At 73.0% G+C, this 43,650-nt stretch carries 41 protein-coding genes (1 of these 41 running past the window's edge); 25 read left to right on the top strand and 16 right to left on the bottom strand.

Going from position 1 to position 43,650, the window contains the following annotated elements; genetic code table 11:
• Positions 1-79: 79 nt before the first annotated feature.
• Positions 80-949, top strand: a complete 870-nt coding sequence (locus tag KBX37_RS05730; RefSeq protein WP_307848962.1) for a DUF559 domain-containing protein — start codon at positions 80-82, stop codon at positions 947-949.
• 92 nt (positions 950-1,041) lie between these two features.
• Here KBX37_RS05730 and KBX37_RS05725 read toward each other — a convergent pair whose 3' ends face one another.
• Genes KBX37_RS05725 through KBX37_RS05715 form a run of 3 tightly spaced genes read right to left on the bottom strand, consistent with a single transcriptional unit; the run spans position 1,042 to position 4,264 of the window.
• On the bottom strand, positions 1,042-1,410 hold the full coding sequence (locus KBX37_RS05725; protein WP_307848961.1) for a DUF779 domain-containing protein: 369 nt from the start codon (positions 1,408-1,410) through the stop codon (positions 1,042-1,044).
• Positions 1,411-1,433: 23 nt separating this feature from the next.
• Entirely contained in the window at positions 1,434-2,939 is a 1,506-nt protein-coding gene (gene adh, locus KBX37_RS05720; RefSeq protein ID WP_210774868.1) for an aldehyde dehydrogenase, read from the bottom strand.
• A gap of 38 nt (positions 2,940-2,977) precedes the next feature.
• Positions 2,978-4,264: a GAF domain-containing protein gene (locus KBX37_RS05715; protein WP_210774867.1), complete on the bottom strand. Its 1,287-nt coding sequence runs from the start codon at positions 4,262-4,264 to the stop codon at positions 2,978-2,980.
• Positions 4,265-4,427: 163 nt separating this feature from the next.
• On the opposite strand from KBX37_RS05715, the gene KBX37_RS05710 reads away from it, so the two are divergent.
• Positions 4,428-4,622 (top strand): hypothetical protein, encoded by a 195-nt coding sequence (locus tag KBX37_RS05710; protein ID WP_088963864.1) that lies wholly within the window; start codon positions 4,428-4,430, stop codon positions 4,620-4,622.
• A 156-nt stretch (positions 4,623-4,778) separates the two neighbouring features.
• Complete coding sequence (locus tag KBX37_RS05705; protein WP_307848960.1) at positions 4,779-5,459, top strand: hypothetical protein; 681 nt, start codon at positions 4,779-4,781, stop codon at positions 5,457-5,459.
• Positions 5,460-5,564: 105 nt separating this feature from the next.
• Here KBX37_RS05705 and KBX37_RS05700 read toward each other — a convergent pair whose 3' ends face one another.
• The 5 genes from KBX37_RS05700 to KBX37_RS05680 form a co-directional block, all read right to left on the bottom strand.
• Positions 5,565-6,554, bottom strand: a complete 990-nt coding sequence (locus KBX37_RS05700) for a transporter (RefSeq protein WP_210774866.1) — start codon at positions 6,552-6,554, stop codon at positions 5,565-5,567.
• Positions 6,551-7,441, bottom strand: coding sequence for an ABC transporter ATP-binding protein (locus KBX37_RS05695; protein ID WP_210774865.1), 891 nt, complete (start codon positions 7,439-7,441; stop codon positions 6,551-6,553). The genes KBX37_RS05700 and KBX37_RS05695 overlap by 4 nt, the downstream gene beginning before the upstream one ends.
• A gap of 11 nt (positions 7,442-7,452) precedes the next feature.
• On the bottom strand, positions 7,453-7,869 hold the full coding sequence (locus tag KBX37_RS05690; protein ID WP_210774864.1) for a GntR family transcriptional regulator: 417 nt from the start codon (positions 7,867-7,869) through the stop codon (positions 7,453-7,455).
• A gap of 128 nt (positions 7,870-7,997) precedes the next feature.
• Positions 7,998-9,269, bottom strand: a complete 1,272-nt coding sequence (gene gabT / locus KBX37_RS05685; RefSeq protein WP_210774863.1) for a 4-aminobutyrate--2-oxoglutarate transaminase — start codon at positions 9,267-9,269, stop codon at positions 7,998-8,000.
• Between the two features lie 3 nt (positions 9,270-9,272).
• Positions 9,273-10,709, bottom strand: a complete 1,437-nt coding sequence (locus tag KBX37_RS05680; RefSeq protein WP_210774862.1) for a gamma-aminobutyraldehyde dehydrogenase — start codon at positions 10,707-10,709, stop codon at positions 9,273-9,275.
• A 140-nt stretch (positions 10,710-10,849) separates the two neighbouring features.
• Between KBX37_RS05680 and KBX37_RS05675 the strand changes: the two genes are divergently transcribed.
• On the top strand, positions 10,850-12,289 hold the full coding sequence (locus tag KBX37_RS05675; protein ID WP_210774861.1) for an aldehyde dehydrogenase family protein: 1,440 nt from the start codon (positions 10,850-10,852) through the stop codon (positions 12,287-12,289).
• A 136-nt stretch (positions 12,290-12,425) separates the two neighbouring features.
• Here the strand turns inward: KBX37_RS05675 and KBX37_RS05670 are convergent, their stop codons facing one another.
• Entirely contained in the window at positions 12,426-13,649 is a 1,224-nt protein-coding gene (locus tag KBX37_RS05670; RefSeq protein ID WP_307848959.1) for an SUKH-3 domain-containing protein, read from the bottom strand.
• 82 nt (positions 13,650-13,731) lie between these two features.
• Between KBX37_RS05670 and KBX37_RS05665 the strand changes: the two genes are divergently transcribed.
• The 15 genes from KBX37_RS05665 to ahcY all read left to right on the top strand — a co-directional run bounded on the left by KBX37_RS05665 (position 13,732) and on the right by ahcY (position 29,929).
• Positions 13,732-14,157 carry a YbaB/EbfC family nucleoid-associated protein gene (locus KBX37_RS05665; RefSeq protein WP_210774859.1) on the top strand — a complete coding sequence of 142 codons (426 nt, stop codon included), beginning with the start codon at positions 13,732-13,734 and terminating at the stop codon, positions 14,155-14,157.
• The gene (locus KBX37_RS05660; protein WP_210774858.1) at positions 14,150-14,494 is read left to right on the top strand and encodes a hypothetical protein; all 345 of its coding nucleotides are present in this window, start codon (positions 14,150-14,152) and stop codon (positions 14,492-14,494) included. Before KBX37_RS05665 ends, KBX37_RS05660 begins: the two co-directional genes overlap by 8 nt.
• 18 nt (positions 14,495-14,512) lie before the next feature.
• Positions 14,513-18,949, top strand: coding sequence for a toxin glutamine deamidase domain-containing protein (locus KBX37_RS05655; protein ID WP_210774857.1), 4,437 nt, complete (start codon positions 14,513-14,515; stop codon positions 18,947-18,949).
• Positions 18,946-19,380 carry a hypothetical protein gene (locus KBX37_RS05650; RefSeq protein ID WP_210774856.1) on the top strand — a complete coding sequence of 145 codons (435 nt, stop codon included), beginning with the start codon at positions 18,946-18,948 and terminating at the stop codon, positions 19,378-19,380. Before KBX37_RS05655 ends, KBX37_RS05650 begins: the two co-directional genes overlap by 4 nt.
• A 5-nt stretch (positions 19,381-19,385) precedes the next feature.
• On the top strand, positions 19,386-19,712 hold the full coding sequence (locus tag KBX37_RS05645; RefSeq protein WP_210774855.1) for a hypothetical protein: 327 nt from the start codon (positions 19,386-19,388) through the stop codon (positions 19,710-19,712).
• A 61-nt stretch (positions 19,713-19,773) separates the two neighbouring features.
• A complete protein-coding gene (locus KBX37_RS05640) occupies positions 19,774-20,358 on the top strand; it encodes a DinB family protein (protein ID WP_210774854.1) in 585 nt (194 codons plus the stop codon).
• A 69-nt stretch (positions 20,359-20,427) separates the two neighbouring features.
• Positions 20,428-20,610 carry a hypothetical protein gene (locus KBX37_RS05635; RefSeq protein WP_210774853.1) on the top strand — a complete coding sequence of 61 codons (183 nt, stop codon included), beginning with the start codon at positions 20,428-20,430 and terminating at the stop codon, positions 20,608-20,610.
• A 299-nt stretch (positions 20,611-20,909) separates the two neighbouring features.
• The gene (gene nfi, locus KBX37_RS05630) at positions 20,910-21,581 is read left to right on the top strand and encodes a deoxyribonuclease V (RefSeq protein ID WP_374103666.1); all 672 of its coding nucleotides are present in this window, start codon (positions 20,910-20,912) and stop codon (positions 21,579-21,581) included.
• A 342-nt stretch (positions 21,582-21,923) separates the two neighbouring features.
• Entirely contained in the window at positions 21,924-23,003 is a 1,080-nt protein-coding gene (locus KBX37_RS05625; RefSeq protein ID WP_210774852.1) for a hypothetical protein, read from the top strand.
• A 69-nt stretch (positions 23,004-23,072) separates the two neighbouring features.
• A complete protein-coding gene (locus KBX37_RS05620) occupies positions 23,073-24,455 on the top strand; it encodes a phosphomannomutase/phosphoglucomutase (RefSeq protein ID WP_210774851.1) in 1,383 nt (460 codons plus the stop codon).
• A gap of 62 nt (positions 24,456-24,517) precedes the next feature.
• Positions 24,518-24,703, top strand: a complete 186-nt coding sequence (locus tag KBX37_RS05615; RefSeq protein WP_088963849.1) for a Trm112 family protein — start codon at positions 24,518-24,520, stop codon at positions 24,701-24,703.
• Entirely contained in the window at positions 24,700-25,896 is a 1,197-nt protein-coding gene (locus KBX37_RS05610) for an SIS domain-containing protein (protein ID WP_210774850.1), read from the top strand. The genes KBX37_RS05615 and KBX37_RS05610 overlap by 4 nt, the downstream gene beginning before the upstream one ends.
• Before the next feature lie 73 nt (positions 25,897-25,969).
• The gene (locus KBX37_RS05605; protein WP_210774849.1) at positions 25,970-26,977 is read left to right on the top strand and encodes a cation diffusion facilitator family transporter; all 1,008 of its coding nucleotides are present in this window, start codon (positions 25,970-25,972) and stop codon (positions 26,975-26,977) included.
• A gap of 2 nt (positions 26,978-26,979) precedes the next feature.
• Entirely contained in the window at positions 26,980-28,143 is a 1,164-nt protein-coding gene (gene manA, locus KBX37_RS05600) for a mannose-6-phosphate isomerase, class I (RefSeq protein ID WP_210774848.1), read from the top strand.
• A 298-nt stretch (positions 28,144-28,441) separates the two neighbouring features.
• Positions 28,442-29,929, top strand: a complete 1,488-nt coding sequence (gene ahcY / locus KBX37_RS05595; protein ID WP_210774847.1) for an adenosylhomocysteinase — start codon at positions 28,442-28,444, stop codon at positions 29,927-29,929.
• A 74-nt stretch (positions 29,930-30,003) separates the two neighbouring features.
• Here ahcY and KBX37_RS05590 read toward each other — a convergent pair whose 3' ends face one another.
• Positions 30,004-30,156 carry a hypothetical protein gene (locus tag KBX37_RS05590; protein WP_172894484.1) on the bottom strand — a complete coding sequence of 51 codons (153 nt, stop codon included), beginning with the start codon at positions 30,154-30,156 and terminating at the stop codon, positions 30,004-30,006.
• Between the two features lie 283 nt (positions 30,157-30,439).
• Between KBX37_RS05590 and efeU the strand changes: the two genes are divergently transcribed.
• The 3 genes from efeU to efeB are packed head-to-tail and all read left to right on the top strand — an operon-like array spanning position 30,440 to position 33,894.
• On the top strand, positions 30,440-31,393 hold the full coding sequence (efeU, locus tag KBX37_RS05585; RefSeq protein ID WP_210774846.1) for an iron uptake transporter permease EfeU: 954 nt from the start codon (positions 30,440-30,442) through the stop codon (positions 31,391-31,393).
• A 30-nt stretch (positions 31,394-31,423) separates the two neighbouring features.
• Positions 31,424-32,557, top strand: a complete 1,134-nt coding sequence (gene efeO, locus KBX37_RS05580) for an iron uptake system protein EfeO (protein WP_210774845.1) — start codon at positions 31,424-31,426, stop codon at positions 32,555-32,557.
• Positions 32,558-32,580: 23 nt separating this feature from the next.
• Positions 32,581-33,894, top strand: coding sequence for an iron uptake transporter deferrochelatase/peroxidase subunit (gene efeB / locus KBX37_RS05575; RefSeq protein WP_210774844.1), 1,314 nt, complete (start codon positions 32,581-32,583; stop codon positions 33,892-33,894).
• A gap of 66 nt (positions 33,895-33,960) precedes the next feature.
• Here the strand turns inward: efeB and KBX37_RS05570 are convergent, their stop codons facing one another.
• Positions 33,961-34,953, bottom strand: a complete 993-nt coding sequence (locus KBX37_RS05570; protein ID WP_307848957.1) for an RDD family protein — start codon at positions 34,951-34,953, stop codon at positions 33,961-33,963.
• Between the two features lie 41 nt (positions 34,954-34,994).
• Between KBX37_RS05570 and KBX37_RS05565 the strand changes: the two genes are divergently transcribed.
• Positions 34,995-36,032 (top strand): stage II sporulation protein M, encoded by a 1,038-nt coding sequence (locus KBX37_RS05565; protein WP_210774843.1) that lies wholly within the window; start codon positions 34,995-34,997, stop codon positions 36,030-36,032.
• A 43-nt stretch (positions 36,033-36,075) separates the two neighbouring features.
• Here KBX37_RS05565 and KBX37_RS05560 read toward each other — a convergent pair whose 3' ends face one another.
• From KBX37_RS05560 to KBX37_RS05540, 5 genes are read right to left on the bottom strand one after another with little or no spacing between them, the layout of a single operon-like run.
• Positions 36,076-37,386 carry a DUF58 domain-containing protein gene (locus tag KBX37_RS05560; RefSeq protein ID WP_210774842.1) on the bottom strand — a complete coding sequence of 437 codons (1,311 nt, stop codon included), beginning with the start codon at positions 37,384-37,386 and terminating at the stop codon, positions 36,076-36,078.
• The gene (locus KBX37_RS05555) at positions 37,383-38,375 is read right to left on the bottom strand and encodes a MoxR family ATPase (RefSeq protein WP_210774841.1); all 993 of its coding nucleotides are present in this window, start codon (positions 38,373-38,375) and stop codon (positions 37,383-37,385) included. The genes KBX37_RS05560 and KBX37_RS05555 overlap by 4 nt, the downstream gene beginning before the upstream one ends.
• Positions 38,372-39,790 carry a DUF4350 domain-containing protein gene (locus tag KBX37_RS05550; RefSeq protein WP_210774840.1) on the bottom strand — a complete coding sequence of 473 codons (1,419 nt, stop codon included), beginning with the start codon at positions 39,788-39,790 and terminating at the stop codon, positions 38,372-38,374. The genes KBX37_RS05555 and KBX37_RS05550 overlap by 4 nt, the downstream gene beginning before the upstream one ends.
• Positions 39,787-40,482 (bottom strand): DUF4129 domain-containing protein, encoded by a 696-nt coding sequence (locus tag KBX37_RS35420; RefSeq protein ID WP_210774839.1) that lies wholly within the window; start codon positions 40,480-40,482, stop codon positions 39,787-39,789. The genes KBX37_RS05550 and KBX37_RS35420 overlap by 4 nt, the downstream gene beginning before the upstream one ends.
• Positions 40,479-41,330 (bottom strand): hypothetical protein, encoded by an 852-nt coding sequence (locus tag KBX37_RS05540; RefSeq protein WP_210774838.1) that lies wholly within the window; start codon positions 41,328-41,330, stop codon positions 40,479-40,481. Before KBX37_RS05540 ends, KBX37_RS35420 begins: the two co-directional genes overlap by 4 nt.
• A 224-nt stretch (positions 41,331-41,554) precedes the next feature.
• On the opposite strand from KBX37_RS05540, the gene mtrA reads away from it, so the two are divergent.
• Complete coding sequence (gene mtrA / locus KBX37_RS05535) at positions 41,555-42,244, top strand: MtrAB system response regulator MtrA (RefSeq protein WP_154939275.1); 690 nt, start codon at positions 41,555-41,557, stop codon at positions 42,242-42,244.
• Between the two features lie 90 nt (positions 42,245-42,334).
• On the top strand, positions 42,335-43,650 hold the 5' portion of the coding sequence (gene mtrB, locus KBX37_RS05530) for an MtrAB system histidine kinase MtrB (protein ID WP_374103667.1). The gene runs 349 nt beyond the window's last position; only the first 1,316 of its 1,665 coding nucleotides appear in the window; it begins with the start codon at positions 42,335-42,337; its stop codon lies off the right edge, out of view.

Here is a 43,650-nt window from a genome sequence, read left to right as displayed (position 1 = left end):
GGGGCGGGGCGAGGGCGGGAGAGGAGGGGAGGGGTTTTCCACAGGGAGGTTGGTTGTCCACAGGGTGGGGCGGGGAGGGGTGGGGTTGGGGGATTCTGCCCGCATGGGGGTTCAACTGTGGCGCGTGGAGTCGTTGACTCGTCAGATCACCGTCAAGCGGCTTCGGACGCGGGTCGGCAGGGAGGAACTGCGCCGGGTGCGGCGAGGCGTCTACGCCGACCAGCCGTGCGATGACGAGGACGAGCTGCGGGCGCTCATGCTGTGCCTGCCCGAGGAGGCCATGCTCGCGCGGCAGACCGCGGCGCGGCGGCACGGGTTCGGAGTGCTGCGAGAAGATCAGGTTCACGTCCAGCTTCCCGCCGCGGTGCCCAAACCGCGACTCCCGGGGCTGGTCGTGCACCACTCGGTACTTCCGGTCGAGCCCGTTCTCGTCGGTGACCTGCCGTGCGTCCCGCCGGTCCGATGTGCCGTGGACCTCGCGCGCACCGTCCGCCGGATGGACGCCCTGCCGGTGCTAGACGCTGCCGTTCGCTCCGAAACGGTGACCCGGGACGAGCTGTTGGCCGAGGTTGCGGCTCATCGGGCCCTGCGCGGTGTCCGCCAGGCCCGGGAGTTGGTGCCGCTCGCCGACGGCCGGCCGGAGTGTCGCCAGGAGAGCCAACTACGATTGTTGCTGATCGACAGCCGGCTGCCGGCGCCCGAACCTCAGCTGTGGGTGTTGGACCGGGACGGCATCCCTCGGTACCGACTGGACCTGGGCTACCGCCAGCGCCGCGTGGGCATCGAATACGACGGACTATCCCACCTGGACCGCGACCGGATGCGGTACGACCGCGGCCGCCTCAATTGGCTCGACGCCAACGGCTGGCGCATGCGCTACTTCACCGACCGCGACCTCTACCGCCGCCCGGCCCACATAGTCGCCACCATCCGCGCCGCCCTCTCGTGATCCTCCTCTGCGCGATCTTGCACTTTGTGCCCACAGGCTGTCTTCTTTGTCCGGGATGCCGGGGCGCAAAGTGCAAGATCGCGGCTGCTGCGTCAGGCGGCGAGCCGGGAGCGGATGAGGAAGCGGACGCCGTCCGGCGCCTCCAGGGAGAACCCGCTGCCCCGGCCGGGCACCACGTCGACCGTCAACCGGGTGTGTTTCCACAGCTCCCACTGGGACGTCGACATCCAGAACTCGACCGGTTCGGGCACGCCGTCCACCTCGAGTGCCGCCAGCAGGACGTCCGAGCCGCCGGTGCGGAACTCGCCGGCCGGGTAGCACATCGGGGCGCTGCCGTCGCAGCAGCCGCCGGACTGGTGGAACATCAGGGGCCCGTGCCGCTCTCGCAGCGACCGGATCAGCTCGGCCGCCGCGGGAGTGACGGTAACGGGCGGCGCCGTGGCGCCCGGGGGACCGGGCACCACAGCGTCTCCACGGGCAGCCATCAGAAGAAGCCGAGCTTCTTGGTGGAGTAGCTGACCAGCAGGTTCTTGGTCTGCTGGTAGTGCTCCAGCATCATCTTGTGGTTCTCCCGCCCGATGCCGGACTGCTTGTACCCGCCGAACGCGGCGTGCGCCGGGTACGCGTGGTAGCAGTTCGTCCAGACCCGCCCGGCCTGGATCGACCGCCCGGCCCGGTACGCGGTGTTCATGTCCCGGGTCCAGACGCCCGCGCCCAGCCCGTACAGGGTGTCGTTGGCGATCTTCACGGCGTCGTCCAGGTCGGCGAAGGAGGTCACCGAGACCACCGGGCCGAAGATCTCCTCCTGGAAGATCCGCATCGAGTTGTGGCCCTCGAAGATCGTCGGCTGAACGTAGTAGCCGCCGGACAGCTCGCCGCCGAGGTCGGCGCGGGCGCCGCCGGTGAGCACCTTCGCCCCCTCCTGGCGACCGATGTCCAGGTAGGACAGGATCTTCTCCAGCTGGTCGTTGGACGCCTGCGCGCCGACCATCGTGTCGGTGTCCAGCGGGTGGCCCTGCACGATCCGACCGGTTCGCTCCACCGCCGCGGCGAGGAAGTCCGAGTAGTGGCCCTGCTGGATCAGCGCCCGGGACGGGCAGGTGCAGACCTCGCCCTGGTTGAGGGCGAACATGGTGAAGCCTTCGAGCGCCTTGTCGTGGAAGTCGTCGTGGGCGGCGCTCACGTCGTCGAAGAAGATGTTCGGGCTCTTGCCGCCCAGTTCCAGGGTGACGGGTTTGATGTTCTCGCTGGCGTACTGCATGATCAGCCGCCCGGTGGTGGTCTCGCCGGTGAACGCCACCTTCGCCACCCGGGGCGAGGACGCCAGCGGCTTGCCCGCCTCGACGCCGAAGCCGTTGACGACGTTGACCACGCCCGGCGGGAGCAGGTCGGCGACGAGCGACAGCAGGTGGTGGATCGACGCCGGGGTCTGCTCGGCGGGCTTGAGCACCACCGCGTTGCCGGCGGCCAGCGCCGGGGCGAGCTTCCAGACCGCCATCAGGATCGGGAAGTTCCACGGGATGATCTGCCCGACCACGCCGAGCGGCTCGTGGAAGTGGTACGCCACGGTGTCGTCGTCGATCTCGCCGAGGGTGCCCTCCTGGGCCCGGATCGCGCCGGCGAAGTACCGGAAGTGGTCGATCGCCAGCGGGATGTCGGCGGCCAGCGTCTCCCGTACCGGCTTGCCGTTCTCCCAGGTCTCGGCGATGGCGAGGGATTCCAGGTTCTCCTGCATCCGGTCGGCGATCCGGTTGAGGATCAGCGACCGTTCGGCGACCGAGGTGCGTCCCCAGGCGTCGGCGGCGCCGTGCGCGGCGTCGAGCGCCTTCTCGACGTCCTCGGCGGTGCCCCGGGCCACCTCGCAGAAGGTCTGACCGGTGACCGGGGTGGGGTTCTCGAAGTACTGCCCGCCGTGCGGCTTGACGTACTCGCCGCCGATGAAGTGGTCGTAGCGGGACTGCCAGTGGGTGGGGGCGTCGTAGCGCGTCATGGGTACCTCCGCCGTCCGTCAGGGGTGATGGCGGGACGCTAGTTTCCGCGACGTTGCAGCGACGTTGCGCGCTCCAGGTCGTACTCGGCGCAGAGTTGGCCGATGCGGGCCAGGGCGAGCGGCCGGCGCGGCGCGCCCGGCGGCAACGCCCGCGCCAGGGCCTGCCAGGCGGTGAGGTCGTCGGCGCCGGCCGGCGTCGCGGTCCAGGCCGCGAGCAGCGCCGGGTCGCCGGCGGCCAGCACGGCCGCGCGCAGCTGCCCGTCGACCAGCCGGCGCAGCCGGGCCACTCCCGGCGCGTCCGAGGCGGGCAGCAACGGCCCCGGGTACGCCCGGAGCGCGCCCGTCGCGTCGCCGCGTTCCAGCAGCTCGCCGACGGTACGGAAGTCGGCGCGCACGGTGCCGCGCAGCCGGTACGGGCGGGAGTCGAGCAGGTCGGGACCGAGCGCGCGGCGCAGCCGGGACAGCTCGGCGCGCAGGGTGACCGGGTGCAGCCGGTCGTCGCCGTAGAGGTCGAGGCCGAGCTGTTCGCCGGTGCGCCCCTCGGGGTGGTCGAGCAGCAGCACCAGCAGTTCGCTGTGCCGGCGGCCGAGCCGGACGCGCCGCCCGCCGACGCGCAGCTCGGCCTCGTCCCGGCCGAGGGCGGCCACCGAGATGACGTCGGGTTCGGCCGGCGCGGCGCTGGCCAGGAACGCCTCGGCGGCCCGCGCGGTGGCCCGGACCAGGGCGAGGCTCTGTGGGGTGGCGAGGTGGTCGCCACCGGTGATGTCGATGGCACCGAGCAGCCGGCCGGTGGGGTCGTGGATGGGTGCCGCGGCGCAGGTCCAGCGCTGCACCGGGCGGACGAAGTGCTCGGTGGCGAAGATCTGCACGCTGTGGTCGACGGCGAGGGCGGTGCCGGGGGCGTTGGTGCCGGCGTGTGCCTCGTCCCAGCGGGCGCCCGGGACGAAGTTCATCCGTTCGGCGTGCCGGAGCACCCCCGGATGCCCCTCCACCCAGAGCAGCCGCCCGCCCGCGTCGCAGACCGCCATCAGGTGGGCGCCGTCGTCGGCGATGCCGCCGAGCAGGTCGCGGAAGAGCGGCAGCACCCGGGCGAGGGGGTGGCCGGCGCGGTAGCTGTCCAGCGCGTCGTCGGTGAGGTCGACCGGGGCGGTGGCCTCCGGGTCGAGCAGTGCGCCGGCCGACCGCCGCCAGGACGCGGCGACCACGTCGCGGACCCGGGGCGGCAGGTCACCGGCGGTGAGGAACGCTTCGTGGGCGGCACCGACCTGCGCGATCCGCTCGGCCGGATCGGCACCGAATTCCAGGGCGAGCCACGGGTCGGCCATCGGCGACCTCCTCGCGCCCATCGTGACGCAGCCCACCCCTGATCGCCAATACCGGTTGCCGCGCCGATCGACGCCGGTCATCCTGGTGCCTCGGTCGCCGCCGGCAGGGCGCGGCGTCGTGAGTGGAGAAGGGGCGGTCGTGATGGTCGGGACGAGGGAACGGATGTTGGTGCAGCTCCAGCTGGTCAGCGGCGACCGCCACCTGGTGGCCTGGGTGCGCGACGACCGCCGGGTACGCGTCGGCGTGGAGCTGTCGCTGCGTGACCACGCCGAGCCGGACCGGTTCTGGCGGGTGGTCGCCAAGGGAGAGCCGCGTCCGGCCGGCGAGATCCACCGCGGCTGGCACAACGACATCTGACTTCCGCCGACTTCGTGACCGTCGGTGTCGGCGCCGGTGGCACCGCGTCACCGAATCGGCCTTCCGGAAACTCTCCTGCCAGAACCGCTGAACCGGGCAGCGCTCCCACGCCGTACCAGGCGGCGTACGGAGATCACCGGACGACGGGAGACAAAGGTGCAGCGCAAGCACGTGTTGGCGGCAGGGGTGGCGGTGGTCGCCGCGGCGGTGGTGGCGGTCGGGACCGGGTTCGGCTTCGCCGACACCACCCCCGCCCGGCAGAGCGCCTGCCAGGGCTCGGTGACGTTCTCGGCCGAGGGCGGGGCACCCGCCGCGACCAGCGACCGGTTCCCGGTGGGCACCCGACTGCGGGTGACCAACCTGGACAACAACCGGGCGGCGACCGTGACGGTGACCGGCCCGTCCGGAAGTTGCGTCCTGCTCAACGCCGCCGCGATGGAGCTGGTCCGGGAACCGGGCAAGAACGTGATCCGGCGCAACCTGGTGGAGCGCCTGGACGGTGCCGCCGCGCAGCCCGGAGGAGCGGCCCAGCCCGGCGGCCAGACCCCGCCGGGCAGCGCGCAGCCCCCGGCGCAGCCGGGTGGCGTGCCCACGGCGAGCGCCTGCGCCGGTGCGATCACCTTCTCGGCCGAGGGCGGGGCGCCCGCCGCGACCAGCGGGCAGTTCCCGGTGGGTACCCGGCTGCGGGTGACCAACCTGGACAACAGCAAGGTGGTGACGGTGACGGTGACCGGCCCGTCGGGCAGTTGCGTGCTGCTCAACGCCGCGGCGATGGACGCGATCCGGGAGCCCGGCAAGAACCTGGTCCGCCGCAACACGGTCGAGCTGGTGCGCTGACCCCGCCGGCCCGCTGGTGCGAAGCGGGCCGGATGAGTGGAACACCATGGGTGTCACGCGGAGGCTGTGTCACCCATGGTGTTCCACCGGGGACCCGGGCGGCGGTCAGGCGATGCGGCGGAGGCGGCGTACCGCGAGGTAGAGCAGGAGCGCGGCGAGGGCGACGAAGATGCCGGTCTCGATGCCCTGGAACAGCCAGAACCGGTCCGCCGGCTGGTAGAGCTGCCAGTTGTACGCGCCCGGCTGGAGGCCCAGCTCGGCACCGCAGGCCCTGCCGTCCGGCCCCTTACCGCCGGGCGGGCACATGATCCGGGTGTCCTCCGCCATCATCGTCCCGTCGGGGTTGCGGATGCCCTGGCTGAGGATCCAGTCGCCGCGGCTCATGGCGGCCTCCGTGACCCCCTCGATCGGGAAGGTGAGGGTGCGGGCGGGTTGGTAGTGCGGGCGGGCCAGGACCGCCACCGCCGCCCGTACGCCGATGAACCCGGCCAGCGTGATGCCCATGGCGGGCAGCATCCGTTTCCACACGGTGCCGGCGAAGATGCCCAGCGCCACGGCGAAGAGGGTGTATCCGATCGGGACGACGCCCTGCAGATCGAACACGATCACGCCGAGCCGGCCCTCGTACGCGGCCTGAGTGAGCGGTTCGACCCACCACGACATGCCCAGCCCGTAGCAGACCGCGAGGACCACCACGGCCGCGCCGACCAGCCCGAACTTGACCAGCGCCCAGCGGGTCCGGCCGACGCCCTGGGTCCAGACGAACCGGTGCGTGCCGTGCTCCACCTCGCGGGCGACCAGCGGGGCGCCCCAGAACAGGCCGACCAGCACCGGCAGGGTGAGCAGCAGGACGGCCACCAGGTTCAGGCTGCCGTACCGGTTGGTGAAGCGGCGGAAGCCCGCGTCGCAGGTCTCCCGGGTCGCCGCCGCCACGTCGGTGCCGGCGAGCTGGCGTGCGCAGTCCGCCAGCCCGAGGTCGGCGAAGGTGTGCCGCATCGACAGGCCGATCGGCACCATCAGGGCGGCGAGCGCCGCGAACCCCAGCAGGGTGAAGAACGCCTGCTTGCGGTGTTGCCGCCAGGTCAGCCAGATCATGCCGGCACCCCCCACTCGCGGTGACTGGTCTGCGAGACGCCGTCGGCGAGGTAGGCCAGGACGACGTCCTCCAGGCCGACCTCGCGCACCGTCCAGGCGGGATCGGTGACCGGACCGTCGGTGCGGACCAGCAGCGTGGACTGCCGGTCGGTGTGACTGGCCCGGACCACCTCGGCGACGCCGCCGATCGGGCCGTCGTCGTACCGTGGGCCGACCAGCTGCCGGTGCGCGGCCACCAGGTCGTCAACCGAGTCGGCGAGCTGCACCTGGGCGGCGTTGAGCACGATCAGGTAGTCGCAGACCCGTTCCAGGTCGGCCAGCAGGTGCGAGGAGAGCAGCACGGTGGTCTCCGACTCGGCGACGCTGCCCATCAGCGACTGGAGGAACCCGCGTCGGGCCAGCGGGTCGAGGCTGGCGACCGGCTCGTCGAGCAGCAGCAGCCGGGGTCGTTTCGCCAGCGCGAGCGCGAGCGCGACCTGCGCGCGTTGCCCGCCGGAGAGTTTGCCGACCCGCAGGTCGGGCGGGATGCCGAGCTGGGCCAGCCGGTTGCGGGCCAGCGCGGCGTCCCAACGCCGGTTCAGCCGGCCGCCGAGGGCGACCAGCTCGGCGGCGGTGAAGTCGCGGTAGAGCGGGGTGTCCTGGGCGACGAACCCGATCTCGGGCAGCTGCTCCGGGTTGTCGTACGGCGACTCGCCGAAGATCCGTACGGCGCCCGCGTCGGGTCGGAGCAGCCCCACCGCCAGGTGCAGCAGAGTGCTCTTGCCGGCGCCGTTGGGCCCGACGAGGGCGGCGATTCGCCCGGCCGGCAGGTGCAGCGAGCAGTCCCGCAGCGCCCAGGTCTTCCCGTAGCGTTTGCCCAGCCCCTGGGCCTCCAGGGCGATCTCCATCTGGTGTCCTCTCATCGTGCCGGGGCGGTCTTCGTGCCTTCGGTGTCAGCGGTGAGGGCGGCCCGCATGGTGGTCTCGACGAGGGCGGTGACGTCCTCGGGGGTCAGTCCGGCGGCGCGGGCGCGGTGCAGCCACGCCACCAGTTCCTCGCGCAGCTCGGCCTGGTTGGGCAGGGATGTGCCGGCGAGCGTGCGCCGGACGAAGGTGCCCACCCCCGGACGACCTTCGACCAGGCCCTCGATCTCCAGCTCCCGGTACGCCTTCAACACCGTGTTCGGGTTGATGGCCAGGGACTGGGCGACGTCGCGGACCTTCGGCAGCTGGTCACCGGGCGTCAGCAGGCCCACCCGCAGGGACTGTTTGACCTGCTGGACCAGCTGCACGTACGTGTTCACCTTGGACCTGCCGTCCAGCACGAACTCGATCACCCAGTCGCCCTTCCATTGTCCTACGACAGTAGGACTATAGGACAGGATTGGGCGCCCGGTGGACCCGTGACACAAGAAAGCGCCACGGGTGTCGTCGACACCCGTGGCGCTTGCTGACGGACGGGGGCTCAGCCGAAGGCGGCGTCCAGGATGTCCAGACCCCGGGCCAGCTCGTCGTCGGAGATGACCAGCGGCGGCAGGAAGCGCAGTACGTTGCCGTACGTGCCGCAGGTCAGGGTGAGCAGCCCGGCGGCGTGGCAGGCCGCCGAGATCGCCGCCGTGGCGGCCGGGTCCGGGACCAAAGTGCCCGGCTGCACCAGCTCCACGGCGAGCATCGCGCCCCGGCCGCGTACCTCGGCGATGCGCGGGTCACGCTCGGCGATGGTGCGCAGCCGCGCGGCCAGCACCGTCTCGATCCGCTGCGCCGCGCAGGTCAGGTCCAGCTCCCGCATGGTCTCGATGCTGGCCAGCGCCGCCGCGCAGGCGATCGGGTTGCCGCCGTAGGTGCCGCCGAGGCCACCGACGTGGACCGCGTCCATCAGCTCCGCCCGGCCGGTCACCGCCGCCAGCGGCAGCCCGCCGGCGATGCCCTTGGCCAGGGTGACCAGGTCCGGCACGACCTCCTCGTGCTCGCAGGCGAACCACTGCCCCGTCCGGCAGAACCCGGTCTGGATCTCGTCGGCGACGAAGACCACCCCGGCCGCCGTCGCCCACTCGCGCAGTGCCGGCAGGAACCCCGCCGCGGGTACGACAAAACCGCCCTCGCCCTGGATCGGCTCGATCAGCAGGGCTGCCACGTTCTCCGCGCCGACCTGCTTCTCCACCAGCTCGATGGCCCGGGCCGCCGCCTCGGCGCCGGAGAGACCCCCGTCGCGCAGCGGGTACGACATCGGCACCCGGTAGATCTCCCCGGCGAACGGCCCGAACCGGTGCTTGTACGGCATGTTCTTCGCGGTCAGCGCCATGGTCAGGTTGGTCCGACCGTGGTACGCGTGGTCGAAGACCACCACCGCCGGCCGCCCGGTGGCGTGCCGGGCGATCTTCACGGCGTTCTCCACCGCCTCGGCGCCGGAGTTGAACAGCGCCGAGCGCTTCTCGAAGTCCCCCGGGGTGATCGCGTTGAGCTGCTCGCAGACCGCCACGTACGACTCGTACGGCGCGACCATGAAGCAGGTGTGGGTGAAGCGTTCGACCTGCGCCTTCACCGCCTCGACCACGCGGGGCGCGGAGTTGCCCACGTTGGCGACCGCGATGCCCGCCGCGAAGTCGATCCACTGCCGGCCCTCGACGTCGGTGATGGTGCCGCCGCCGGCGTGGTCCACGTAGGACGAGATGGTGCTGCCGACGCCGCGGGCCACCGCCGCGCCGCGCCGCTTGTGCAGTTCCTCGGACGACGTCATGGGTCAGCCCTCGATGTTGTGCATGACGTGCTTGATCCGGGTGTAGTCCTCCAGGCTGTAGACCGAGAGGTCCTTGCCGTGCCCGGAGTGCTTGAAGCCGCCGTGCGGCATCTCGGAGACGAACGGGATGTGGGTGTTCACCCAGACGCAGCCGAAGTCGAGCCGGCGGGTCATCCGCATCGCCCGGCCGTGGTCCTTGGTCCAGACCGAGGCGGACAGGCCGTAGTCGACGCCGTTGGCCCAGCGCACCGCCTCGTCCTCGTCGGAGAAGCGCTGCACGGTGATGACCGGGCCGAACACCTCGTCCTGGATGATCTCGTCGGCCTGCCGTACCCCGGAGACGACGGTCGGGGCGTAGAAGTAGCCGCGCTCGCCGAGCCGGGAGCCGCCGGTCTCCACGCTGGCGTGGTCCGGCAGCCGGTCGACGAAACCGCTGACCCGGGCCAGCTGGTTGGCGTTGTTCAGCGGGCCGTAGAGCACGTCCTCGTCGTCCGGCGCGCCGGTCTTCGTGTTGCGGGCCTGCTCGGCCAGCGCCGCGACGAAGTCGTCGTACACGCGGGGGCCGGCGAGCACCCGGGTGGCGGCGGTGCAGTCCTGGCCGGCGTTGAAGTAGCCGCCGACCGCGATCGCCTCGGCCGCCGCCGCGACGTCCGCGTCGTCGAAGAGCACCACCGGGGCCTTGCCGCCCAGCTCCAGGTGGGTCCGCTTGAGATCCGGCGCGGCGGCGGAGGCGACCTCCATGCCCGCACGGGTCGAGCCGGTGATCGACACCAGCTGCGGGGTCGGGTGCGAGACGAGGGTACGACCGGTGTCCCGGTCGCCGCAGACCACGTTGAACACGCCCGGCGGGAAGAACTCCGCGGCGATCTCGGCCAGCAGCAGCGTCGACACCGGCGTGGTGTCGGAGGGCTTGAGCACCACCGTGTTGCCGGCGGCGAGCGCCGGGGCGATCTTCCAGACCGCCATCATCAGCGGGTAGTTCCAGGGCGTCACCTGGGCGCAGACGCCGATCGGCTCACGCCGCACGTACGAGGTGTGCCCGGCCATGTACTCGCCGGCCGACCGGCCTTCGAGCAGGCGGGCGGCGCCGGCGAAGAAGCGGAACTGGTCCACCGCCGGCGGCAGTTCCTCGTCGGCGGTGAGCTGGCGCGGCTTGCCGGTGTTGCGCACCTCGGCGTCGACCAGCTCGGCGGCGCGGGCCTCGACGGCGTCGGCGAGCTTGAGCATCGCCTTCTGCCGCTCGCCGGGGGTGGTGTCCCGCCAGGTCTCGAAGGCGGTGGCGGCGGCCTTCATCGCCGCGTCCACGTCCGCCGCGCCGGAGACGGGGGCCTGGGCGAAGACCTCACCGGTGCACGGGTCGATCAGGTCGGCGTAGCCGCCGTCCACCGGTTCGACGTACTGGCCGTTGACGAAGTTGCGCAGCTGCTGCTGGTCGCTCATGAGGATGTCTCTCCAGGGGTGGCCGGGAGTCTGTCGCGGAGGTAATCGGAATCTTGTTGCCATCTTCGCTACTGAATTCGCGGCAGACAAGGCCCGTGGCGACTGTTTCCGTGCGGCCGGTCGTCGTCTACGCTGCCGACGTGGAGCCGAGAGCCTTCTATGTCGCCGGTCGCCCCGTTCACGGTGAGGGCGAGCTGACCGTCACCCACCCGTACGACGGCCGGACGGTGGGGCGTACCACGCTCGCCACGGCCGACCAGGTCGAGGCCGCCGTCGCGGCGGCGGCCGGCGTGGCGGCGCAGGCCGCGGCCCTGCCCGCGCACGTGCGGGCGGCGGCCCTGGACCACGTCTCCCGGCGGCTGGCGGAGCGGGCCGAGGAGGTCGCGGCGCTGATCACCGCCGAGAACGGCAAGCCGGTCAAGTGGGCGCGGGCCGAGGTGGGCCGCGCGGTGTCGACGTTCCGCTGGGCGGCGGAGGAGGCGCGGCGCTTCTCCGGCGAGTTGCAGCGCCTGGACACCGACCCGGCGGCGACCGGACGGATCGCCCTGGTGCGGCGGGTGCCGCGTGGCCCGGTGCTGGGGATCGCCCCGTTCAATTTCCCGCTGAACCTGGTGGCGCACAAGGTCGCCCCGGCGATCGCGGTGGGCGCGCCGATCATCGTGAAGCCGGCCCCGGCGACGCCGCTGTCGGCGCTGCTGCTGGGGGGGATCCTGGCCGAGACCGAGCTGCCCGAGGGCATGTTCTCGGTGCTGCCGCTGCCCAACGAGCGGGCCGCCGAGCTGGTCGCCGACCCGCGGCTGCCGGTGGTGTCGTTCACCGGCTCCGGCCCGGTGGGTGCGGCGATCCGCCGTTCCGCGCCGGAGAAGCACGTGACGTTGGAGCTGGGCGGCAATGCGGCGGCGGTGATCTGCGAGGACTGGGCCGCCGACGAGGATTTGACGTTCGCCGCGCACCGGATCGCGATGTTCTCCAACTACCAGGCCGGACAGTCGTGCATCGCGGTGCAGCGGGTCTTCGTGCACGAATGGCTGTACGACGGCTTCCTGCCCCGGCTGGTCGCGTCGGTGCAGGAGCTGCGGGTGGGCGACCCTGTCTCCGGGTTGACCGACGTCGGGCCGCTGGTGTCCGAGGAGGCGGCGCAGCGGGTCGAGGCGTGGGTGGACGAGGCGGTCGTGGCCGGGGCCACCATCGAGGTGGGCGGCCGGCGCGACGGCGCCACCTACCCGCCGACCGTGCTCTCCGGCGTGCCGTCCTCCGCGAAGGTCTGCACCGAGGAGGTCTTCGGGCCGGTCCTGGTGGTCGCGAAGGTCACCGACGATCGCGCCGCGTTCGCCGCCGTCAACGATTCGGCGTACGGGTTGCAGGCGGGCGTGTTCACCCACCGCCTGGACGTCGCGTTCGAGGCGGCGCGGGTGCTGGAGGTCGGCGGGGTGATTGTCGGGGACGTGCCGTCGTATCGCGCGGACCAGATGCCGTACGGCGGGGTGAAGGGGAGTGGCGTGGGGCGCGAGGGGCTGCGCAGTGCGATGGAGGACTACACGGAGCCGCGGGTGATGGTGCTGACCGGCATGGCGTTGTAGCCGCCGGTGTCAGTCGCCGTGGTGCGGTGCTGGCCGGGCGTGTCGGCGTCGGGGGCGGTCACCTCGTTGAGCGGTATGCCTGTCAGGCATATTTATGCCTCTCAGGTATATCGCTCAGGCGGCATACGACCGCCGCTCACCAGGTGCCGTCGTCGCGGACCCGGGCCGGGGCCAGGCCGAGCAGGAGCGTGGTGAGCGCGGCGTCGATGTCGTCGCCGAGGAACCACTCACCGGCCTGGTCCAGTGCGAAGATCCGGCCGTGCTCGTCCACCGCGAGGATGCTGTCCTGCCGTTCGGAGCCGATCGGGAACAGTCGCACGCCGAGGACGGCGCCGAAGTCGGCGAGGGTGTCGGCGGTGTGCGCCGCATGGAGTGGATCGATGCCGAACCAGGAAATCCACACCTCCCGTCCCGGGCCGCGACGGCCGGATGTCAGGCCCGGAAACCGCGTGAGCGCTTCCTGAGCAGCCGGAAGGTCCGGATGACCGCTGACTTGCTCCTGGGTCTCCAGGATTGCGATCCGGGCGATGTCTGCGTCTCCGCGGCCGGGCCGCCAACCGCCATCCACAAGCGCACTCGCCACCTCAGCTGGGAAGCGGCCCGGCTCCGGTGAGGTGCGAGTCTCCGGTCGCAACTCCCGGGTGTACGCCAGATCCGACCACCCGATCACCGCGAAGTGCACCAGGAAGTTCAGGCAGGAATCGCATGCTCGATCGGCCGGACCGGCGGCCGGGTCTCCCGGTTCCCTTACGCCGAAGATCTGGAACGGGGATTCGAAGAGAAGCAGCTCCGCCTCCCGCATCGTCAGCGGGCTCTCGCCCGCGGCGGCGCGGCGGTGGTCGTACTCGTGGAGGACGTCGGAGACGACGATCAGCTCGGCGTGGCGGTCGCCGCCCCGCACCAGGTGCCCGGCTGGCAGGTCGTCCAGGTACGCGCGGACCAGCGGGTGGTGGTGCAGCTCGACGTCGCCCTTGGCGCCGTGGCCGAGGTACGTGCGGCCCTCGACGGTGAGGTGGGCGACCGTGGCAGGCGTCGGCAGCCGCCGGATCTCGCGGAGCAGCCGGCTGGCCGGGTCGACCGTACGCGGCGCCGGGCCGCCGGCGGGGCGACTGCGGCGGTACATCTGCTCGACGGCGGCGACCGGCACCCGCGGCCAGGTGGAGACCTCGCCGGTCTCCTTGTCCACCACTGTGGCGGGCAGGTCACCCGGCACGGTGTCGACGTCGGGGGCAACGACGGAGCGGATCACGTACCCCAGGTCGAACTCGTCGATCCTCGGACGGCACTCGTAGCCCAGGCGCTGTGAGTCGCGGCGGGCCCACACCGTGGCGAGCTGCTCGGCCTGCTGGCGATCGATCACGAGCTGAAAACTACCGGACCCCCACGACTTCGTGGCACCCGGTATGGTTCGCCTGACTGAACGTGACCGGGGGAGGGTGGCGTTGGCCGAGAGTGTCGACCGGGAGGCCAATCGCGCGCTCCGGGCGCGGTTCGACGAGGTGTACGGGCAGTACCAGCGGCTCCGGTCCGGCTTGGACGAACTGCAGACCAGGCTGGCGGAGCTGCGGATCACCGAACGCTCGGACGACGGTCAGGTGACCGCCACCGTGGGAGCCCGGGGCGAGTTGATCGCCGTGGAGCTGAGTCCGGCCGTCTACCAGGCGCGGGACGCGAGAGCGCTGAGTTGGAAGATCACGACGACGGTCCACCGGGCCACCGCTGCCGCCGTCGCCGCCACCCAGGAACTGGTTGCCGGCTACCTGCCGGCGGGATCCGGCTCGGTGGACTTCCTCCGCAGCGGCGACTTCGGCGCGCTGCTCGGCCGGGCCGACGCGGTGTTCGGGGGCGAAGGGGAACGGCGTGGCTGAGGGGCAGCTCTGGCTCGACCCGGACCGGGCCCGGCGCGGCGGTACCGACCTCCACCTCGCCGGCGAGGCGGTCGGCGCCCGATGTGAGCAGGTCGGCGGTCGCATCGCGGCGGCGAGCGAGCAGCGTCCGTGGGGCCGAGACGACCTCGGCGCCGCGTTCGAGAAGAGCTACCGCGGCTACGAGCAGACGCTGCTGCGCGCCTGGGAGGGAGTCGGCCGGGCGCTGGCCGGGCTCGGTGCCGACGTCGTGTCGTCCGTCGAGGCCACAGTGGAGACCGACGCCGCGAGCGGCCGGCGACTCGACGGAGTGTCCGGCCAGCACGACTACCGGCGCTGACCTGCGGAGGACCGAGCCGTGAGCCTGCTGCCCAGCCCGATCCCGCACCCGCTCGACTACAGCCCCTGGGACCTGCCGGGCTGGGTCTACGAGGCACTCGACTGGGTCATCGGGGTGGAATGGCCCGAGGGGGACGAACGCGCCGTCTGGGACCTCGCCGACCAGTGGTACGGCGTCGCCGCGGCGCTCGCCGGGCCGCGCGACGACGCGATCGCCGCCGCGGCGGAGGTGCGCAGCGGGTACGGCGGCATCGGCCTGGTGGCCGAGGCGTTCGACACCGCCTGGCGGCGGGTTGCCGAAGGCGACGAGGCGCCCCTGGTCGTCCTGCTCGCGATAAGCGGCGACCTCGGCCGGCTGGTAGAGGAGTGCGGCTGCGACATCGAGGGCGCCAAGCTCGAGGTCTGGATCGAGTTGGGCATCCTCGTCGTCGAGCTGCTGGCGATCGCCGTGGCCAGCGTGGTGACCGCCGGTGCCGCGTCACCCGCCGTGGGGGCGGCGACCACCGCCAGCCGGCTGGTGATCCAGCAGATCTTCAGGCGGCTGCTGGCCCAACTCGCGAAGAAGGAACTGAAGCAGGGACTCAAGGAGGCCGGGGAGCGGGCCGCCAAGGAAGTGGCCCGGGGCGGCATGCGTGGGCTGGGCAAGCGTGCTGCCAGGGGTGGGCTGGAGGAGGCGGCGGAGGAGTCCGGGATCAGCCTTGCCACGCAGGCGTACCAGAACTCCACCGGACGTCGCGACGGTCTGGACCTGGCCGATCTCGGCGCGTCGGCGGTCGGTGGGCTCGCCGGCGGCGCGGTGGCGCCGCTGGCGGGGCTCGGCCGGCATGCCAACGGCCGCGGCGCGCGGATTGTCGAACACTTCGGCCGGGAGATGACCGGCGAGACCCTCGCCGAGGGCGCGGCGGGCCTGGCCACCGGCCAGGGCGTCATGTCGCTGGAGGACGCCGCGCGGGCGGCCGTCTCCGGCGCCACCGGCTCGGCCACCGGCCAGGTCGACGCGGCGGTGCGCGCCCGCGTCGACGGGCAGTTGAGCGCGCTCGCCGCGCCGCTCCCGCCCATGGAGCTGCCGCTCGTGTCGCCGGCGGTCGCTGCGGGCGACCTCCCCTCGCCCCGCGACGGATCGTCTTCGGAGGCGGGCGCTTCGGCGTTGTCCGTTGGTTCCGGAACGGGCGCGGCGCTTGCCGCCTCGCTTGCGGATGCCGCTCCGCCCGCACCGCAGCCGGACCGGGAGCCGGTGGCGGTCGGCCAGGGGGACCCAGTCCCGGCAGCGGAGGTCGGGTCGGCGTCGGATCGCGGGGCGTCAGCGGCCGTCACCGTGGACGCCGGCGCGCCGACTCAGGTGGGGCACGAGCCGTCGTCGGGCAGCCCCACGCTCTCGTCGGTCACCGCCGAACGTCCGCCCTCGCCACAGGTTGGCGAGGCGCCTGCCACCGCAGCTCACTCCACCACCACACCGACGGCTGCCAACCCGGTGACCTCCGCCCCTGTGACCACCGGCCCCGTGACGACCTCAGCCACCACGGCGACGCCCACCACGCTTACGTCGCCCGGCACCGTGACGACTTCCGCCACCGTGACGTCGCAGGCCACCGTCACGTCGTCCAGCACCGGGGCGGTCGGCAGCGCGGCGACCAGCGCCCCTCCGGCCAATCCGAACCGGTCGGCGTCGGCGCACCCGCCGGTGGCCGCCGCCCACGGCAGCCCTCCGGCCGTCACCGCGCCGCCCGTGCAGCGGCCCACCCCGGTGGGTGCGGAACCGCCGCCTCGGCAGGGTCCCGGGGCACCGGAGCAGGACGTTGACGTCGCCACCCGGAACCGGTTCTCGTCGCTGGAGGCGCTGGCCCCGGCGACCTCACCACTTCCCGAGGCGCAACCCTCGCCCGTTCCACCGGCACCGTCCACCGAACGGCCGCGCCCGAGGACGCCCGAGTGGTACGCCGCGAAGTGGGCGGCCGAGCGGGAGGCCCTTGAGCGACGCCGCTACCAGGGCTACTTCGAGTCACAGCGCGCCTGGTACGAGGACAAGCGGCGGTCCGACGCGGCCAGCCGCCGAAAGGATGTGGCTCGAACCCACGAGGAACGGGCACGCCGGTCGGCCCGTCGCGCGATCGAATTGCAGCGCGAGGGCCGCGTCGAAATGGCGGACTGGTTCCAGCGGCTAGCGAACCAGGACCAGCGTGACGCGTTCGACGAGCAGGATCTGGCCGATGACATCCTGGCCGGCAGGGTCGTGCCAAATGAGGTCCTCATCGACAACCCGGCCGACTTCCAGCGGATCAACGACGACGTCGCCGATCTGGCCCTCGGCGCGGTCGAGACGAGCGACCGGTCGGCGCTGACCGGTGCCGACGACGATCCGCCGCCGATCGACCGTTCCCGCCGGTACGGGCAGTGGGGCGGGCTGCGCCCGCCGCTGGCACTGCACCAGACCGACCTCGAGCGGCAGATGCCCCGCCACCCTGACGGCAACGTCGTGCGGACCGCCGATCCCCGGCAGGGCGGGTGGTTCGCGCTCGCCAACGACGGCGGGCCGCAGGCCGACCCCACGCGTGGCATCAACTGCCTCGACTGCACGCTGTCGCTCTTCGAGACCTGGGTACACGGCCGGCCGCGGGTTTCCGCGCCGCGTACCTTCGATGGTTACGCCGCGGGTGACATCCGGTGTCCGATCATGGGCGAGAAGAACGGCCCGCGGCGGGTGGAGCAGGTCACCGGCGGGCGTTTCCAGAAGCTGGTGGGCCGTCGGGAAGCGGCGACGGAAGGTTCGACCCTGCGCGACGCGGTCGACCGTGGTTTTGAAAACCTGCGGATCCAGCTGAAGATCGGCGGCCACGGCAGCTACGCGTTCCTCATCACCGAGTGGGAGAACGGCGGATCGCACGCCTGGGTCGCCCTCAACCAGAACGGCACCATCCTCTACCTCGACCCGCAGAGCGGCGCGGTCCACGACCGGCCCCTCTACCACCATCAGGGCGTCGCCGACCCGGACAACGTCATCAGCGTGGATGCCCTCGTGCTCGGGAGTGACGGCCGGCCGATGCCGCTGGGTGGGTTGGCCCGGGGACAATTCAGTGTCCTCCCCGATCTGCCCGACCATCCGTCGACGCCGGAGGACGAGGCCGGGTACGGCGACCCGTACCTGAACCGCCTCCACCTGCTTGACGGCCCGGGCGCCGCTTCCCCCGGAAACGGTCCTCCGGCAAACGGCGTGCCACCTGCCGCGCCCGACCCGCCGCCGGAGGCCGATGAGCCGCCCGGCGAAGCGGATGAACTGCGGCGAGCACGTCAACTGGCGTACCGGGAGCGTCAGGCTGCCGGGCTGCCGGCTCGTGAGGTCGTCGCGGCGAGTGCCCATCTCGACGCGGCGTTCGAAGCAGGCATCACCCCTGCCGAGGTCGCCGCCCAGCTCGACGGTCCGACGCTCCGGCGGCTGGCGCCGCACCTCGACGAGGCGGCGGCCCACGACGTGGCGCGGTTGCTCGTCGATCCGCAGGTTGCTCGCATGCTCGACGAAACGTGGCAGACGCCCCCGTACGGCGAGCCGATGCTCGCCGAGACGCTGGTCAGGCAGTTGACGCAGCATCCCGATCTGGCGCGGATGATCCTGGCCACGCCGGAGCTCGCGAACTCGCTGACGGCGCGTCCGCTGACGCTGCACCACCTCGCGACCCATCAGCGGGCCATCGACGTCCTGGGGTCAGTGCTCGACAACATCGCAGAGCGGGGTGCGCACACGATCGCAGCAGTTGATCCTCCCGACCCTGTCGCGACGCCCCTGTCCGACGCACAACGGCAGATCAGCGCCAGCGTTCACGTCGACGGAGAGAGCGTGGCGCAACCGGGCTTCGACCGCAGCCGGTCCGACGATCCCGCTTACCGAAAGGCCTATCTCGACGAACTCTATGAAGCCGCAGCCGTGGCTCAGATCGATCTCAACAGAGTTGCGAGTGAGTTGGCGTACGTCGACGGCGAGGCAGTCGGTCATCCCGGCTGGCGGCCAAAACCGAAGGACCGGCGCCGAGCGTTGGACAAGATTGAGAAGTACCGGGGCAATGCCTCACGGCTGCGGGACCTGGCCGCAGCGAAGGTGGAGTTCCGCTGTCTCGATGACCTCTATGCGGCGCTTGCGCGGCTGCGAGACCGCCCAGACGTCCGCATCGTGCAGTACGAAGACAGGTTCCTGGCGCCACAGGACAGTGGTTATCGCGATGTCCAGCTTGTACTCGAGATGCCGAACGGTCATCTCGCCGAGTTCCGCTTGCACTTGGCGGCACTGGACGAGGTGGCCGTCTGGGAGCACGTCTTGTTCGAGGTCCGCCGTGACCTTGCCAGCCTGGCACGGGAGGGAGCGCGGGGGCTCTCCGACACCGAAAAGGCGATTGCCGATAGCATCTTGCGACGGGAGCAACAGTTCTTCTGGCGCGCGTTGCTCTCGACATACGAGGAGATGCCGTGACTGGTCAGGTTCCCGGGTTGGTCTTGCCGGCCTATTACTCGTACTACGATTCCCCGGTCAAGATTGTGGCTTCCGCTGACGGGAGAGTGCGTGTGTGGCGAATCTCGGCGGAGGGTGGTTGGCGCGACGAGAGCGGCCTCTTCAAGGAGATTGTCTTCGCGGTGGGTGGTGAGGTGTTTAAGCGACCCGCGGCCGAATTCGTGCAGGACGTCGAGCGCTATCGCGCCGAGAACTTGTCCGGGCAGGGACCGATCTTCGCTCTCTACGAGACCGTGAACACGATCGTCGACTCCGCAAGGCGGGAGAGGCGACCTCTGACGATTGAGGAGCGAGCACTCGTGGCTGGTATTCGACGCCGCACCTTCGTCATGTTCGAGGAGCAACTGTTGGCGGCCGGTGATGAGGCTGCCGATCCCGGTCTTGGAAGCTGACGACGGTGAGTAGCGTCGGTATTAGCGGCGCGCCAGGGTTGGCCTATTTCGTTCTCTACCGTGACGGCGAGAGGGTGAAGCCTTCGGGAATCCTAGTGGTCGACATGGCCCGTGGTCACGCGGTGATCTGGGATCATCGGCAGCGGTCATGGTCGTACAACCCCGACCTCGCGTTCCGCTTTCTCGGCGGCTGTCGCAATGACGATCGATATGAGCCGGTCGACAGGTGTGCCCTTGAGCGGATTGCAGTTGAGGTGACCAAAGGCGTTCCTCTTCCTTCTGGCGAGGAAATCAACCAGATGTTCTCGGCGGGCGCGGCCGGCTGTCCATGAAGGCCCGCTTCGTCAGTGGAAATCCGTTGCGGTCGTTCGCTGGCGGGGCCAGGGTCGCGACATGACGGACCCGCATGCCGACACCCTCGCTGACCTCCCCACCCGCTCCTTCGGCTGGTCGGACATGTTCCTCAAGCCCGAGGACGACCCCCGCTCCACCGGTGGCTTCGACGACGAGCGGAGTCTCCTGGTCGGCTACCTGCGTGACCACCGGCTGACCCTGGAACTCAAGTGCGCCGACCTCGACGCCGAGGCGCTGGCCCGGCGCAGCGTGCCGCCGTCGACGATGTCGCTGCTCGGCCTGGTTCGGCACCTGGCCGAGGTGGAGCGGGGCTGGTTCCGCCGCACCATGGCCGGCGAGGACGCGCCGCGGATCTGGTGCACCGAGGAGGAGCCCGACGCCGACTTCGACGGCGCGGTCGCCAATCCGACGGTGGTCGAGGAGGCGTGGGCGGCCTGGCGTGCGGAGGTCGCGTACGCCGAGCGGTTCGTCGACGAGGCTGCCGACCTGGGCGTCAACGGGCACCGGGGAGACCTGACCATCTCGCTGCGCGAGCTGCTGGTGCACATGATCGAGGAGTACGCCCGCCACAACGGTCACGCCGACTTCCTCCGCGAGCGCATCGACGGTCGCGTCGGCCAGTGACGCCGACGAGCGGGGCGGCGGCCCGCCCAGCAGGCGCGGCAGCGGGTGGTGAAATCCACGAACTCCGGCATGTCCAAGCGGCAGTCGACGGCATGGGCGAGCGGCCTTCTGCTGGGCCTCGTCATCGGCCTGGCCCTCTTCCGGGACACTGGCGGGGTGGCCTTCGGCGTCGCGATCGGCGTGGCCTTCGCGGTCGCCTTCGGCGGCACCCGCACGGATGAGCGGCCGGACAAGGCCGACAGCGGCGAATAGCGACGGCCACCCGTTCCCGCCACGCGGCGGGAGTCTGGATGATCCACACCATGTACGCGATGTTGCGGTGTCCGTCGCTGGGGAACACCGCAACATCGTGTACATGGAGTCGATCAAGCCCTCGCCTGACTGGACCGGACGCGTCGGAGACAGCTGGCGGCGGGTCGAAGCGACACGGAGCCGCGAAGGCCGAGAGCGGGAGACGGCAGGGCCGGTCAGCGGCGACGACCGGCGGCACGGTCCTCGGCCCAGGCGCAGCCGGGAACAGAGACGCCCAGCGGGGACGGAGAGGGGCGCCGGTGCAGGTGCACACGCCGAGGACGGTCGCCGAGGCGGTAGCCGTACAGGATCGGTTGCGGCCGCTCGCGGACCTGGTCGGGCCCGGTCCGCGCCGGCCCGCGACGGTGGCCGGCCTCGACGTCGCGTACGCGGAGAGCGGTGACCTGCTCGCGGCGGCCGTCACGGTGCTGGACGCCGCGACCCTGACGGTGGTGGACCGGGCGGTGAGCGTGGGGCGGCCGGCGTTCGACTACGTGCCGGGGCTGTTCGCCTTCCGGGAGCTGCCGGCGTTGCTGGCCGCCCTCGACGGGCTGACGGTCCAGCCGGAGCTGCTGGTCTGCGACGGGCACGGGCTGGCCCACCCGCGCCGGTTCGGGCTGGCCTGTCACCTGGGGGTGGTGACCGGGCTGCCGGCGATCGGGGTGGGCAAGACTCGGCTGGTCGGCGAGTCGGCGGAGCCCGGGCCGCGGCGCGGTGACAGCACGCCGCTGGTCGACGGGGGCGAGACCGTGGGGTGGGTACTGCGGACCCGGGACGGCGTCAAGCCGGTCTTCGTCAGCGTCGGGCACCGGATGAGCCTGGACAACGCCGTCGACCAGGTGCTCGCGCTCACCCCGCGCTACCGGCTGCCCGAGACCACCCGCACCGCCGACCGGCTCTGCCGCGACGCCCTGGCCGCCGCCCTCACCTGACTCGTTCCTGATCCTGCGCGGCGGCCCGCCGAGTTCGCGCCGGCACCGCCATCGCCCGCACCGACGAGGCGATCCCCCGGGGGGACTCCGACGGGGCGGCACCCGTCAGAGCCACCGCCCGCACCCGCCGTACAGCGACCCCCGCGACGCCTCTGACCAGGTAAAGAGCCGCCGCCGCCATCGTCCCATCGCGCCCGCCCGGAAGGGTGCGGCCGGCATGACTCAGGACACGGCCCGCAGGGTAATGCGGCACACATCTGGACCGCTCGATGGTGAGAGGCCCCCCTGGCCCGGTAGTAACCTGACGCCGGACTCCAGCGGGGGAGAGACGGTGAGGTGGAGATGTCCGTGCGTCGGCAGGTCGTACGGCTGGTGACGGCTGCTGCGCTGCTCGGCGGCCTGCTCGTCGTCGGCGTCGCCCCCGCGTACGCCGACTCCGACCGGGTCGGGGTCCGTGCGGCGAGCAGCTTCAGCGCGGGCGGTTCCCCGGGCGGCGTCTCGATGGAGGTGCGCAAGCGTACGGAGGGCTGCGTGCTGCTGCGCAGTTCGCTCGGGTTGCGGCTCACCGGGTTGAATCCGGACCAGGTTCGGGTACAGGTGAACATCGGCGGTCGCTGGTTCCCGGTACCGGTCTCCGGCGGCGGTGGCAGCGTCGCCACCGGCCGTACCTCGCCGGCGAATGCCACGTTGTGCAAGGGGAAGAGCATCACCGTTCGCTACCGGGTCGCGTTCGTCGCGGGCGCGCCGGCGGGCAGGTTGGAGGTGGTCGGCGAGGCGACGACCGCCGTCGGCCGGTTGATCGGCCGGGGCGCCGACACCTCCCGGGTCGGTGGGCGCCTCGCCGCGAGCGCGACCCCGAGCAGCAAGCCCACCCCGACGCCCACCCCGAGCGCGACCGGGACACCGGCCGCCGTCACGGACGAGCCGAACCAGGCCGTCCTCGCCGCCCCGACCACCGGCCAGGCCGTCGCCGCTGCCGAAGAGTCCTCCGGAGGATCCATGATCATGTGGTTCGGCATCGCCCTGGTAGCCATCGGCGCCGGGTTGATCGCCCTGCTCATCCGCAACAACCGTCAGGACCACGGGCCCGCCGGCGAGCAGGCGTACCCGGCTGTCCCGCTGCCGCGCAACCCCGGTCCGACCACCTACCGTTCCGGCGGCGGGGTGCCGGGCGCGACCCCCGCGCCGGCCCCCCAGGTGTACGGCCAGCAGCCCGCCCCCGCGCGCCCCAGCGGCCTGTACGGCGGCGCCGGCGCGTACCCGACCGTTACGCCCACCCCGCGCCCGTCCGGCGGGGTGTACGGCGCGCCGACCTCGGCCCCGCCCGCCGCCACGCCGCCCGCGCCGCAGCGACCCGCCACGCCGCCGGCCGCCCCGCCCGACGGTGGGGCGACCACCTTCATGCCCCGCCTCCCCGGCTAGGACGGGGCGGACCCGGCCGCTCCGTTAGGCTCAGGTTCGTTGACGACCTGCTGTCGAGGAGTGAACCCGGTGTCTGACCTGTCCCAGATCGTGAAGGCGTACGACGTCCGGGGGACGGTGCCGGACCAGTGGGACGAGCGCACCGCCGAGGCGCTCGGGGCGGCCTTCACGCAGGTGCTCAACGATGCCGGCGAGCCGGGCGACGCCGTGCTGATCGCGCACGACATGCGGGCCACCGGCCCCGCCCTGGCCAGCGCCTTCGCCACCGGCGTGCGCGCCGAGGGCCGTACGGTGATCGAGCTGGGGTTGGGCTCCACCGACATGCTCTACTACGCCTCCGGCGCGCTGGGCCTGCCGGGCGCGATGTTCACCGCCAGCCACAACCCGGCGCAGTACAACGGCATCAAGATGTGCCGCTCCGGCGCCCGCCCGATCGGGCAGGACAGCGGCCTGGCCGACATCCGGGACCGGGCGCAGGCGCTGCTCGCCGCCGGTAAGCGCGTGGCCGGCGAGCCGCCCGCGCCGGCCCGGCGGCGGGACCTGCTGCCGGACTACGCCGCGCACCTGCGCAAGCTGGTCGACCTGTCGAGCATCCGGCCGCTGAAGGTGGTCGTCGACGCGGGCAACGGGATGGGCGGCTACACCGTGCCCACCGTGCTCGGCGAGGCCGCCCTGCCGGCCCTGCCGCTGGAGATCGTGCCGCTCTACTTCGAGCTGGACGGCACCTTCCCCAACCACGAGGCCAACCCGCTCGACCCGAAGAACCTGGTCGACCTCCAGCGCGCGGTGGTGGCGCACACGGCCGACATCGGGCTCGCCTTCGACGGCGACGCCGACCGCTGCTTCGTGGTCGACGAGCGCGGCGAGCCGGTCTCCCCGTCCGCGATCACCGCCCTGGTGGCGGCCCGTGAGTTGGCCAAGCACCCCGGCTCCACGGTGATCCACAACCTGATCACCTCCCGCGCGGTGCCGGAGATCATCCGCGAGCACGGCGGCCGGCCGGTGGTGGCCCGGGTCGGCCACTCGTTCATCAAGGCCGAGATGGCCCGCACCAACGCCGTCTTCGGCGGCGAGCACTCCGCGCACTACTACTTCCGGGACTTCTGGTTCGCCGACACCGGCATGCTCGCCGCCATGCACACGCTGGCCGCCCTCGGCGAGCAGTCCCAGCCGCTGTCGATCCTGGCCAGCATCTACGAGCGGTACGCCGCCTCCGGTGAGATCAACTCCACGGTGGCCGACCAGGCGGCGAAGGTCGCCGAGGTGCGCGCCGCGTACCCGGAGGCGGAGGTCGACGAGCTGGACGGCCTCACCCTGCGCTTCCCGGACGGGGCCTGGTTCAACCTGCGCCCCTCCAACACCGAGCCGCTGCTGCGGCTCAACGTGGAGGGCCCGACCGAGGAGCGGATGATCTCGCTGCGCGACGAGGTGCTGGAGCGCGTTCGCCGATAAGATCGCCTGCGCCGGTCGGCACCGCCGACCGGCGAGACCGCACACGTGGAAGGAGCCGCACCGTGGCCCTGGACCCGCAGTTGCTCGAGATCCTCGCCTGCCCGGACACACACCACGCCCCGCTGGACTACGACGCGCAGGCGCAGACCCTCACCTGCACCGAGTGCGGTCGCGTCTTCGAGGTACGCGACGACGTGCCGGTGCTGCTGCTGGACGAGGCGCGCGGCGGCCCGGAGGCGCAGCGGTGATGGACGGTTCGGCCGGGGTCAGCGGCCGGCGGGTGGCCGACGAGTCCGTCCTGGACGACCCGGACACCTTCGCCGAGCAGGACCCGGGCGGCATGCTCCGGTTCACCGCCTCGGCCGGCGCCCAGGTGCGCGAGTCGGCCGCCCTGGCCGCCGAGGCCAACCTGTCGCTGCTGGAGGACGACCTTCGCCCCCGGGCGGTCGTCATCGCCGGCATCGGCACCGCCGGGCGTACCGGTGACGTGCTCGCCACGGTCGCCGGGCCGCGCTGCCCGGTGCCGGTCATCCCGCACCGCAGCGCCGGCGTGCCCGGCTGGGTCGGCGCGGCCGACGTGGTGATCGCGGTCAGCGCCTCCGGTCGCAGCCCCGAGGCGCTCGGCGCCGCCGAGGCCGCGCACCGCCGGGGTGCCCGGCTGGTCGCCGTCGGGGCGCCCGACTCGCAGCTCCAGTCGGTCGCCGAGCGGGCCCGTGCCCCGTTCATCCCGGTGCCCCGGCGCGCCCCGGCCCGGGCCAGTCTCTGGGCGCTTACCGTGCCGGTTCTGCTCGCCGCCCGTACGCTCGGCCTCGTGAAGGTCAACGAGGCGGATCTGGCGGAGACCGCGGCCCGGCTGGACGCCGACGCCGACCGGTGCCGTCCCACCGCCGAGTCCTTCGTCAACCCGGCGAAGTCGCTGGCCCTCGGGCTGGCCGGGTCGATCCCGATCGTCTGGGGGTCCTCCCCGCTGGCCACCGTCGCGGCCCGGCGCTTCGGCGACACGCTGTCGGCCAACGCTCGCTACCCGGTGGTCACCGGGGCGCTCGGCGAGGCCGGCCGCGGGCGCGTCGGCCTGCTCGACGGCGTCTTCGGCGGCCTGGTCGAGTCGGCGCGGGACATCTTCGCCGACCGGGACGAGGCCGAGGGCGACCCGACCCGGCTGCGGCTGGTGCTGCTGCGCGACGGCGGGCTCAACGCCGAGGACGACACCGACGAGCCGCTCGCCGTCGAGGAGCGCCGCGCCGAGGCCGTGCAGACCCTCGCCGAGCGGCGCGGGGTGCGCTGCGACGTGGTGACCGCCGAGGGCGGCTCCGCGCTGGAGCGGCTCGCCTCGCTGGTGGCCGTACCCGACTTCGCCTCGGTCTACCTGGCCCTGGCCCACGGCCTGGACCCGATGGCGGTCCCGGCGATCACGGAGATGAAGGAGCTGTCGAACCAGTGAGCGAACGCAAGGGGCGAACGGTCCTGCTCAGCGGCGTGGCGACCGGTGTCGCGCGGCGGAACGGAGCGGGAGCGTGAGCGCGAACGGCGGGACGAAGGCGATCGTCGCCGCCCTGCTGGCCAACGTCGGCATCGCCGTCACCAAGTTCATCGCGTTCCTCCTGACGGGTTCCTCGTCGATGCTGGCGGAGTCGATCCACTCCGTCGCCGACTCCGGCAACCAGGGCCTGCTGCTGCTCGGCGGCAAGCGGGCCAAGCGCGAGGCCACCCCGCAGCACCCCTTCGGGTACGGCCGGGAGCGCTACATCTACGCGTTCATCGTGTCGATCGTGCTGTTCAGCGTCGGTGGTCTCTTCGCGCTGTACGAGGCGTACCACAAGTGGCACGAGGGGGGTGGCATCGAGGAGTACAAGGCGGTGCCGGTCGTCGTGCTGGTGGTCGCGATCATCATGGAGTCGTTCTCCTTCCGGACCGCGATCAAGGAGTCGAACCACGTCCGGGGCAACCAGTCCTGGGTGAAGTTCGTCCGCCGGGCCAAGGCGCCCGAGCTGCCGGTGGTGCTGCTGGAGGACCTCGGCGCGCTGGTCGGTCTGGTCTTCGCGCTCTTCGGTGTCAGCATGACCCTGATCACCGGTGACGGGGTGTGGGACGCCCTCGGCACCGCGATGATCGGTGTGCTGCTGGTGGCCATCGCGATCATCCTCGCCATCGAGACCAAGAGCCTGCTGCTCGGCGAGGGCGCGGAGACGCACGACATCGCCGCCATCGAGAAGGCGATCACCGAAGGCCCCGAGGTCGAGCGGATCATCCACATGAAGACGCTGTACCTGGGCCCCGAGGAGCTGATGGTCGCCGCGAAGATCGGCGTGTCGGCCCGCCACAGCGCCGAGGAACTGGCCCGCGGCATCAACACCGTCGAGGCGCGGATCCGCGCGGCCGTGCCGATCGCCCGGGTGATCTACCTGGAGCCGGACGTCTACAGCGCCGCCGCGGAGCGCGCCGGCACCGGTGCGGCCTCGCACACCGCCGTACCGGGGTCGGAGACCGAGCCGGGCGACGTCGCCGGGCGGGCCGGAGGCTGAGCATGGAGCTGCTGCACGGCCCGATCCGCGACTACGCCTGGGGGTCCCGCTCGGCCATCGCCGAGTTGCAGGGGCGCCCGGTGCCCAGCGACGGGCCGGAGGCGGAGCTGTGGCTGGGCGCCCACCCGGGCGCCCCGGCCACAGTCGAGCGCGGCGGCGAGCGGGCGAGCCTGGTCGACCTGGTCGCCGCCGAGCCGGGCCACTGGCTCGGCGAGCAGGTGGTCGACCGGTTCGGCACCCGGCTGCCGTTCCTGCTGAAGGTGCTCGCCGCCGACGCGCCGCTGAGTCTCCAGGCCCACCCGGACCCGGAGCAGGCCCGCGCCGGGTACATCGCCGACGGCGCGCGCGTCCAGGGGCGGCGCAACTACGTCGACCCGTACCACAAGCCGGAACTGCTGGTCGCGATCGCGCCGATGGAGGCGCTCTGCGGGTTCCGCGACCCGGCGGACTCGGCGGACGCGCTCGCCGCGTTCGGCGTACCCGCGCTGGAGCCGGTGGTTTCCGCGCTGCGCACCGGACCGACGGGCCTGCGGGACGCCGTGCGTCTGCTGTTGACCTGGCCGGCGGCGCAGCGCGCCGGGCTGGTCGACGCGGTGGTGGCGGCGCGCGTCGCCGGCCCGGATGCCGAACTGGCCCGGTCGCTGGCGGCCGACTACCCGGGCGACCCGGGAGTGCTGGTGGCGTTGCTGCTCAACCACGTGCGGCTGGCGCCGGGGGAGGCGATCTGGATGCCGGCCGGCAACCTGCACGCCTACCTGCGCGGCACCGGGGTGGAGATCATGGCGGCCAGCGACAACGTGCTGCGCGGCGGGCTCACGCCGAAGCACGTGGACGTCGACGAGCTGCTGCGGGTACTCCGCTTCGAGGTGCTGGCCGAGCCGGTGGTCATGGCGCGGCCGGTGGCGCCGGGCGTGGTCTGCTGGCCGGTGCCGGTCGAGGACTTCGCGCTGCACCGGGTGACGGTGGACGCGGCCACGCCCGAGCTGCGGCTGCCGCTGCCGGGGCCCCGGGTGGTGCTCTGCCGGGCCGGCCGGGTCTCGGTGGACGACGGGACCGGCCCGGTCACCCTCGCTCCCGGCCAGGCCGCCGTCGGGCCGGCCGCCGCGGGCCCGCTGGTCTTCACCGGCGTGGGTGAGGCGTTCGTCGCCACCGCCGGCCTCCGCTGACGCCTTGTCGAGCTGACTTGCCGGCCCTCGCACTCGCGACACGAGTCCGACTTTTCCGAAATAGCTTGACTCATCTCTGGCGCAGTGTGACTCTATGGGTACGCAGCGTTGTCGCGACGAAGGTCCGGTAGCGCGCGGGGAACCAAACCGGGGGGATGCACGGGGCGGCCGGCTCGTGGACGGAAAGTCTGTCCATCACCGACCGCCCCGTGCGCTGTCTCCGGCGGCCGCCCGTGCCGGGCTGGACCATGCGCGTAAGGTGGAAGGTCGTGCAGCACACCGTTCGACAGGAGCTTCCATGACCAGCACCCTCCCGGCGTCCACCAGTGGCGCCCGGCCGAGCACCCTCGCCGAGGGCGACTACAAGGTGGCGGATCTGTCGCTCGCCGAGTTCGGGCGCAAGGAGATCCGGCTCGCCGAGCACGAGATGCCCGGCCTGATGGCGATCCGCCGCGAGTTCGCCGACGCCCAGCCGCTCGCCGGCGCCCGGATCACCGGCTCGCTGCACATGACCATCCAGACGGCCGTCCTGATCGAGACCCTGGTCGCGCTCGGCGCGCAGGTCCGCTGGGCGTCCTGCAACATCTTCTCCACCCAGGACCACGCCGCCGCCGCGATCGTCGTCGGCCCGAACGGCACCCCCGAGGCCCCGGCCGGCGTACCCGTCTACGCCTGGAAGGGCGAGAGCCTGGAGGAGTACTGGTGGTGCACCGAGCAGGTGCTCGCCTGGCCCGACGGCGCTGGCCCCAACATGATCCTCGACGACGGTGGTGACGCCACCCTCCTCGTGCACAAGGGCGTCGAGTTCGAGAAGGCCGGGGTCGTCCCGCCGGTCGAGTCCGCCGACTCCGAGGAGTACGCGGTCATCCTCGGGCTGCTGCACCGCTCGCTCGCCGAGGACGGCCAGCGCTGGACCCGGATCGCCTCCGCCATCAAGGGCGTGACCGAGGAGACCACCACCGGCGTGCACCGGCTCTACGAGATGCACCGCGCCGGCACCCTGCTCTTCCCGGCCATCAACGTCAACGACTCGGTGACCAAGAGCAAGTTCGACAACAAGTACGGCTGCCGCCACTCGCTCATCGACGGCATCAACCGGGCCACCGACGTCCTCATCGGCGGCAAGATGGCGGTCGTCATGGGCTACGGCGACGTGGGCAAGGGCTGCGCCGAGTCGCTGCGCGGCCAGGGCGCCCGGGTCGTGGTGACCGAGGTCGACCCGATCTGCGCGCTCCAGGCGGCAATGGACGGCTACCAGGTCGCCACCCTGGACGACGTGGTCGAGAAGGCCGACATCTTCATCACCGCGACCGGCTGCTTCGACGTCATCACCAACGAGCACATGGCCCGGATGAAGCACCAGGCCATCGTCGGCAACATCGGCCACTTCGACAACGAGATCGACATGGCCGGCCTGGCCAAGCGCTCGGACGTCACCCGGGAGAACATCAAGCCGCAGGTCGACCTCTGGAAGTTCGACGACGGCCACGCCATCATCGTGCTCTCCGAGGGCCGCCTGCTGAACCTGGGCAACGCCACCGGCCACCCGAGCTTCGTGATGTCGAACTCGTTCGCCAACCAGACGATCGCCCAGATCGAGCTGTTCACCAAGACCGACGAGTACCCGGTCGGCGTGTACGTGCTGCCGAAGCACCTGGACGAGAAGGTCGCCCGGCTGCACCTGGACGCGCTGGGCGCCAAGCTGACCCAGCTCACCAAGGAGCAGGCCTCCTACCTCGGTGTCGCCATCGAGGGCCCGTTCAAGCCGGAGCACTACCGCTACTGAGTTCCGCCTCGAAAAGGACCGGGTCGGCCGCCGCGCGGCCGGCCCGGTCCTTTTCGCGTACGCCGCGCAGTCGGTCAGTGTGGGGTGCGGCGGGTGGGGCGGATCCAGGTCCAGACGCACCAGGCCAGCCAGGCCAGTGACACGGCGGCGGCCAGCGGGCGCAGCCGCAGCTCGCTGAGCACCACGACCAGCGCCAGCACCGCCAGCCAGGGCAGCAGGCCCCTCACGGTCGGCGTCCGGCGGCGTGGGGCTGGCCGGTGGTGAACCGCCGCCGGTGTGCCGGGTCGGCGGCCGCCGGCGTGGGGGCGGAAATCCCTGGCGACGGTGGGTCGGCCGGCGTGCTGGTGGAAGTGATCAAGGGGCCTCGTCCCGTCCGTGAACGTCGGGCCGATCCTGTCACGGGACGGACAGGTGAAGTCGTGGCGATCGACTTGACGGCACCAGGGGAGCAGGAGGAAGGTAAGTCTGCCCTTAGTTAAGTGAGGCTATCCTCATCACACCGGAGCATCGATGTTCGCCACGTACCTGATCGGCCTGCGTGAGGGCCTGGAAGCGACCCTGGTGGTCAGCATCCTGGTCGCCTTCCTGGTGAAGTCGCAGCGCCGGGACCGGCTGCCCCAGGTGTGGGCCGGCGTCGGTCTGGCCGTGGTGCTGTCGGTGCTCTTCGGCTGGCTGATCGAGTACACCTCCACCTCGCTGCTCGCCCGCTCCGAGGACCGCGAGCTGTTCGAGGCGGTGACCTCCGTCGCGGCCGTGGTCTTCGTGACCTGGATGATCTTCTGGATGCGCAAGGCCGCCCGGACGATCGCCGGCGAGCTGCGGGGCAAGCTCACCGAGGCGCTGGCGGTCGGCTCGCTCGCGGTGGCCGGCATGAGCTTCCTCGCGGTGATCCGGGAGGGGCTGGAGACCGCCCTGATCTTCTACTCCGCCGCCCAGGGCGCGGCGGGGGACAGCGGTCCGCTGCTGGCGCTGATCGGCGGCATCGTCACCGCCGTGGTGATCGGCGTCCTGCTCTACGCCAGCGCGCTGCGGATCAACCTGTCGACGTTCTTCACCTGGACCGGCGCGCTGCTCATCCTCGTCGCCGCCGGCATCCTCAAGTACGGCGTGCACGACTTCCAGGAGGCCGATGTCCTGCCCGGCCTGAACGACCTGGCCTTCGACATCACCTCGGTGCTCGACCCGAACACCTGGTACGCCGCCCTGCTCGCCGGGATGTTCAACATCACCGCCACCCCGAGCGTGCTCGAGATGGTCGCCTGGGCCGCCTACGCCGTGCCGGTGCTGTTCCTCTTCCTCCGCAAGCCGTCGCCCGCCGGCAAGCCGACCGCCCCGGCCGCGACGCCGACTCCGCCCACGACCGCCCCGGCCGGTGAAGCCGCCCCGGCCACAGGCGTCGCCCCGGCCGGTGAAGCCGCCGGGTCCGACATCGACCGCCCGGCCTCCGCGCCGCAGCACGCCTGAACCCACCTGCTCCCGAGGAGACAGAAACTGATGCGTACCACCCGCTTCCTGGTGCTCGCCGCCGCCGGCGTGCTGGCCGTCACCGGTGTGACCGCCTGCAGTGACGGCAAGGAGCAGGACGGCGCGAAGGGCGCCAACGCGGTGAAGGTCAAGGCCAGCGACACCACCTGCGAGGTCGACGTCACCGCCCTCGACGCCGGCCAGGCGACCTTCACCATCACCAACTCCGGCAGCAAGGTCAACGAGTTCTACGTGTACGCCGCCGGTGACCGGGTGATGGGCGAGGTGGAGAACATCGCCCCGGGGCTCAGCCGCGAGCTGCGCGTCGAGCTGCCCGCCGGGACGTACGAGACCGCGTGCAAGCCCGGGATGAGCGGCCGGGGCATCCGGGGCGCGCTGAAGGTCAGCGGTACCGCCGCGACCGTCGCGCCGGACGCCGCGCTGGCCCAGGCCACCGCCAGCTACCAGCGGTACGTGGCCAGCCAGACCGGCGCCCTGCTGACCAAGACCGAGGAGTTCGTCGCCGCGGTCAAGGCCGGTGACGTGGCCAAGGCCAAGGCGCTCTACCCGGTCGCCCGCACCTACTGGGAGCGGATCGAGCCGGTGGCGGAGATCTTCGGCGACCTCGACCCCAGGATCGACGGCCGCGAGGAGGTCATCGAGGAGGGGATGGAGTTCACCGGCTTCCACCGGATCGAGAAGGACCTCTGGCAGTCCGGCGACATCAGCAGGGACGGCCCGATCGCCGACCGGCTGCTCGCCGACGTCAAGGAGATCGTGGCCAAGGCCAACGCCGAGAAGCTCAACCCGCTCCAGCTCGCAAACGGCGCCAAGGAGCTCCTCGACGAGGTCGCCAGCGGCAAGATCACCGGCGAGGAGGACCGCTACTCGCACACCGACCTCTGGGACTTCAACGCCAACCTGGAGGGTTCGAAGGCTGCGATCGCCGCGCTGCGCCCGGCCCTGGAGCAGCGCTCGCCCGAGCTGGTCACCCAGCTCGACACGGAGTTCGCCAACGTCGAGAAGGCGCTCGGGCAGCACCGGGCCGGTGACGGCTGGAAGCTGCACACCGAGCTGAGCAAGGCCCAGCTCAAGGAGCTGTCCGACAGCATCAACGCCCTCGCCGAGCCGATCAGCAAGGTCGCTGCCGTCGTCGCCCGATGACGGCCGGTCCCACAGGAGAACCGATGAGCGAGCAGAGCAGCGCGTCCACCACGTCCGCCGAGCCTCCCCGGGGCGGGCTGTCCCGGCGACGGGCCATCACCCTCGCCGGGGTCGGGGTCGCCGGGGTGGCCGGCGTCGCCGCCGGCGCGGGCGCGCTGCTGCGCGACGCCGACCAGGCGGTGGCCGGCGACGTGGCGGCCGGCGCGGTGCCGTTCCACGGCGAGCACCAGGCCGGCATCACCACCCCCGCGCAGGACCGGCTGCACTTCGTCGCCTTCGACGTGATCACCAAGGACCGGGCCCGGCTGGTGGCGCTGCTCCAGGAGTGGACGGCCGCCGCCGCCCGGATGACCGCCGGCCGGGACGCCGGGGTGATCGGCGCGGTCGACGGCATGCCGGAGGCCCCGCCGGACGACACCGGTGAGGCGCTCGGCCTGCCGCCGTCGCAGCTCACCCTCACCATCGGCTTCGGCCCGACGCTGTTCCGGGACGGGCAGGGCCGGGACCGGTTCGGCATCGCCGATCGCCGCCCCGCCGCCCTGGCCGACCTGCCGCACTTCGCCGGGGACGCGCTGCGCCCGGAGATCTCCGGTGGCGACCTCTGCGTGCAGGCGTGTGCCAACGACCCGCAGGTGGCGGTGCACGCCATCCGCAACCTGGCCCGGATCGGCATGGGCGTGGTCAGCGTCCGCTGGTCGCAGCTGGGCTTCGGGCGTACCTCGTCGACCTCCCGGGACCAGGCGACGCCGCGCAACCTCTTCGGCTTCAAGGACGGCACCGCCAACCTCAAGGCGGAGGACGCCGGGCTGCTGCGCGAGCAGCTCTGGGCCCAGCCCGGTGACGGGCCGGACTGGATGACCGGCGGGTCGTACCTGGTCACCCGGAAGATCCGGATGCAGGTCGAGACCTGGGATCGCACCTCGCTGGTCGAGCAGGAGCAGATCGTCGGGCGGACCAAGGGCGTCGGCGCGCCGCTGGGCCGCCGCGACGAGTTCGACGAGCCCGACTTCGATGCCAAGGGCGACGACGGGGAGCCGGTGATCGCCGACGTCGCGCACGTGCGGCTCGCCCACCCCAGCCGCAACAACGGCGCCCGGCTGCTGCGCCGGGGCTACAACTTCGTGGACGGGTCCGACGGGCTGGGTCGCCTCGACGCCGGACTCTTCTTCATCGCGTACCAGCGGGACCCGCGCAAGCAGTTCGTGCCGATCCAGACCCAGCTCGCCCGCCACGACGTGATGAACGAGTACCTGCGGCACGTCTCCAGCGCGCTCTTCGCCTGTCCGCCCGGCGTCCGGGACGCCGCCGACTGGTGGGGCCGCTCGCTCTTCAGCTGACCGTTTCCCGCCGCCGCCGCCGTCCGGTCGAGCGGGCCAACGTGCCAGCAGCCGGTCCGACGGCCGTCAGGCCGGGGGTGCGGGCGGGCCTGATGCCGGGCGGGGGGCCGGGACCGCGGGCCGGAGGCCGGCCGGGGTGGCGTCCGCGGTCCCCCCGACGGGTACGGCGGGGGTGGCCGGGGTCGGGGACAGCTCGGGCCAGAGGCTGGCGGTGAGCGTGCGGGCCCGCCGCAGCCGTAGCGCCCCACGGCGGTTGCGTTCGGCCAGCACGGCGGCCAGCAGCAGCGGCTCCGGTACGCGGGCCGGCGGTGGCGGCGTCGTCACCGCGGCCACCTCGCTCCACAGTGCCCGCGCCAGCAGGGTCCGCGACGGCTCGGCGAACCGGTGCGCCCGGGTCAGGTACTGCCGCAGGGCCAGGGCCAGCGGGTCGTCCAGCCGGGTCAGGTCCAGGCGAACCGCCCAGCCGGTCAGCGGCGGGATGATCATCGGTGCCGGCAGCCAAGGCTGCTGGGTGCGGGTGTGCACCACCATCGTGCCGGCCACCAGGTCGCCCAGCCGCCGGCCGCGCCGGTCGGTGAGCATCACCGCCACGCCGGCGACCCAGCTCAGCAGCGGCAGCACCAGACCGGGCCACTCCACCGCGACCCCGACCAGCGCCCGGCTCAGCGACTGCCGTACCCCGACCGGGCCGCCGTCGGCGCTGACCACCCGCAGCCCGACGGCCAGCTTGCCCGGGGTGCGGCCGTGGTTGAAACGTTCGAAGAGCACCGGGTAGCCGACCAGCAGCAGCACCAGCAGGACGGTCGCCAGCGCGTTCAGCAGGGCGCCGTCCACGCCGGGCAGGGCGTTCAGCGACAGGCCCGCCAGCGCCATCGCGAGCAGCACCACCAGGACCAGCTGGACCGCGACGTCCAGCAACAGCGCCAGCACCCGGGAGCCCAGCCGAGCCGCCCGCACGTCCAACTGGACGGCCTCGCCGCTGACCAGGCCGGCGTCGGCGCCCGTCGGGGAACGGTCGGCCGCGCCGGTCGCGGCAGGCACCGGTGGTTGCGCTCTCACCCGCACAGTGAACACTATGAGCGCCGGACGGGGGAGGACGAGTGGATCTCGACGCGTACGTCGCCGAGCACCAACACGAGTGGCGGCGGCTGGAACAGCTCTGCGACCGGCGTCGGCTGGACGCCGACGAGGTCGACGAGCTGGTGGCGCTCTACCAGCGGGCCGCCACCCACCTGTCCGCGCTGCGCAGCCGCTCACCCGACCCCGGTCTGGTCAGCCGGCTCTCCCAGCTGGTGCTGCGCGCCCGGGCCCGGGTGACCGGCCGGCGCGGCGCGTCCTGGTCCGCGGTGGCCCGGTTCGTCACCGTCGGCTTCCCGGGCGCCGTCTACCGCGCCTGGCCGTGGTGGTGCGCGGTGGCGACCGGGTTCAGCCTGCTCAGCGGCTTCCTCATCTGGTACGTCGCCGGCCACCCGGAAACCGCCGCGGCGTTCATCGGACCGCAGGCGGCGGCCGAGTTGGTCGAGTCGGGCTTCGCCGGCTACTACACCGAGTTCTCCGCGCCGACCTTCGCCTTCCACCTGTGGACCCACAACGCCTGGGTAGCCGCCCAGTGCCTGGCGTCCGGCGTGCTGGTGGTGCCGGTGTTCTACCTGCTGTGGCAGAACGCGCTCAACGTCGGCGTGGTCGGCGGCGTGATGGTCTCCTACGGCCGGGCCGACGTCTTCTTCGGACTGATCACCCCGCACGGCCTGCTGGAGCTGACCGGGGTCTTCGTCGCCGCCGGGGTGGGCCTGCGGACGGCGTGGGCGTGGATCTCGCCGCCGGCGCACCTGAGCCGGGGCCGGGCCGTCGCCGAGGCGGGCCGCTCGGCGATCCTGGTCGCCGTCGGCCTGGTCGGGCTCTTCGCGGTCTCCGCGCTGCTGGAGGCCTTCGTCACCCCGGCGCCGGTGCCGATCGCGCTGCGCGTGGCGCTCGGGGCCATGGTCTGGCTGGGCTTCCTCGGCTACGTGGTGGTCCTCGGCCGCCGGGCGGTTTCCGCCGAGCGCACCGACCCCTGGCTGGCCGAACTCTGGGCCTCCACCGACCCCGCCCGCGCCTGGCACCGACCGACCCCGACCGCCGACCCCGCTGGTCGCTGACCTGACCCACACCACCCGGACCGCCAGCAGGGCCGGGTGGGTCTCAGAGTTGGCCGAGGGCCTTGAGGCGGAGGTAGGTGTCGGCGACCGTGGGGGCGAGGCGGTCCGCCGGGGCGTCCACCACGGTCCCGCCGTACCGGGCGAGGGCGGCGCGCACCCGGTCCCGCTCGGCCAGCGCCCGCCAGCCCGCCGCCGCCGCGTAGGCGTCCTCGGGCCGGGTCGGCGCGGCGGTGGTCAGCCGGGTGAGTACCGGGTCGTGCACGGCGGCCACCACCACCCGGTGCCGGGCGGCCAGCCGGGGCAGCACCGGCAGCAGGCCCTCGCCCAGCGCGCCGGCCTCCAGCGCGGTGAAGAGCACCACCAGGCTGCGCTGCCGCTCCCGGCGGAGGATCTCCCCGACGATCAGCTCGAAGTCCGTCTCCACCAGCGCCGGTTGCAGCGGCGCCAGCGTGGTCACCAGCTTGCCGAGCAGGGTGGGGCGTCCGCTGCCGGTGACCGTGGCCCGGATCGCGGCGTCCGCGGCGATCAGGTCGACCCGGTCGCCGGCCCGGGCGGCGAGCGCGGTGAGCAGCAGCGCCGCGTCGATCGCGGTGTCCAGCCGGGGCTCGTCGCCGACGCGTACCGCCGAGGTGCGGCCGGTGTCCAGCACGCAGACCAGCCGGCGGTCCCGCTCCGGCCGCCAGGTGCGGACCAGCACGTCGGCCCGCCGGGCGCTGGCCCGCCAGTCGATCGAGCGGACGTCGTCGCCGACCACGTACTCGCGCAGGGTGTCGAACTCGGTGCCCTGGCCGCGTCCCCGGGTGACCTGCATGCCGTCGATCACCCGCAGCCGGGAGAGCTTCTCCGGCAGGTGCCGCCGGGAGTCGAAGCGGGGCAGCACCCGCAGGGTCCAGGCCGGGGTGACCGGTCGCCCGGCGCGCTGCCGGAAGGCCAGCCCCAGCGGGCCCAGCGAGCGCACCGCCAGGGCCACCGCGGGCCGGTCGCCGCGCCGGGTCGGGGTGAGCCGGCTGGGCAGCAGCGCGTCGCCGCCCGCCGGTACCGGCACGACCCGCTCCGGTGGCAGGTCCGGCCGGGCCCCCGCCGAGGGCACCCAGGCGTCGCGGACCTGGGCGCGCAGCGTACGGCCGGAGGTGTTGGTCAGGCGCAGCGCGACGGTGGCGGTGCCGCCGAGCCGGACGGTCCGGTCGCCCTCCCGGGTGGCGGTGACCGTGTGCAGCGGCGCGGCCAGCGCCCAGTCCAGGGCGCAGAGCAGCAGCACCGCGCCGGTCATCGCGACGACCCCGAGGAACGGGTCCGGCCACACCGGCAGGGTCAGCGCGCCCCCCAGCAGCAGGACGGCCGCCCGCCAGGTCATCGCGGCGTCGGCACGGTGGCGAGCACCGTGTCCAGCACCGCGTCCACGCCGACGCCCTCCAGTTCCACCTCCGGGCGCAGCCGCAGCCGGTGCCGCAGCGTGGGCCGGGCGGTGGCCTTGACGTCGTCCGGGGTGACGTGGTCCCGCCCGGCCAGCCAGGCCCACGCCTTCGCCGTGTTGAGCAGGGCCGTCGCGCCCCGGGGCGAGGCGCCCAGCTCCAGCGCCGGGGTGGCCCGGGTGGCCCGGCACAGGTCCACGATGTAGCCGAGGACGGGCTCGGCCAGGTACACCCGGCCGACCGCCGCCCGGGCGGCGGCCAGGTCGGCGGCGGTGGCGACCGGTCGTACGCCGGCGGCGGCCAGGTCCCGCGGGTCGAAGCCGGCGTGGTGGGCCCGCAGCACGCCCAGTTCCTCGTCCCGGCTGGGCAGCGGCACGGTGAGCTTGAGCAGGAACCGGTCCAGCTGCGCCTCCGGCAGCGGGTACGTGCCCTCGTACTCGATGGGGTTCTGGGTGGCGGCGACGATGAACGGGTCGGGCAGCGGCCGGCGGGCGCCCTCGACGGAGACCTGCCGCTCCTCCATGACCTCCAGCAGCGCCGACTGGGTCTTCGGCGGGGTCCGGTTGATCTCGTCGGCGAGCAGCAGGTTGGTGAAGACCGGCCCCTCCCGGAAGGTGAACGCGGCGGTGTGCGGGTCGAAGATCAGCGAGCCGGTGACGTCGCCCGGCATCAGGTCCGGGGTGAACTGCACCCGCTTGGAATCCAGGTCCAGCGCCGCGGCGACCGTCCGGATCAGCAGCGTCTTGGCCACTCCCGGTACGCCCTCCAGCAGCACGTGCCCCCGGCACAGCAGCGCGATCACCAGCCCGGTGACCACGGCGTCCTGCCCGACGACCGCCTTGGCCACCTCGGCGCGCAGCCGGTGCAGGGCGGCACGGGCGTCGTCCGCGCCGGCGGTCGCGGTCGCGGCGGATGCGACGGGGTGGGTCACCGGAGGTCTCCTTCGGTCGGGTGGTCGGGGGGTGCCGCGACCGTACGGGTCACCCGGTCCAGCGACCGGGCCAGTGCCAGCAGTTCGGCGTCGGAGGACGGCTCCCCGCCGTACAGCAGCTCGTGCGCCTCGTCGGTGGTGCCGCCGGTCCGCGCGGCGACCAGCGCGGCCACCTCGGTGGGCGGGGTGGTGGCGGGCAGGTTGAGCCGGGCGGCGAGCCGGTCGAGCGCGGCGGCGCGCAGCGTGTCGGCGGCCGGGCCACGGGCGCGGGCGCGCTGGTAGAGCCGCGCTCGGCCGAGGACCGTCTCGGCGGCGCGCACCCGCACCGGCAGGGGCTCGGCGACCGGCGGGCCGAGCCGGCGGGCCCGCCAGAGCACCACCAGCAGCGCGGCCAGCGCGAGCTGCACCAGCAGCGCCCAGAACCAGGCGGGGAACGCCGCCCAGAGCGGGTTCTGCCGGTCCGGCCGTTGGGCCTGTTCCTGCTCCTGGTCCCCGCCGTCGGACGGGTCGCCGTCGGAGTCGCCGGAGCCGCCCGGGTAGCCGCCGCCGGGCCGCCCGCCGTTGCCGTCACCGCTGCCGTAGGTGGTCGAGCCGCCGGGGGTGGGCGACCAGGCGGGTTCGCCGTTGCTGCCGGTGCCGAAGTGCGGAGGCGGGGCGGGTCCGTCCAGGTCGAGCCAGACCACCCGGCCGTGGCCGCCGAGCAGCCCGGTGGCCAGCGCCTGGTTGCCCCACTCGCCGATCCGGTCGTTGCGGAACGGGTCGCCGGCGCCGATCACCACCACGTCCGCCGCCCAGGGCAGGTGCACCAGTCCGCCGGAGTAACAGGTGCGCAGGGTGGTGGCGAAGCCGGCGGGTGGGGCGTACCGCTGGAGCTGGGCGGCGGCGGTGCCGGCCCGGGCGGCCTCGGGCAGCGGGCAGGACACCCCGTCGGCGTCCGGGGCGACGGCCCGGGTGGCCCAGCGCCGGTCGGCCCGCACCACCGGCAGGGCCACCGCCTCCAGCACCCGCAGGGACGGGTCGACCAGGACCAGCCGGCGGCCGGGCGGCAGGTCGCCCAGCGCGCCGACGGTGTCCGGGTGCAGCAGCTCCGGCGCCGGTACGAAGAGCGTCGCCGGCCCGGTGTCGAGCGCCAGCAGGGCCCGCAGGGTGTCCGTCTCCCGCTGCACGGTGACGCCCTGCCCGCGCAGCGCCTCGGCCAGCCGGCTGCCGCCGTCGTCGTTGGTCGCCACCGGGGAGAGGTAGCCGCGCTCGGTGGTGTCCGGCTGGTCGACCGCGTGGGTGACCACGGTGATCGTGAGCAGCGCGGCGGCCAGCGCGAACGGGATCACCAGCCGGTGCCAGCGGCGTCGCCGCCGGGGCGGGGGCTGGGGCGGGGCGGTCGAGGGGGCGGCCGGCGGTGCGGCGGTGGCGGTCATCGCGGCTCCTCCGGACCGCCGGCCAGCACCCGGTCCAGTTCGTCGGCGAGCTCCCGCATCCGCCGGTCGTGCTCGGCGGAGGCGGTACGCCGGGCGTACCAGAGCTCGGAGAAGATCGTGCCCGCGGCGCGGAGCGTCGGGTCGACCGGGGGCCGGTTGCGGGCCGCCGCCTCGGTCAGCTCGGTGACGGTCATGCCGGCGCGCTGCTCGACCGCCCCGGTGGCGACCAGCCGGCGGACCATGCCGCGCAGCCGTTCCCGTACCGCCTCGGCGAAGCGGCCCTCGGCGGCCAGCCGGTCGGCCAGGGAGAGCGCCGGCCCGGGGGTCGGTGCCGCGTCGCCCGTCCGGGGCCGGGGCAGCTCCGGGGTCTCGGCGGCGGGCCGGGTCCGGCGGCGCCGCCGCCAGCGGGGCAGCCGGAAGCGGAGCCGGGGCAGCCGGAGCCGGGGCAGCCGGAGGCGGAATCGGGGCAGCCGGAGGCGGAATCGGGGCAGCCGGAGGCGGAGGCCGGGCAGCCGGAGGCGGCGTCGGCGGAGCCGGAGCCGGGGCAGTCGGCGCGGCACCCACGCCGGCCAGTGGTACCAGGCCAGCGCGGCCAGCCCGGCGGCCAGCAGAAGCAGCAGCGCCGCCAGCGGCAGCGGCAGCAGGTCGCCGAGCGCGGCGGTGGCCTCGGTCCACCAGCGGCTGAAGCTCATCGGTCGGCCGCCAGCAGGACGGGCTCGGCGAGGCCGGCCGGGGAGCGGGCGAGCCGGATGTCGAGGCCCTCGGTGCGCATCCGGTTGTCGAGGTGGATCACCGCGTCCAGGCAGGCCAGCGCCGGGTAGGCGATGGTGTTCACGCCGGCCCAGACCGTGATGGCGGCGACCTGGGCCAGGGCCGGGTCGCCGAGATCGATCAGGTCGAGGGAGTCGAGCCCGGTGAGGACGCCCAGGCCGAGGCCGACCCGCAGGATCCACCAGCCGAGATAACCGAGCAGCCGGACGGCGCCGGCCTGCCCGCCGCCGCGCACGGCGAGCCGCGCCGCGCGGCCGACCGCCCGCTCCACCGGTACCCGGTCCACCGCCAGCGCGGCCGCGACGGAGCCGAACAGGGCGTACGCGACGAACCAGAGGGGGCCCATCAGGCCGGCGAGCATGACGACGAGGCCGACCAGGAGCGCGAGGAGCAGGGTGGCGCCGTAGCGGGCGCCCCGGGGGCGGAGCAGTTCGCGTACGCCGGCGCGGCGGCCGAGCAGCGCGGCGCCGGCGGCCCGGGCGGCCGGGTTGCCGAGCAGCGTGACGATCACCGCCTCGCTCGCCGCGCCCAGCGCCAGCAGGAACCACAGCGCGGCGAACCCGTCGACGCCCAGCAGCCAGCTCGGCGGCTCGACGCCGGCGGCCAGCCGCAGCGGGTGGAGCAGGAGCTGCTCGCCGACGGCGAACAGGGCGCCCAGCGGGAGCAGCAGCCGGCCCTGGGTACGCAGCAGCAGCACGGCCGAGTCGAGCAGCTCGCCGACGGTGAGCGGGCGCCTCGGGAGCACGGCGGTCGGGCCGACGTCGGGCACGCGTACTCCTGCTCCTGACGGGTCTCGGTGGCGGGCGGCGGGCACCCGGGGGATCATGGTGACACGGCCCGTCCGATCGGGTGGACCCGCACGCCGCGCGGCCCTCGCGGATGACCTTCGGCGGCGGTCTTCCGCGTGGGACGTGCGGTGACACCACCCTCGGCAGTACCGTGCCGGGTGACGCCGATCCCACCGAACTGAACGGGGATGGAAACATAAATCCCATGAGAGCCCGGGTACTGGTGGTCGACGACGACCCCGCGCTCGCCGAGATGCTCGGCATCGTCCTGCGCAGCGAGGGCTTCCTGCCCTCGTTCGTCGCCGACGGGGAACGGGCGTTGGCCGCGTTCCGGGACAATCGACCCGACATCGTGCTGCTCGACCTGATGTTGCCCGGTATGAGCGGTATCGACGTGGCCCGGGCGATCCGCACCGAATCGGGCGTGCCGATCGTGATGCTGACCGCCAAGAGCGACACCGTCGACGTGGTCCTCGGCCTGGAGTCCGGCGCCGACGACTACGTGGTCAAGCCGTTCAAGCCCAAGGAGCTGGTCGCCCGGATGCGGGCCCGGCTGCGGCGCGGCGAGGACGTCGCCCCGGAGATGTTGACGATCGGGCCGCCCGGCAACCAGATCACCATCGACGTGCCGGCCCACACGGTCAGCCGGGACGGCGAGGAGGTGAAGCTGACGCCGCTGGAGTTCGACCTGCTGGTCGCGCTCGCCCGCAAGCCGCGCCAGGTCTTCACCCGCGAGGTGCTGCTGGAGCAGGTCTGGGGCTACCGGCACGCGGCCGACACCCGGCTGGTGAACGTGCACGTGCAGCGGCTGCGCGCCAAGATCGAGCCGGATCCGGAGCGCCCGGAAATCATCCTCACCGTTCGGGGCGTGGGCTACAAGGCGGGTACCGGATAGCCTGGTCGCACCGTGACCAGCTCCCCGACCCCCCACTCCCGCACCCCCGCCGGCTGGCGACCCGCCGCGCGGGTGCTCTGCCGTGCCCTGGTGGGTCAGGGCCTCGGCCTGCACCAGACCTGGCGGCGGTCGTTGCAGGTGCGGGTGGTCACCATCACGCTGGTGGCCTCCAGCCTGCTGGTCGGCGGCTTCGCCTACCTGATCGCCGACAAGATCACTAACATCCTGGTGGAGAACGCCCAGACCGACGTGCTGCTGCGGCTGCGCAGCGGCAGCGACTACTCGGCGAAGCAGTTCAACCTCTACAGCCAGCCGCAGGAGGCCCAGCTCCAGGACACCATCGAGGGCACGGTCAACTACCTGGCCGGGGGCGACCCGCAGCAGGCCAGCGGGGTGGTCGTGGCGATCACCGCCGACAGCTACGCGGGGATCATCGAGACCCGGACCTCCCCGGCGACCGACGTCCGGCCGCTGATCAGCCGGGAGCTGCGGGCCGCCGTCGCGGACGGCAAGGTCGCCCACCAGGTCCGCACCGGCCGGCTCGGCGGCCCGAGGACCAAGTACCTGGTGTACGGCTCGCCGGTGCCGACCCGCTTCGGCCAGCTGGAGCTCTACTACCTGGTCCCGCTGACCCGGCAGGACGCCACCGCCGCCGACGCCCGGGCCACCGTGCTCGCCACCGGGGTGGCCCTGGTGCTGCTGCTCGGCCTGCTCGCCGCCCTGGTCACCCGCCTGGTGGTGACCCCGGTCCGGGTGGCCGCCCGGACCGCCCAGCGACTCTCCGCCGGCCTGCTCGACCAGCGGATGGTGGTCAACGGCGAGGACGACCTGGCCCTGCTGGCCGCCTCGTTCAACCAGATGGCGACCAACCTGCAACGGCAGATCCTCCGGCTGGAGGAGATGTCCCGGTTGCAGCGCCGGTTCACCTCGGACGTGTCGCACGAGCTGCGTACCCCGCTCACCACCGTCCGGATGGCCGCCGACCTGATCTTCGCGGAGCGCGACGAGTTCGACCCGGCCGTCGCCCGCAGCGCCGAGCTGCTCCAGGCCGAGCTGGACCGGTTCGAGGAGCTGCTCACCGACCTGCTGGAGATCAGCCGCTTCGACGCCGGCTTCGCCATGCTCGACGCCGAGCCGACCGACCTGGTGCCGGTGGTGCACCGGGTCGCCGACCGGCTGGCCGGCCTGGCCGAGCGGGCCGGCGTGCCGATCCACCTCGACGTGCCGACCACGCCGGTCATCGCCGAGGTCGACCCCCGCCGGGTCGAGCGGGTGCTGCGCAACCTGGTCGGCAACGCGGTCGAGCACGGCGAGGCGAAGCCGGTGCTGATCACCCTCGGCATGGACCAGACCGCCGTCGCGATCACCGTGCGCGACCACGGCGTCGGGCTCAAGCCGGGGGAGGA

Origin of the sequence: Micromonospora sp. U56, assembly GCF_018070095.1 — a bacterium.
Taxonomy (GTDB): Bacteria; Actinomycetota; Actinomycetes; order Mycobacteriales; family Micromonosporaceae; genus Micromonospora; species Micromonospora purpureochromogenes.
This window is presented reverse-complemented; position numbering and strand designations above follow the sequence as displayed.

What these genes read in the sequence shown, in the direction of transcription:
- KBX37_RS05710 (WP_088963864.1), top strand. Translation starts at nt 4,428, where the DNA reads ATGTTGGTGCAGCTCCAGCTGGTCAGCGGCGACCGCCACCTGGTGGCC.
- KBX37_RS05640 (WP_210774854.1), top strand. Translation starts at nt 19,774, where the DNA reads ATGACGGACCCGCATGCCGACACCCTCGCTGACCTCCCCACCCGCTCC.
- KBX37_RS05680 (WP_210774862.1), bottom strand. Translation starts at nt 10,709, where the DNA reads ATGAGCGACCAGCAGCAGCTGCGCAACTTCGTCAACGGCCAGTACGTC.
- KBX37_RS05695 (WP_210774865.1), bottom strand. Translation starts at nt 7,441, where the DNA reads ATGGAGATCGCCCTGGAGGCCCAGGGGCTGGGCAAACGCTACGGGAAG.
- efeB (WP_210774844.1), top strand. Translation starts at nt 32,581, where the DNA reads ATGAGCGAGCAGAGCAGCGCGTCCACCACGTCCGCCGAGCCTCCCCGG.
- KBX37_RS05700 (WP_210774866.1), bottom strand. Translation starts at nt 6,554, where the DNA reads ATGATCTGGCTGACCTGGCGGCAACACCGCAAGCAGGCGTTCTTCACC.
- gabT (WP_210774863.1), bottom strand. Translation starts at nt 9,269, where the DNA reads ATGACGTCGTCCGAGGAACTGCACAAGCGGCGCGGCGCGGCGGTGGCC.
- KBX37_RS05635 (WP_210774853.1), top strand. Translation starts at nt 20,428, where the DNA reads ATGTCCAAGCGGCAGTCGACGGCATGGGCGAGCGGCCTTCTGCTGGGC.
- mtrA (WP_154939275.1), top strand. Translation starts at nt 41,555, where the DNA reads ATGAGAGCCCGGGTACTGGTGGTCGACGACGACCCCGCGCTCGCCGAG.
- KBX37_RS35420 (WP_210774839.1), bottom strand. Translation starts at nt 40,482, where the DNA reads ATGAGCTTCAGCCGCTGGTGGACCGAGGCCACCGCCGCGCTCGGCGAC.
- efeO (WP_210774845.1), top strand. Translation starts at nt 31,424, where the DNA reads ATGCGTACCACCCGCTTCCTGGTGCTCGCCGCCGCCGGCGTGCTGGCC.
- KBX37_RS05550 (WP_210774840.1), bottom strand. Translation starts at nt 39,790, where the DNA reads ATGACCGCCACCGCCGCACCGCCGGCCGCCCCCTCGACCGCCCCGCCC.
- ahcY (WP_210774847.1), top strand. Translation starts at nt 28,442, where the DNA reads ATGACCAGCACCCTCCCGGCGTCCACCAGTGGCGCCCGGCCGAGCACC.
- KBX37_RS05715 (WP_210774867.1), bottom strand. Translation starts at nt 4,264, where the DNA reads ATGGCCGACCCGTGGCTCGCCCTGGAATTCGGTGCCGATCCGGCCGAG.
- KBX37_RS05625 (WP_210774852.1), top strand. Translation starts at nt 21,924, where the DNA reads ATGTCCGTGCGTCGGCAGGTCGTACGGCTGGTGACGGCTGCTGCGCTG.
- efeU (WP_210774846.1), top strand. Translation starts at nt 30,440, where the DNA reads ATGTTCGCCACGTACCTGATCGGCCTGCGTGAGGGCCTGGAAGCGACC.
- adh (WP_210774868.1), bottom strand. Translation starts at nt 2,939, where the DNA reads ATGACGCGCTACGACGCCCCCACCCACTGGCAGTCCCGCTACGACCAC.
- manA (WP_210774848.1), top strand. Translation starts at nt 26,980, where the DNA reads ATGGAGCTGCTGCACGGCCCGATCCGCGACTACGCCTGGGGGTCCCGC.
- KBX37_RS05560 (WP_210774842.1), bottom strand. Translation starts at nt 37,386, where the DNA reads ATGACCTGGCGGGCGGCCGTCCTGCTGCTGGGGGGCGCGCTGACCCTG.